Origin of the sequence: Burkholderia sp. BCC1998 (assembly GCF_905339875.1) — a bacterium.
Lineage (GTDB): Bacteria > Pseudomonadota > Gammaproteobacteria > Burkholderiales > Burkholderiaceae > Burkholderia.
In genome coordinates this window covers 56272-112212 of record NZ_CAJPHE010000002.1, presented here as the reverse complement: position 1 = coordinate 112212, position 55941 = coordinate 56272, and the positions used below count along the sequence as shown (strand labels likewise).

At 69.3% G+C, this 55941-nt stretch carries 53 protein-coding genes and 1 pseudogene (2 of these 54 cut by a window edge); 15 read left to right on the top strand and 39 right to left on the bottom strand.

Features of this window, described 5'->3' with window-relative positions; genetic code table 11:
* From U5A56_RS03830 to U5A56_RS03730, 21 genes are all read right to left on the bottom strand, one after another.
* Positions 1-531, bottom strand: the beginning of a protein-coding gene (locus tag U5A56_RS03830; protein WP_044845668.1) for an acetyl-CoA C-acetyltransferase. The gene continues 621 nt to the left of window position 1, outside the view; the window shows 531 of its 1152 coding nt (coding positions 1-531); its start codon is at positions 529-531; its stop codon lies beyond the left edge, outside the window.
* A complete protein-coding gene (locus tag U5A56_RS03825) occupies positions 528-1598 on the bottom strand; it encodes an acyl-CoA dehydrogenase family protein (RefSeq protein WP_044845669.1) in 1071 nt (356 codons plus the stop codon). Before U5A56_RS03825 ends, U5A56_RS03830 begins: the two co-directional genes overlap by 4 nt.
* Positions 1599-1633: 35 nt before the next feature.
* Positions 1634-2803 (bottom strand): acyl-CoA dehydrogenase family protein, encoded by a 1170-nt coding sequence (locus U5A56_RS03820; protein ID WP_044845670.1) that lies wholly within the window; start codon positions 2801-2803, stop codon positions 1634-1636.
* Positions 2800-3609, bottom strand: a complete 810-nt coding sequence (locus U5A56_RS03815) for an enoyl-CoA hydratase family protein (RefSeq protein ID WP_044845671.1) — start codon at positions 3607-3609, stop codon at positions 2800-2802. Before U5A56_RS03815 ends, U5A56_RS03820 begins: the two co-directional genes overlap by 4 nt.
* Positions 3610-3634: 25 nt before the next feature.
* The gene (locus U5A56_RS03810; RefSeq protein ID WP_044845672.1) at positions 3635-4723 is read right to left on the bottom strand and encodes an NAD(P)H-dependent flavin oxidoreductase; all 1089 of its coding nucleotides are present in this window, start codon (positions 4721-4723) and stop codon (positions 3635-3637) included.
* On the bottom strand, positions 4720-5646 hold the full coding sequence (locus U5A56_RS03805) for an enoyl-CoA hydratase (RefSeq protein ID WP_321920964.1): 927 nt from the start codon (positions 5644-5646) through the stop codon (positions 4720-4722). The genes U5A56_RS03810 and U5A56_RS03805 overlap by 4 nt, the downstream gene beginning before the upstream one ends.
* Before the next feature lie 8 nt (positions 5647-5654).
* On the bottom strand, positions 5655-6452 hold the full coding sequence (locus U5A56_RS03800) for a ketoacid CoA transferase (RefSeq protein WP_321920963.1): 798 nt from the start codon (positions 6450-6452) through the stop codon (positions 5655-5657).
* 10 nt (positions 6453-6462) lie between these two features.
* On the bottom strand, positions 6463-7356 hold the full coding sequence (locus U5A56_RS03795) for a CoA transferase subunit A (RefSeq protein ID WP_044845675.1): 894 nt from the start codon (positions 7354-7356) through the stop codon (positions 6463-6465).
* Positions 7357-7365: 9 nt separating this feature from the next.
* A complete protein-coding gene (locus tag U5A56_RS03790) occupies positions 7366-8262 on the bottom strand; it encodes a VOC family protein (protein WP_044845676.1) in 897 nt (298 codons plus the stop codon).
* Between the two features lie 249 nt (positions 8263-8511).
* Positions 8512-8928, bottom strand: a complete 417-nt coding sequence (locus tag U5A56_RS03785; RefSeq protein WP_193759899.1) for a type II toxin-antitoxin system VapC family toxin — start codon at positions 8926-8928, stop codon at positions 8512-8514.
* Positions 8915-9151: a FitA-like ribbon-helix-helix domain-containing protein gene (locus U5A56_RS03780; RefSeq protein ID WP_014899176.1), complete on the bottom strand. Its 237-nt coding sequence runs from the start codon at positions 9149-9151 to the stop codon at positions 8915-8917. Before U5A56_RS03780 ends, U5A56_RS03785 begins: the two co-directional genes overlap by 14 nt.
* A 168-nt stretch (positions 9152-9319) precedes the next feature.
* A complete protein-coding gene (locus U5A56_RS03775; RefSeq protein ID WP_321920962.1) occupies positions 9320-9646 on the bottom strand; it encodes a hypothetical protein in 327 nt (108 codons plus the stop codon).
* A 14-nt stretch (positions 9647-9660) separates the two neighbouring features.
* Positions 9661-10308, bottom strand: a complete 648-nt coding sequence (locus U5A56_RS03770) for a hypothetical protein (protein ID WP_415749082.1) — start codon at positions 10306-10308, stop codon at positions 9661-9663.
* A gap of 815 nt (positions 10309-11123) precedes the next feature.
* Entirely contained in the window at positions 11124-11897 is a 774-nt protein-coding gene (locus U5A56_RS03765; protein ID WP_321920960.1) for an SDR family NAD(P)-dependent oxidoreductase, read from the bottom strand.
* 37 nt (positions 11898-11934) lie between these two features.
* Positions 11935-13521, bottom strand: coding sequence for a FadD3 family acyl-CoA ligase (locus U5A56_RS03760; RefSeq protein WP_321809507.1), 1587 nt, complete (start codon positions 13519-13521; stop codon positions 11935-11937).
* Between the two features lie 46 nt (positions 13522-13567).
* Entirely contained in the window at positions 13568-14629 is a 1062-nt protein-coding gene (locus U5A56_RS03755; protein WP_321920959.1) for a ferredoxin--NADP reductase, read from the bottom strand.
* A gap of 10 nt (positions 14630-14639) precedes the next feature.
* Positions 14640-14861, bottom strand: a complete 222-nt coding sequence (locus U5A56_RS03750; RefSeq protein WP_124570887.1) for a hypothetical protein — start codon at positions 14859-14861, stop codon at positions 14640-14642.
* Positions 14862-14900: 39 nt separating this feature from the next.
* Positions 14901-15419 carry a flavin reductase family protein gene (locus U5A56_RS03745; protein WP_044845681.1) on the bottom strand — a complete coding sequence of 173 codons (519 nt, stop codon included), beginning with the start codon at positions 15417-15419 and terminating at the stop codon, positions 14901-14903.
* A complete protein-coding gene (locus U5A56_RS03740) occupies positions 15416-17176 on the bottom strand; it encodes an FAD-dependent oxidoreductase (protein ID WP_321920958.1) in 1761 nt (586 codons plus the stop codon). Before U5A56_RS03740 ends, U5A56_RS03745 begins: the two co-directional genes overlap by 4 nt.
* Before the next feature lie 10 nt (positions 17177-17186).
* Positions 17187-18380: an acyl-CoA dehydrogenase family protein gene (locus tag U5A56_RS03735; RefSeq protein WP_321920957.1), complete on the bottom strand. Its 1194-nt coding sequence runs from the start codon at positions 18378-18380 to the stop codon at positions 17187-17189.
* Between the two features lie 178 nt (positions 18381-18558).
* A complete protein-coding gene (locus U5A56_RS03730; RefSeq protein ID WP_321809503.1) occupies positions 18559-19698 on the bottom strand; it encodes an LLM class flavin-dependent oxidoreductase in 1140 nt (379 codons plus the stop codon).
* Between the two features lie 260 nt (positions 19699-19958).
* Here U5A56_RS03730 and U5A56_RS03725 point away from each other — a divergent pair, with 260 nt between their 5' ends.
* On the top strand, positions 19959-20309 hold the full coding sequence (locus U5A56_RS03725) for a VOC family protein (protein WP_124484670.1): 351 nt from the start codon (positions 19959-19961) through the stop codon (positions 20307-20309).
* Positions 20310-20398: 89 nt separating this feature from the next.
* On the opposite strand, the pseudogene U5A56_RS03720 reads toward U5A56_RS03725, so the two are convergent.
* Positions 20399-20545 (bottom strand): annotated as a pseudogene (locus U5A56_RS03720) (LysR family transcriptional regulator); the annotation flags it as partial.
* Between the two features lie 146 nt (positions 20546-20691).
* Here U5A56_RS03720 and U5A56_RS03715 point away from each other — a divergent pair.
* A complete protein-coding gene (locus tag U5A56_RS03715; protein WP_321920956.1) occupies positions 20692-22080 on the top strand; it encodes a DHA2 family efflux MFS transporter permease subunit in 1389 nt (462 codons plus the stop codon).
* Positions 22081-22105: 25 nt separating this feature from the next.
* On the opposite strand, the gene U5A56_RS03710 is transcribed toward U5A56_RS03715, so the two are convergent.
* The gene (locus tag U5A56_RS03710; RefSeq protein ID WP_082088563.1) at positions 22106-22486 is read right to left on the bottom strand and encodes a DUF4377 domain-containing protein; all 381 of its coding nucleotides are present in this window, start codon (positions 22484-22486) and stop codon (positions 22106-22108) included.
* Between the two features lie 241 nt (positions 22487-22727).
* Here U5A56_RS03710 and U5A56_RS03705 point away from each other — a divergent pair, with 241 nt between their 5' ends.
* Positions 22728-23903, top strand: coding sequence for a helix-turn-helix transcriptional regulator (locus U5A56_RS03705; RefSeq protein ID WP_044845685.1), 1176 nt, complete (start codon positions 22728-22730; stop codon positions 23901-23903).
* A gap of 227 nt (positions 23904-24130) precedes the next feature.
* On the top strand, positions 24131-25324 hold the full coding sequence (locus tag U5A56_RS03700; RefSeq protein ID WP_044845686.1) for a tyrosine-type recombinase/integrase: 1194 nt from the start codon (positions 24131-24133) through the stop codon (positions 25322-25324).
* A 21-nt stretch (positions 25325-25345) separates the two neighbouring features.
* On the opposite strand, the gene U5A56_RS03695 is transcribed toward U5A56_RS03700, so the two are convergent.
* From U5A56_RS03695 to U5A56_RS03685, 3 genes are all read right to left on the bottom strand, one after another.
* Positions 25346-25564 (bottom strand): YXWGXW repeat-containing protein, encoded by a 219-nt coding sequence (locus U5A56_RS03695; protein ID WP_044845687.1) that lies wholly within the window; start codon positions 25562-25564, stop codon positions 25346-25348.
* Positions 25565-25650: 86 nt separating this feature from the next.
* Entirely contained in the window at positions 25651-26814 is a 1164-nt protein-coding gene (locus U5A56_RS03690) for a DUF1501 domain-containing protein (RefSeq protein ID WP_321920955.1), read from the bottom strand.
* 2 nt (positions 26815-26816) lie between these two features.
* The gene (locus U5A56_RS03685) at positions 26817-28211 is read right to left on the bottom strand and encodes a DUF1800 domain-containing protein (RefSeq protein WP_321920954.1); all 1395 of its coding nucleotides are present in this window, start codon (positions 28209-28211) and stop codon (positions 26817-26819) included.
* Positions 28212-28503: 292 nt separating this feature from the next.
* On the opposite strand from U5A56_RS03685, the gene U5A56_RS03680 reads away from it, so the two are divergent.
* Together U5A56_RS03680 and U5A56_RS03675 are read left to right on the top strand one after the other, a co-directional pair.
* The gene (locus U5A56_RS03680; protein ID WP_321920953.1) at positions 28504-28635 is read left to right on the top strand and encodes a hypothetical protein; all 132 of its coding nucleotides are present in this window, start codon (positions 28504-28506) and stop codon (positions 28633-28635) included.
* Between the two features lie 30 nt (positions 28636-28665).
* The gene (locus U5A56_RS03675) at positions 28666-29400 is read left to right on the top strand and encodes a hypothetical protein (protein ID WP_321920952.1); all 735 of its coding nucleotides are present in this window, start codon (positions 28666-28668) and stop codon (positions 29398-29400) included.
* Positions 29401-29475: 75 nt separating this feature from the next.
* Here the strand turns inward: U5A56_RS03675 and U5A56_RS03670 are convergent, their stop codons facing one another.
* The 5 genes from U5A56_RS03670 to U5A56_RS03650 form a co-directional block, all read right to left on the bottom strand.
* Positions 29476-30321 carry a GNAT family N-acetyltransferase gene (locus U5A56_RS03670; protein WP_321920951.1) on the bottom strand — a complete coding sequence of 282 codons (846 nt, stop codon included), beginning with the start codon at positions 30319-30321 and terminating at the stop codon, positions 29476-29478.
* A 75-nt stretch (positions 30322-30396) separates the two neighbouring features.
* Positions 30397-30900: a periplasmic heavy metal sensor gene (locus U5A56_RS03665; protein WP_321920950.1), complete on the bottom strand. Its 504-nt coding sequence runs from the start codon at positions 30898-30900 to the stop codon at positions 30397-30399.
* Positions 30897-31316, bottom strand: a complete 420-nt coding sequence (locus U5A56_RS03660; protein WP_321920949.1) for a hypothetical protein — start codon at positions 31314-31316, stop codon at positions 30897-30899. Before U5A56_RS03660 ends, U5A56_RS03665 begins: the two co-directional genes overlap by 4 nt.
* Positions 31313-32077: an RNA polymerase sigma factor gene (locus tag U5A56_RS03655; protein ID WP_321920948.1), complete on the bottom strand. Its 765-nt coding sequence runs from the start codon at positions 32075-32077 to the stop codon at positions 31313-31315. Before U5A56_RS03655 ends, U5A56_RS03660 begins: the two co-directional genes overlap by 4 nt.
* Positions 32078-32294: 217 nt before the next feature.
* Positions 32295-32594, bottom strand: a complete 300-nt coding sequence (locus U5A56_RS03650) for a YXWGXW repeat-containing protein (RefSeq protein WP_321795856.1) — start codon at positions 32592-32594, stop codon at positions 32295-32297.
* Positions 32595-32899: 305 nt separating this feature from the next.
* On the opposite strand from U5A56_RS03650, the gene U5A56_RS03645 reads away from it, so the two are divergent.
* A complete protein-coding gene (locus U5A56_RS03645; protein ID WP_044845717.1) occupies positions 32900-34585 on the top strand; it encodes a purple acid phosphatase family protein in 1686 nt (561 codons plus the stop codon).
* Between the two features lie 207 nt (positions 34586-34792).
* Here U5A56_RS03645 and U5A56_RS03640 read toward each other — a convergent pair whose 3' ends face one another.
* Entirely contained in the window at positions 34793-35425 is a 633-nt protein-coding gene (locus tag U5A56_RS03640; protein WP_321920947.1) for a LysE family translocator, read from the bottom strand.
* Between the two features lie 136 nt (positions 35426-35561).
* A complete protein-coding gene (locus U5A56_RS03635; protein WP_321920946.1) occupies positions 35562-36458 on the bottom strand; it encodes a LysR family transcriptional regulator in 897 nt (298 codons plus the stop codon).
* 265 nt (positions 36459-36723) lie between these two features.
* Between U5A56_RS03635 and U5A56_RS03630 the strand changes: the two genes are divergently transcribed.
* Both U5A56_RS03630 and U5A56_RS03625 read left to right on the top strand, forming a co-directional pair.
* Positions 36724-36984 (top strand): hypothetical protein, encoded by a 261-nt coding sequence (locus U5A56_RS03630; protein ID WP_006760082.1) that lies wholly within the window; start codon positions 36724-36726, stop codon positions 36982-36984.
* A gap of 276 nt (positions 36985-37260) precedes the next feature.
* Positions 37261-37560: a DUF4148 domain-containing protein gene (locus tag U5A56_RS03625; RefSeq protein WP_124667968.1), complete on the top strand. Its 300-nt coding sequence runs from the start codon at positions 37261-37263 to the stop codon at positions 37558-37560.
* 100 nt (positions 37561-37660) lie between these two features.
* Here the strand turns inward: U5A56_RS03625 and U5A56_RS03620 are convergent, their stop codons facing one another.
* Together U5A56_RS03620 and U5A56_RS03615 are read right to left on the bottom strand one after the other, a co-directional pair.
* Positions 37661-39436, bottom strand: coding sequence for a sensor domain-containing diguanylate cyclase (locus U5A56_RS03620; RefSeq protein WP_124484653.1), 1776 nt, complete (start codon positions 39434-39436; stop codon positions 37661-37663).
* The gene (locus tag U5A56_RS03615; RefSeq protein ID WP_321920945.1) at positions 39433-40557 is read right to left on the bottom strand and encodes an extracellular solute-binding protein; all 1125 of its coding nucleotides are present in this window, start codon (positions 40555-40557) and stop codon (positions 39433-39435) included. The genes U5A56_RS03620 and U5A56_RS03615 overlap by 4 nt, the downstream gene beginning before the upstream one ends.
* A gap of 553 nt (positions 40558-41110) precedes the next feature.
* Here U5A56_RS03615 and U5A56_RS03610 point away from each other — a divergent pair.
* The 4 genes from U5A56_RS03610 to U5A56_RS03595 all read left to right on the top strand — a co-directional run bounded on the left by U5A56_RS03610 (position 41111) and on the right by U5A56_RS03595 (position 45542).
* A complete protein-coding gene (locus U5A56_RS03610; protein ID WP_044845719.1) occupies positions 41111-42544 on the top strand; it encodes a PLP-dependent aminotransferase family protein in 1434 nt (477 codons plus the stop codon).
* Positions 42545-42645: 101 nt separating this feature from the next.
* Positions 42646-43047, top strand: coding sequence for a hypothetical protein (locus U5A56_RS03605; RefSeq protein WP_321920944.1), 402 nt, complete (start codon positions 42646-42648; stop codon positions 43045-43047).
* A gap of 249 nt (positions 43048-43296) precedes the next feature.
* Positions 43297-45081, top strand: coding sequence for a nitrite/sulfite reductase (locus tag U5A56_RS03600; protein ID WP_044845702.1), 1785 nt, complete (start codon positions 43297-43299; stop codon positions 45079-45081).
* Positions 45078-45542 carry a DUF934 domain-containing protein gene (locus tag U5A56_RS03595; protein WP_044845703.1) on the top strand — a complete coding sequence of 155 codons (465 nt, stop codon included), beginning with the start codon at positions 45078-45080 and terminating at the stop codon, positions 45540-45542. Before U5A56_RS03600 ends, U5A56_RS03595 begins: the two co-directional genes overlap by 4 nt.
* A gap of 73 nt (positions 45543-45615) precedes the next feature.
* On the opposite strand, the gene U5A56_RS03590 is transcribed toward U5A56_RS03595, so the two are convergent.
* The 3 genes from U5A56_RS03590 to U5A56_RS03580 all read right to left on the bottom strand — a co-directional run bounded on the left by U5A56_RS03590 (position 45616) and on the right by U5A56_RS03580 (position 50797).
* The gene (locus U5A56_RS03590) at positions 45616-46893 is read right to left on the bottom strand and encodes a virulence factor family protein (RefSeq protein WP_044845704.1); all 1278 of its coding nucleotides are present in this window, start codon (positions 46891-46893) and stop codon (positions 45616-45618) included.
* Entirely contained in the window at positions 46890-49484 is a 2595-nt protein-coding gene (gene mprF / locus U5A56_RS03585) for a bifunctional lysylphosphatidylglycerol flippase/synthetase MprF (RefSeq protein ID WP_321795876.1), read from the bottom strand. The genes U5A56_RS03590 and mprF overlap by 4 nt, the downstream gene beginning before the upstream one ends.
* 374 nt (positions 49485-49858) lie before the next feature.
* Entirely contained in the window at positions 49859-50797 is a 939-nt protein-coding gene (locus tag U5A56_RS03580) for a LysR family transcriptional regulator (RefSeq protein ID WP_321796011.1), read from the bottom strand.
* 97 nt (positions 50798-50894) lie between these two features.
* Between U5A56_RS03580 and U5A56_RS03575 the strand changes: the two genes are divergently transcribed.
* Both U5A56_RS03575 and U5A56_RS03570 read left to right on the top strand, forming a co-directional pair.
* Positions 50895-51335: a heme-binding protein gene (locus U5A56_RS03575; protein WP_321795878.1), complete on the top strand. Its 441-nt coding sequence runs from the start codon at positions 50895-50897 to the stop codon at positions 51333-51335.
* Positions 51336-51339: 4 nt separating this feature from the next.
* Positions 51340-52116 carry an SDR family oxidoreductase gene (locus U5A56_RS03570; protein WP_321920943.1) on the top strand — a complete coding sequence of 259 codons (777 nt, stop codon included), beginning with the start codon at positions 51340-51342 and terminating at the stop codon, positions 52114-52116.
* Between the two features lie 174 nt (positions 52117-52290).
* Here U5A56_RS03570 and U5A56_RS03565 read toward each other — a convergent pair whose 3' ends face one another.
* Positions 52291-55941: the 3' portion of a bifunctional nitrate reductase/sulfite reductase flavoprotein subunit alpha gene (locus U5A56_RS03565; RefSeq protein WP_321920942.1), read on the bottom strand. Its footprint extends 537 nt past the window's final position; only the last 3651 of its 4188 coding nucleotides appear in the window; the start codon falls outside the window, past its right edge; it ends in the stop codon at positions 52291-52293.

Sequence of the window (55941 nt, the reverse complement as noted above, 5' to 3'; positions counted from 1 at the left end):
GCGTTCCATCGCGTCGCGCGACAGGTTCCAGTGATCGGCGATCCTTTGCGCGGCGACGAACTGCGACACCGGCGCGTCGCCGAAACGCGCGCGCCAGCCGGTGCTGCCCGAGAACGGGTCGTTGAAACCCAGCGACACCGCGCTCGTCATCGCGGACGAGATCGGGATCTGCGTCATCGTCTGCACGCCGCCCGCAACCACCACGTCCTGCACACCGCTCATCACGGCCTGCGCGGCGAAGTGCACGGCCTGCTGCGACGAGCCGCACTGGCGATCGACCGTCACGCCCGGCACCTGCAGCGGCAACCCGGCCGCGAGCCAGCAGGTGCGCGCGATGTTGCCCGCGAGCGGGCCGATCGTGTCGACGCAGCCGAACACCACGTCGTCGTATTCGTCGGCCGGAATCGCGTTGCGTTCGACGAGCGTCTTCAGCACGAAGCCGCCGAGGTCCGCCGCGTGCACGTGTGCGAGCCCGCCCTTGCGGCGGCCGGTCGGCGTGCGCAGCGCGTCGACGATATAGGCTTGTTTCATTGATTGGTCTCCTCGAAGTCGAAGGTCTGCGCGGGGCCGATCGGCAATGCGTCGCCGAGGATCGCGTCGGCTACGCGGGCCTTGTGGAACGCGGTGTCGCCCCAGCTGCCGGAGAGCGCCCAGATCCGCTTCATGAAGATCTGCAGGTCGAGCTCCCACGTGTAGCCGATCGCACCGTGAACCTGCATCGTGTGGCGCGCGGCCAGCTGCGCGGCGGCGCTCGCCGCGAGCTTCGCGTGCGACACCAGCACCGCGCGCTGCGGGTGATCGTCGGCGATCGCTTGAGCCGCGCGCGCGACCACCGGCCGCGCGAACTCGTAGCGGATCGCGACGTCGGCGAGCAGGTGCTTGAGCGCCTGGTACGAACCGATCGCCTTGCCGAACTGCTTGCGCTGCGCGCTGTAGTCGATCGCGACGTCGAGCACGCGTTGCGTGAGGCCGAGCAATTGCGCGGCCACCGCGAACGCGCCGTGGTCGAGCGCGCGATCGAGCAGCGGCGCGGCTTCGTCGGCGCCCGCGATGCGGGTGGCCGCCGACGGTTCCCAGTCGAGCGTGAACAGGCGCCGCGACGGGTCGACGCTGTCGACCGCGCGCCACGCGCACTGCGCGGGATCGACGCGGTGCAGCTCGCCACGGTGCTCGCAGAGCAGCGCCTGCGCGACGTGCACGTCGGCCGCATACGGGTTCACCGGATGCACGAACGCGACACGCGCGCGCCCTTCGGCGATGTCGCGCAGCAGCGCGTCGCGCCAGCCGCTGGCGGGCAGCCGCGCGAGCACGCCGGCCGATACCAGCGCCGTGTCGAGCAGCGGCTCCGGGCTGCCGAAATAGCCGTAGGTCTGCGCGAGCAGCGCCCATTCCGCTTCGGTCAGGCCGAGGCCACCGTGCGCTTCGGGCACCGACACGGCGGTCAGCCCCTGCGACGCGAACAGCGACCACAGCGCGTCGGAGCGGCCGGTCGGCGTGGCCCACAGCTCGCGGATCAGCTCCGGGGTCATCTCGGTCATCAGCAGGCGCTTCACGCTGTCCGCGAGCGCTTCCTGGTCTTCATCGAATACGAAATCCATACGATGTCCGTTCAGTGAGGGAATCGCCGGCGCGCTCACGCGCGCGGCATGCCGAGCATCCGTTCGGCGACGATGTTGCGCTGGATCTCGTTGGTGCCCGCGTAGATCGGGCCGGCCTGCGCGAACAGGAAGCCGTCGAGCCAGTGGCCGAGCGTCGCGTGCTGCGCGGCCGTCTGCGGGACGACCTCGCCGTGCGCGCCGAGAATGTCGAGTGCGGTCTGGTGCATCCTCAGGTCCAGCTCCGACCAGAACACCTTGTTGGTGCTCGACTCCGCGCCGATGTGGCCGCCCTTCAGCAGCCGGCTTGCGGTCGCATAGGTCGACAGCGCGTACGCCTGCGCGTCCATCCACGCGGCGACCACGCGTTCGCGCAGCGTCGGGTCGCGATCCGCGCTGTCGCGGTGCGCGAGATACAGGTCGCGCAACGCCTGCGCGGTGCGCTGGAACCGCGCGGGCGAACGCAGCATCAGCCCGCGCTCGAAGCCGGCCGTCGCCATCGCGACCTGCCAGCCCGCGCCTTCGGCCGCGAGGCGGTTCTCGACCGGCACGCGCACGTCGTCGAAGAAGATTTCCGCGAAGCCCGTCTGCCCGTTGAGCTGGCGGATCGGCCGCACCGTGATGCCCGGCGCGGACAGCGGCACCATCAGGAACGTGAGCCCGTGGTGACGCGACGATTCGGGATCGCTGCGGAACAGCCCGAACAGCCAGTCGGCCCACACCGCGCGGGTCGACCAGATCTTCTGGCCGTTGAGCACGTATTCGTCGCCGATGCGGATCGCCGTCGTGCGGATCGCGGCCATGTCCGAACCCGCGTTCGGCTCCGACCAGCCCTGCGCCCACACGTGCTCGCCGGCCGCCATCGCGGGCAGGAAGCGCGCCTTCTGCGCGTCCGTGCCGAAATCCATCAGCGTCGGGCCGAGCAGGAAGATGCCGTTCTGGTTCACGCGCATCGGTGCGTCGGCGCGCCAGTACTCTTCCTCGAAAATCAGCCACTCGATCAGGTCGCAGCCGCGCCCGCCGAGTTCGCGCGGCCACGTGACCATGCTCCAGCGGCCCGAGTGCAGCGTGCGCTCCCATTCGCGGTGCGCGGCGAAACCTTCCTCGGTATCGAAGCTCGGCAGCCGCTCGCGCGGCACGTGCGCGGCGAGCCATGCGCGGATTTCCGCGCGGAACGCCTGCTGTTGCGGCGTATAGGTCAGGTTCATGCGCGTGCCTCCTCGACGCCTGCCTGCGCGTCGAACCGCGCGTCGCGCTTCTCGACGAATGCGGCACGCGCCTCCGTCGAGTCGTTCGTCATGTAGGCCTGCAGCGTGAAGCCCTGCTCCCAGCGGTATTTGTCCTCGAGATCGCCGTCCTCGACGCCGTTCAGCGCCTCCTTCGCGAGCCGCACCATCGCCGGGCTTTTCTCCGCGATCTTGCGGGCGATCGCAAGCGCCGCGTCGCGCAACGCATCGCGCGTCACCACCTGCTCGACCGCGCCGAGCCGGTACGCCTCGGCTGCGTCGATCATGTCGCCGGTGAAGTACATCGCGCGGACCTTCTGCACGCCGAACAGTCGTTGCAGATGCGCGCCGCCGCCCATCGCGCCACGGTCGATCTCCGGCACGCCGAAGCGCGCGCAGTCGGCCGCGACGACGATGTCCGCCGCGCCGCAGATGCCGATCCCGCCGCCGAGCACGAAACCGTGCACGGCCGCGATCACCGGCTTCGGGTTGCGGTGCACCGCGCGGAACGTCTCGTAGTTGCCGGCGTTGACCGACACGATCCGCTCCGGATGCGCGGCGAGTTCCTTGATGTCGACGCCCGCGCAGAAGCCGCGGCCTTCGCCGCGCACGACGATCACGCGCACGTCGTCGTCCTCGCCGAGCGCGTCGAGCGCGCGCGCGAGTGCATGCCAGCCCTGCGCATCGAGCGCGTTCACGGGCGGATGGGCGATCACCAGTTCGGCGATGCCGTCGGCGCGCTCGATCCGGAACGGCGTCGCGCCGCCCGGTTGATTGGATGCAGTCATCTCCAAAGCCTCCCTGTGATGTTTTTTACGCAGCCTGTGCCGCGGTCGCGCCGCGCAATGCGGCCAGCGCGTCGAGCCGCTCGCCGGCTTCCGCGACGATCCGCGCGATCAGCGCATCGCACGATTCGATCGCGCCGATCATCGCGGCCGCCTGGCCGCTCGGCAGCACGCCTTCGTCCGGCCGCCCCTCGACGATCGCGCGCTGGATCAGGAACGGCGCGTTCGCCGCCATCAGCGTCTGGCTCGCCGTGTAGTCGTGCGAGCGCAGCGCCTTGATCGCGAGGCCGAGCATGTCGCCCGTGCTCAGCCCGTTCTGGCGCCGCCATGCTTCGGCCGTCTTCAGCGCGAACCACGTGCGGCGCAGCGGGCCGAAGCGTTCGAGCTTCAGCAGATACGGGTTGTCGATCATGCGTTGCGGCAGGCCGTCGAGCGCGTCCGACACGCGGATCCGCGCCGGGTCGCCGACCGCGACGTAGCGGTCGAGCGTTTCGCGCGGCACCGGCGATTCGGCGCTCATCAGGAAACGCGTGCCCATCGCGATGCCGGCTGCGCCATACGCGAGCGCGGCCGCCAGCCCGCGGCCGTCGAAGAATCCGCCGGCCGCGACGACCGGCACCCGCACCGCGTCGAGCACCTTCGGCAGCAGCAGCGTGGTCGGCACCGAGCCCGTGTGGCCGCCGCCTTCCGCGCCCTGCACCGTCACGATGTCCGCGCCGAGCTCGACTGCCTTCGACGCGTGCTTCGGCGCGCCGACGGTCGGCATGCAGACGATGCCGGCGTCCTTGAAGCGGCGAATCGTCTTCGCGTCCGGCCCGCGGCCGTAACTGACCGCACGCAGCTGGTGCTTGATCGCGAGATCGACCACCTGTGCGGCGTTCTTCTGGAACATGTGGAAATTGATGCCGAACGGCTTGTCGGTCAGCGACTTCACCTTCAGGATCTCGGCCTCGACCTGCCCGGGTTCGAGCGTCGCGCCGGCGAGGAAGCCGAAGCCGCCCGCGTTGGCGGTCGCCGCAACGAGCCGCGCGTCGGCCACCCAGCCCATCGCGGTCTGCACGATCGGGTAGCGGCAGCCGAGCAGGTCGCACAGCGGCGTATGCAGCGTCGTGCTCATGCGGCGGCTCCGTTGAGGGCGGCCGGTGCCGCATCGGCCTGCGCTTCGCCGTCGGCCGGTTCGGGCTTGCGCTGCGAGCTGGCCATCTTGCGGGCGTCATAACCGCCGAGGCGGTCGCCACTGACGAGCTCGTTGTGCGCATGCGCGAAGTGATGCCATGCGAATGCCGCATCCATCGCCGCGCGCTTGCCCTGCAGTTCCTCGACGTGGTTCAGCGCCTGCTTGGTCAGCGTGAGGCCGAGGCGCGGCATCGTCGCGATCTTCGCGGCGATCGCGTAGGTTGCATCGTGCAGCCGCTCGCGCGGCACCACGCGGTTGACCATGCCCATCTGATACGCGCGCTCGGCCGGCATCCGCTCGCCGAGGAACAGGAACTCCTTCGCGATGCGCGGGTTCAGCTCGTACGCATGCGCGAAATACTCGACGCCGGGAATCCCCATCCGCACGACCGGATCCGCGAAAAACGCATCCTCCGACGCGACGATCAGGTCGCACACCCACGCGAGCATCAGCCCGCCCGCGATGCACGCGCCCTGCACCATCGCGATGGTCGGCTTCGGCAGGTCGCGCCAGCGCCGGCACATCCCGAGGTACACCTCCTGTTCGCGTGCATACAGAAATTCGCCGCCCTCCTTGTCGACGTGGTCGTACCACAGCGACGCGCGGTCGAACGACTCGTGGATGTCGCGGCCCGGCGTGCCGATGTCGTGGCCCGCCGAGAAATGCTTGCCGGCGCCCGCGAGCACGATCGCCTTCACCGCGTCGTCGTGCGCCGCGCGCCGGAACGCCGCGTCGAGCGCATACGTCATCTTCGAGTTCTGCGCGTTGTGATACTCGGGACGGTTCATCGTGATCGTCGCGATGCCGTCCTCGACCGCGTAGTCGACGACACCGTCGCCGAACGTCATCTGGGTCGCTTCCATGTCGGACCTCATCCGCGGCGCGGCGCCGGATTGTTGCGCACGATCGTCGCGCGCAGGTTGTGAGGGTCGAGCGCACGCACGATGCGCAGGTCTTCCGCATTCGGCGCGGCCGTCGTGCCGAGGTCGGGCGCGGCGATCAGCGGGAAGCCGGTCGCGTCCTGCACTTCGTCGAAGCTCACGCCCGGATGCAGCGAACGCACGCGGATCGCGTGGTCGGGCCCGCCGAAATCCATCACGCACAGGTCGGTGACGATGCTGCGCAGGTCGACGAAGGTCTTCATGCCGGGCAGCCGGCGCGCCGGGTTGTAGCCGACCGTGCAGACCATGTCGACTTCGCCATTGACGAACGTGCGCTTGCCGTGGCCGCTCACGAAAAACGAGTTCGCGTGGTTCGTCGAGTTGCCGGGGAAGCCGCGCGCGCCGAGCAGCTGCGTCTTCGGACGCGTGTAGTCGTCGCCGAGCCACGAGATGTTGGCCTGGCCGAAGCGGTCGATCTGCGTCGGCATCACCAGCGCGTGGCGGCGGCCGTGCCACAGGCAGTCGAACACGCGCTCGTAGGTCATCCAGCCGCTCGCCTGCACGCGATAGCCGTCGGGACGCGGCCCGAGCGGGATCGGCGCCTCGACGAGATACGCTTCGCCGTCGGTCAGCATCAGCCCGCTGTTGTACGCGAGCCGCGCGAGGCCGGCCGCGAGCCGCGGGCCCGTGCCGATGCCGGTCGCCAGCACTTCGCCGTCGTCGCGCCAGAGTCGCGCGGACGCGACGATCATCAGTTCCGCGAGGGAATGGTCGAGAGATTCGCTCACAGGCGCTCCTTTACAGAATCGGCAACGGCAGCGTCGTCACGTGCGACAGCCCGCCGACGCCTTCGAGGTACTGGCGCTCGTCCTGGCCGACCACGTCGCGCAGGTACGCCGCCGTCTTCGCATCGTCTTCCGCGCTGGCGCAATACGCGCGCAGGTGCGGCAGGTCCCAGCCGTAGTCCGGCCCGCACGACGTCGGGTGCGCGCCGCCCGGCGCGTGCACGACGCCGGTGACGAGCGAGCGCTCGAACGGATTGCGGCGCGCGGCGTCGAGGTCGTCGCTCGCGAGCGACACGTCGACCGTTTCCGCCGACACGTAGCAGCGCTGCGCGGCGCGCGCCATCCACGCATCGAAGAACGGATCGGGACCGTCGATGCGCGTGTTGCCCATCCGGTCGGCCGCGTTCACGTGCAGCAGCGCGACGTCGAGTTCGATCGCCGGCATCGCGAGCAGCGTTTCGCCGTCGTCGTACGGCGATTGCACCGTGCGCAGCTGCGGCGCGTGATCGAGCAGCGCGGTGCCGAGACCGGCGCGCGTCGGCAGGAACGGCAGGCGCGCGGCGGCCGCGCGCAGGCCGAGCTGCAGCATCCCTTCATCGAGTTCCAGCACGTCGACGCGGCCCTGTTCGCGGGCCCGGCGGAAATGCGGCTCGAGCGGAATCACGTCGAGCGACACGAAGCCGAACACCGCCTTGCGCACCTTGCCGGCCGCGCACAGCAGGCCGATGTCGGCGCCGCCGTACGCGACGATCGTCAGGTCCTTCAGGTTCGAGCGCGCGATCTCGCGCACCAGTGCCATCGGCTTGCGCCGCGGTCCCCATCCGCCGATGCCGATCGTCATGCCGTCGGCGAGTTGCGCGACCACGTCGCGCGCGGACATCGTCTTGTCGAGAGGTTTCATCGTCATCGTGCTGGCTTACCGGTATCCGATGCTGAAATCGTGGCCCCACTGGCTCACCTTGGTGGCCTCGAACACCGCGTGCTTCGACCAGTCGACCGTGAGGCCGCCGAAGCCGTATTCGAGATCGAAGCCGCCGGGGGTCTTCATGTAGAACGAGATCATCTGGTCGTTGCAGTGGCGGCCGAGCGTCGCCGACATCTTCACGTCGTGCGCGGCGACCCGATCGAGCGCGCGGCCGACTTCGTCCATCGAGTCGACTTCGGCCATCACGTGCACGCAGCCCGACGGCACCGCCATCTCGAACAGCGCGAGGCTGTGATGGCGCGCGTTGCGGCAGTGCATGAAGTGAATGCGCTTCTCGGGTTCGGCGGGGTCCGGCGTGAACTTCACGCGGTAGATGTCGGACAGCTCGAAGCCGAGCACGCCGCGCACGAACGCGTCGGTCGCGTCGAACTGCGGCGCGGGCAGCACCGCGTGACCGAGCCCCATGTCGCCGGTGACGAAGCGCGCGACGCCCAGCGGCGACACAAAGCGGCGGAAGTCGCAGCGCGCGCCCCAGTACAACTCGTGGCGGTTGCCGGACGGGTCGGTGCACCACGCCATCGCCTGCACGCGGCGCAGCGCGGCTTCGTCGCGCGTGGCGCGCACGGCCTCGACACCCGCCTGCCGCAGTGCCGTCAGCGCGGCGTCGAACGCGGCGCCGTCGGGCAGTTCCCAGCCCGACGCGAAATAGCGATCGGTCGCACCGGGGACGATCACGTAGCGGAAATCGCGCTCGTCCATCTTCAGGTACAGCGCGCCGTCGGGCGCGTCGAGCACCTGCATGCCCAGCACGTCTTCCGCGTAGCGGCGCCACGCATCGACGCGGGTCGCCTCGACGACGACGTAGCCGAGCGCACGGACATCGATCATGTCGGCCTCCTCCAGGTTCAGAATCCATTGTTCGTGAAAGGATTCTGGCCGGTCGGGGATGGCGTCACATCGTCTGTTGGGACGAGAGCGGACGGGTCTTTTAGGACGACGCCGGCCGGGAGAGGACCGGGAATCGGACGCGCGCTAAAGCCCGGCGATACGGGTTGCAAGCGGGCGATGCGCGACGGACAACGCGCGAGGGAAGAAGGCGGGAAGCGATGGCGGATTGCCGCGACGCGGCAACCCGGCTCACTCGAACGGGTTCAGCAGCCGGACGCCGGTGCGGGCGAAATCGTCGACATTGCGCGTGACGACCGTGAGATCGTTGATCAGCGCGGTGGCCGCGATCAGCTTGTCGAGTGCGTGGGCCGGGTCGGGTACGCGCAAATGGCCCCACATCTGGCTGGTTTCGAGATCGACCGGCAGGATGTTCGACGCATAGCCGGACAGAATCGTCGCCATCCATGCCTCGAGCGCCGACGCCTGCGGATGATCGCCGCGATGGCGGATCAGATCGACGCCGCGCCGAAGTTCGGCCACCGTCACGATCGACAGGTAAAGCGGGCTCGCGTCGGCCTCGGCCTGCCTGAAGAACGCGCGCACGCCGCGGTTGGTTCGCTTGCCCTTCCTGATCTCGCTGATGACGTTCGTATCAATCAAAAACACGCCTGACCTCGCCGGAATCCTGAACACGTTGGAAATCCGCGTCTTCGCCGACGTCCGGCATGCTCATCAGCACTTGCGCGAATGTCCTTCGCTTCGGCCGGCCGAGCGCATCGGCCAGAATGGCCCGATGTTCGGCCTCGGCACTCCTGCCGTTCGCCGCAGCCTGCTCTCGAAGGCTCTGAACGATACTGTCATCCACGTTACGCACCAGAAGATTTGCCATGAGTCCCTCCATCCAGATTGCTATCAATGATAGCGCCAACGCGGTGAATTGCAAGCATTGCTATCATCGTCGTGATCGGACGGAAGCCGGTGGTCGGCGTTGGCCGGCGGCAGCAGACGGCATGAAGCCACCCACGTTCCGCCGTCGGCCCGACGCGTCGAACTGCTGTCATCCAAGGTAATCCAGCCGCGGCGACGAAAAAAGACGGCCGAATGGCCATTCACCGACGGATAGTCCGCGCCGGTGGGGGATGTCCGACGCGCGCCGCACGACCATCACCAGCACCGCGACCAGAATCACGGACGCGATCGGCGACATCGTGCCGGTAACGACTGCGACGAATGCCTGGGCCGGCACGGTCCAGGTGAGTGCCAGGACGATAGATTCGAGCCGGTTCGGCCGGACGTTCCGGCAGTCCAGCAACAGGCAACGGGAAGGTCTGCGGATACGGCCACGGCACGAAAGCGTCGAACGGCCGGAGCGCGGCCGTGCCATAACGCGCGTCCCGCTCAAAACCGATACGAGATCCCGATCTGCAGCACCGGATACCACCGATACCGCGACATCACCCGGTTCAGTTCGTCGAGGCCGCTGGCGGTCAGAATCTGGCTCTTCTGCGGTCCGGCCGCGGCGGCGAGTTGCGGCGACAGCGTGTACGAGCAGCGCGGGATGCCGTACGCGACGCCCAGGTCGGCGACGAAACCGAGCCCCTTCGACGCCGGGCGGTGTCCGTAGCCGATCCCGACATACGGCATCACGGTCGGATAGCGTGCCTCCGCGACCGCGTACATCCCGGGGAGCGCCGGAAAACGCTTGCCGGCGAACACGTAGGTCCCGTCGGTGGGCACCGACACGCCGCGGATATCGTCGTCGTTGAAGCGCAATCCGATCGTCGCGCGAAAGCCGCTGCCGCGCCACGGAAAGATGTCCGCATACAGGCCGCCCTGCCGCAACTTGATGTCGTCCTGGTAGCGGTTGCCGGCCACCGTGAAGTCATGCGTCAGATTGATCGCGTTGAAATCCGCGTGCGCGCCCAGCACCGAATTGAAGCTCACTGCCGCGCCGATGCCGACGCCCTGCGTGCCGCCCTGCAGGTAGATTTCCTGTGCGTGCGCGCCGGCCGTGACTACCAGCGCCAGCGCTGCCCATTGGTTCATTGTCATTTTCACGGGCGTCCCCCCGACATGTGCCGGGCGCGCCGACCCGCCACGTGCAGCGCATGTCGCCACGCGCGGCGGGTCCCCCGGCACGACATCTTGCAAGCAAGCTTGCTGTTTGACGGATCGAGCGTACGATGCCCGTGCGTGTCGCCGATACGACGCAGCGTGTCCGGCACGACGGGCCGCTATCCCGCGGCTCGATCCGATCCCCGATATTTCGATGTCGTTACGTGCCGCTCCCGCGATTTGTCGTTGCCATCGGTCGCGATTGTGTCGAGCGGCCCCGACCTAACCGCAAGGCATGTGCCATGCGGCGCGAACCGGCACGGGACAAGCGTCGCGGCCAAACGTCCGCGGCGATGCGGGGGAGAATCGACGGAAATGTTTCAGGAACGCATCTGTTTTCGGCACGTCAGCACCGTGCCCGATGCAGCGGAGCGATGCATCGGGTGCCGCGACGCGCGACGGGCAAGCACGCGCGGCTGTCGGCACGCGCGACATCGCAACGGCGTGCAAGCACGTGTGACGTCACGCATGGCAGGAAATGTTTCATCGACGTGACCTCGCGCGAGTCGCGCGTGGTCAGGATGCGAGAAGCGCGCAGCGCGGATCAGGGTGAATACCGAGGACGGTGCGCGCGCAACCAGTTGCCGCCGAGACGGCCGTTCATGCGCTTCGACGCATGCATGCGGGCAGTCGCTCCCGGGCGCCTGCGGCGCGAAGATCCGGGATCGATACGGCGGATTCGGCGCCGAAAGCAACCGAACGTTCGTCTGCCGGGCCCGCTCTCCCGAGCGGGCTCCGCGCATCCGCTACAACCCGTACCCGCCCGAGACGTTCAACTGCTGCCCCGTGATGTAGTTCGCGCGATCCGACGCGAGGAACACCGCCGCACGCCCGATATCGTGCGCCTTCCCCCAGCGCTTGAGCGCGAGCATCTTCTGCGTGTCGTCGATCCACGCCTGGTCGAACTGCCCCTGTTCGAGCAGCACCGGAAACATCCCGGCCTCGATCACGCCGACCAGGATCGAGTTGGCGCGAATCTCGTGACGGCCTTCCTCGCGCGCGAGCCCCTTCACCAGCGCCTCGTTCGCCGCCTTCGGCGCGACCGACAATCCGTCGCGATCCGGCCAGCGCAGATGGCCGGCCGAGCCGAGCGTGACGAACGACCCGCCGCCCGACGCACGGAAATGCGGCAATGCAGCCTTCGCCGCATTGAAGAAGCCGACCGTCTCGACCTCGATCGCACGGCGCCAGTCGTCGTGCGTCATGTCGCCGATGCGACGCTGGTTCACGAACGGGCCGGCCGCCCACACGATCGTGTGCACGCGGCCGTGCGCGCCGATCGCGGCCGCGAGCGCGGCATCGATCTGCGCGGGAGCGGTCACGTCCGCGCAATGCGTGGTGGCCGCGACGCCTGCGGCGCGCACCTCGCGCGCGACGCGCTCGGCCACGTCGGCCTTGCTGCGGTAACCGAGCGCGACCGGCACGCCGGCGCGCGCGAATTCGAGCGCGACACCCTGCCCGATTCCGCCGCTGCCGCCGAACACGAGTACCGCGCCCTGCGGAAATCCGTTGTCGTTCATGCGTTCGTCCCGTTGATTTCGTGGCGTGCGCCGGCGTTCAGGCCGCCGCTTCGGTGCCCGCGCGCAGCCGGTACTTCAGCACCTTGCCGGCCGCGCTCGTCGGCAGTTGTTCGACGAACGTGAAATGCCGCGGCACCTTGTAGTTCGCCATGTTGCTGCGCGCCCAGTCGTTCAGTGCGTCGGCGTCCGTGTGCGCGCCGGGACGCAACACGACATACGCATGCCCGACCTCGCCGAGCCGCGTATCCGGCACGCCGACCAGCGCGACCTGCGCGATCGCCGGATGCGCGGCCAGCAGCCGCTCGATCTCGGCCGGATAGCAGTTGAAGCCGCCGACGATGAACATGTCCTTGATCCGGTCGGTGATCTTCAGGTTGCCGTTCGCGTCGACACAGCCGAGGTCGCCGGTATGCAGCCAGCCGTCGGCGTCGACGGCTTCGCGCGTCGCATCCGGCTGGTTGAAGTAGCCGCGCATCACGTTGTAGCCGCGCACCCAGATCTCGCCGGTCTCGTCCGGCCCGAGCGCCGCGCCGTCCGGCCCCGCGATGCGCAACTCGACACCCGGCATCGGGCGGCCCGACGTACAGGCGACCGTCTCCGCGTCGTCGCCGTGGCGGCACAGCGTCGCGAACCCGCACGATTCGGTCAGTCCGTAGCCGGTCAGCACGGTCTCGAAGCCGAGCTCGGCGCGCATCCGCTCGATCAGGCTCGGCGCGATCGCGGCCGCGCCCGTCACCGCGATCCGCAGCGACGACAGGTCGCGCGTCGCGCGATCGGGCGCATCGAGCAGCGCGTAGTACAGCGTCGGCGGGCCGGGCAGCACCGACACGCGTTCGTCGGCGATGCGGCGCAAGACGTCGGCCGGCTGGAACACGAGATGCGGCAGCACGGTCGCGCCGCTCGACAGCGCGGCGAGCCAGCCGGCCTTGTAGCCGAACGTATGGAAGAACGGATTGACGATCAGGTAGCGGTCGTCCCGGCGCACGCCGGCGATCGTCGCCCACGCCTGCGCGGCGCGCAGGTTCTGTCCGTGCGCGGTCATCACGCCCTTCGGGCGGCCCGTCGTGCCGGACGTGAACATCAGGTCCATCACGGTATCCGGCGTCACCTGCGCCTCCCGCTCGCGCACGGCGGCGAGCGGCACCGCCGCGCCGCGCGCGAGAAATGCGTTCCACGTTTCATCGTGCGCGCCGGACGGCGGCTCGCCGTCGAACACGACGACGCGTTCGAGCGTCGCGGGCCGGTGCGGCGCGAGCAGCGCCGGATAGGATTCGCCGAGGAAGGTGCCGCAGCAGAACAGCAGCCGCGCGCCGCCGTCGTGCAGGATGCCGCCCACTTCCATCCCCTTCATCCGCGTATTGACCGGCACGAGGATCGCGCCGACGGTGTGGATCGCCAGCGCCGCGACGATCCATTGCGGCAGGTTCGGCGCCCATACGGCGATCCGGTCGCCGGCGTCGATGCCGCTCGCGAGCAGCGCGCGCGCCGCCTCGAGACGCGCCGCATCGAGTTCCGCGTAGGTCAGCCGGCCGTGCTCCGACTCGATCGCCGGATGCGCGCCGTGGCGCGCGGCAGCCCGCGCGATCAGCGCGGGCGTGGTGAGGATTTCGTTGTCCATCGTCATATGCGTCGAAACAGGGTTGCCGTCGGTGCCATCGACACGTCGCGGCTCAATCGGGGAACACCACGCGCAGCGCGTCGCTCGCGGGCCGCGCGCAGCAGGCGAGCGTCCAGCCCGCCGCGATCTCGTCGTCGTCGAGCACGTGGTTGCTGTCGAGCGTCACTTCGCCGCGTTCGACGCGGCACATGCACGCGCCGCACTGCCCCATCCGGCAGGAATTCGGCGCAGGCAGGCCGGCGCGCAGCATCGCGTCGAGCAGCGTTTCGCCGGGCGCGCTGTCGAACGCGAACGCCTCGCCGTCGAGCACCGTCTCGATCGCCGCGCCATCGCCGTCGCGATCGTCATCGCCGGACGCCGCCGCCGTTGCGGCCGCTGCCGCCGGATCGGCCTGCGCCGGCGCATCGGGCAGCGACGCGAAACGCTCGACATGCACGCGCGCACGCGGCAGCCCGAGGCCGAGCATCGCGGCGAGCGCGTTCTCCATGAACAGCGCCGGCCCGCAGATGAACGTCTCCTGCTGGCTGAACGGCCGCGCGAGTTCCTCGAGATGCCGCTGCAGCGGCACGCCCTGCACGCTGTCGAGCCAGTGGATCACGCGCAGGCGGCCCGGGTGGCGGTGCGCGAGCTGCCGCAGTTCGTCGCGGAAAATCACCGCGCGCTCGTCGCGGTTCGCATAGATCAGCGTCAGCATCCCGCGGCCGTGCACGAGCGCCGATTTCAGGATCGACAGCACCGGCGTGATGCCGCTGCCGCCCGCGAACAGCAGCAGGTCGCCGTCGAGCGTGCGCGGCGTGAAGACGCCGGCCGGCGGCAGCACGTCGAGCGCATCGCCCGCGCGAATGCGGTCGCACAGCCAGTTCGACGCACGGCCGTCGCGCACGCGCTTGACGGTGATCTTCGGCGCCGCGTCGATGCCCGGCGCGCTCGACAGCGAGTAGCAGCGCGCGACGGTCGCGTCCGTGCATGGCACGTTCAGCGTCAGGAACTGGCCGGGCCGATACGCGAACGCATCGCGCAGCGCGGCGGGCACGTCGAACACGAACGAGCACGCGTCGTCGCTTTCGGCGATGACGTCGGCCACGGTCAGCCGGTGAAAACGGGGATCGCTCATCGCCGGCTCCTCATGCAGTGCGAGCCGCGCCGGCCGCACCCGCCGAAGCCGTATGCCAGCCGGCTTCTCCCGCGCGGCACCGCGCGTCGTTCGACGCCAGCGCCAGCGCTGGCGCAACACCGGCGAACGCGTTCAGCACCTGCGTTGCCGCCGCGCCGATCAGCTGCACGAACTCGTGCACGATCGTTGTGTCCGCACCATTCTCGATATTGCGGTTCAATCTGCGTGTCATGGATCGTCTCGTTCCGATGCGGAAAAACGCGCACCGCCGTCACGCGGCCGCGCGGGCCGCGGGCGCGCCGGGCGTCGTGTACGCACCGTCGAGATAGACGAGCGGATCGACGTCACCGCTCATCAGCACCTCGCGAATGCGCCCGATGAACACCGTATGCGTGCCGTATTCGAAGCGGCCGTCCTGCTCGCACACGAGGCTCGCCTGCGAATCGTGCAGATACGGCACACCCAGCGGCGACGTGTGCCACTCGCCGGTCGTGAAGCGCGCCTCGCCCTTCAGGCGGCCGCTGCAATCGATCGCGATGCCTTCATGCCGTGCCGACAGCACGTTCACGCAGAACGGTGCCCCCGCATCGAGCGGCGGATACAGCGACGCATTGCGGTTGATGCAGATCAGCAGCGACGGCGGATCGGTCGACAGCGAATCGACCGCCGTCGCGGACATCGAGTAGCGCCGGCCGTCGTGCGCGCTGCTGATGACCGTGACGGAGCGCGCGAGGCGGCGCATCGCGAGCAGCATGTCGGTGCGCAGCGGATGGGTGGTGAGATCGCTCATGATTGGACTCCGTCAAGTTCTGTCGTGGACGGCCGGGCTGACCGGCCGCCGGCGTCGGCCGCTTGCGCGGCCAGGTGGTCGGCGGCGATGAACCCGAAGGTCAGCGCCGGACCGAGCGTCGAGCCCGCGCCGGGGTAGCTCGCGCCCATCACCGATGCACTGGTGTTGCCGATTGCATAGAGGCCGTCGATCGGCGCGCCGTCGGCGCGCAGCACGCGCGCCTGCGCGTCGGTGACGAGCCCGCCCTTCGTGCCGATGTCGCCTGCGTCGATCCGCACCGCGTAGAACGGCGCCTCGTCGACCGGCCCGAGGCACGGATTCGGCCGGTTCTTCGGATCGCCGTAGTACGTGTCGAACAGGTTGTCGCCCTTGCCGAACGCTTCGTCGATACCGGTTGCCGCGTAACGCGCCATGTCGCGCAGCGTGTCGTGCAGCCCGGCCGCATCGACGCCGATCCGCACGGCGAGCGCATCGATCGTGTCGGCTTTCACGAGCACGCCGCGAAATGCGTCCGGAATGCGGGAATCGGGCATCATCGACGCCGGCATGATCGGCCCGCACGGATACTTGCGGCGAAAGCGCGCGTCGAACACCATCCACGCCGGCACGCACGCGCCGGTGCGCGCATGGTCGCGATACATCGCCGGCACGAATTCCGAATACGGCGCGGCTTCGTTGACGAAGCGCTTGCCGAGACCGTTGACGATCACGCAGCCGGGCAGGTTGCGCTCGACGAACAGCGCGCGTTGCTTCTCCTCGCCCGCGACGCCGACCGTAGGCGCGCCCCATACGTGTTCCATCAGCGCGAGCGCGCCGCCGAGCCGGTGGCCTTCGGCGATCGCGTCGCCCGTGTTGGCCGGCGGCGTCGCGCTCCATTGCATCTGCGTCGGTTGCGGCAGGTAGCGTTCGCGCATCGGCTGGTTGCGCTCGAAGCCGCCCGCGCCGAGGATCACGCCGCGCCGCGCGGCGATCGTCACCGGCTGCCCGAAGCGCTGCGCGCGCACGCCCGTCACGCGGCCGTCGACGTCGAGCAGGTCGCGCATCGGCGTGTCGAGCCACACGGGCACGTTGCGCTCGAGCAGCGCGCGGCGCAGCCCGCCGATCAACGCGTTGCCGAGCGTCAGGCGCCGGTCGCGCCGCGTGCGGCGGCGCACGCCGAAATCGAGCCAGTAGCGGCCGAACTGCGCGATCGCGAGCCTCATGTAGCCCGGCCCGCGCGAGAACAGCGTGTGCGCCTCCTTCGACGTCACGGCCACGCGGCCGCCGATCAGCGTGCCGGGCGACGGCGGACGCAGCCGGTCGAGTTCGTCGCCGAGCAGCCCGCCGTCGAACGGCAGCGGATCGAGCGCGCGATAGCCCGGCATCGCGCCCGGCAGCTTCTGGAAATAGTCCGCGTACTTCGGCAGCGCCTGGTAGCGCACCGGCGTCTTCGTTTCGAGGTAGCGCAGCATCTCGGGCGCCTGGTCGAGATACGCGTCGAGCCGCTCGCGCGACGATGCGCCGGCCGTGCACGCGTCGAGATAGCGGCTCGCAGCCTCGCGCGTGTCGGTCGCGCCGAGTTCCGCGATATGGTGGTTGCACGGCACCCAGATGCCGCCGCCCGAGATCGCCGACGTGCCGCCGTACAGCGCCGTCTTCTCGATCACGACGACGGACAGCCCGCGGTCGGCCGCGCGGCACGCCGCGAGCAGCGCGCCCGCGCCCGAGCCGACGACCACGACGTCGAACACGTATTGCTGCGCTTGCGTGTCGTTCATCGCCGCCTCGTCAGATGAAATAGTCCGTGTTCTCGCGGCCGAGCATCACGGCGCCGAGGTTCTGGCCGAAGCGGTCCACGTTGTTCGCGTAGTGCGCGCGGGCCGCGTGCAGGTCGAGGAAGCGGCGCACCAGCGGATTGCGGTGGTATATGCCGTTGCCGCCCGCATAGCGCAGCAGCGCGTTCGCGGCCTGCGCGCAACGCTCGGCGACCTGCGCGGACTGGTAGCGAAAATGCACGCGGCGCTCGATCGACACGGCCGGGCCGCCCGTCACCGACGCCATCAGTTCCGCGAAATTGCGCTTGAGCAGCACCTTCATCTCGTCGATCGCGACGGCCGCGTTCGCGCACGCGTTCTGCGCGCCCGGATCGTCGGTCGTCTTCGTGCCGCTGTTGGCCGACACGCGCGTGGCCGCATAGCCGGTGAAATCGTCGAGCGCGCCCTGCAGCGCGCCGATGCACGACGTGCACACCGCACGCACGAAGATCTGCGCGAACGGCAGCCTGAACAGCGGCGCGTCGTTGACGGCCAGGCCCGGGCTCGTGCCCATCATTCCGTCGATCGCCTTGTGCGTGCGGTACGCAGGCACGAACACGTCGTCGACGACGATGTCGTGGCTGCCGGTCGCGCGCAGGCCGAGCACGTCCCAGTCCTGCTGGATCCGGTAGTCGGATTTCGGCAGCAGGAAGGTGCGGTATTCCGGCGGCTGGCCGGCCTCGGCCGGCGGCACCAGCGCGCCGAGGAACACCCATTCGCACAGCTCGCTGCCGCTCGAGAACTTCCAGTGGCCGGACAGCCGGAAGCCGCCTTCGACCGGCGTCACGCGGCCGACCGGCATGTAGGTCGACGCGATCAGCGTCGCGGAATCCTTGCCCCACACGTCCTGCTGCGCGCGCTCGTCGAACAGCGCGAGCTGCCAGTTGTGCACGCCGACGACGCCGTACACCCATGCCGTCGACATGCAGCCGCGCGCGAGCGCCATCTGGATGTCGAAGAAGGTTTGCGGATCGAGCTCGTAGCCGCCGTAGCGTTTCGGTTGCAGCACCTTGAAGAAGCCGGCGGCCTGCATGTCGGCGATCGTCTCGGCGGGGATGCGGCCCTGCGCGTCCGCCTGCGCGGCGCGGCCGGCCAGCGTCGGCGCGAGCGCCTCGGCCCGGGCGATCAGCGTGGCGGCCAATGCGTTCGAATCGTTGTCGCGATGCACGAATGTCTCCTGTGATACGGAGCGCGCGCGCGGCGGCGCCCACCCCGGTCTCTCTTTAAGTGATTCGTCGCGGGCGGCGCCGCGAGCGAGGGTTCCTGCCGACGATGGTCGGCTTCGCGCGGCCGCGCCGCATCGTCCGAAGGGACGACGGGCGCGGCGTGGCGCGACACGCCTCGCCTTATGCGCAGGCGCGCTCCTGTTCCTTGTTGAAGAACGGGATCACGTGCTCGCCGATGTTGCGGATCGTCTCCATCTGCGCTTCGTGCGGCACCGTGCCCATCTGGCACAGGAACAGCACTTCGTCGACGCCCGCTTCCTGCAGGCGGCCCACGTAGCCGATGCAGTCGTCCACCGTGCCGTACGCGTGGTTCGGGTTCATCATCGCGAGCGCCGGATCGGCGAAGTTCACGACGACTTCCTCCGACGCGAAGCGCGAGCGGATCACCATCTCGCCGGTATCGGCCTGCACGAGGTCGTCGCCCCACTTCGCCGGGTCCGGACGCTCGCCGCCCGTGTACCAGTACGCGAGCGATTCCATGAAGTAGCGCTGGCCACGGATGCCGATCTTGCGGGCCTTCTGGCCGTCGGCCATCACGACCGTCGGGCACAGCGCCGCGAGGTGCTGGGTCGGGCGGAAGCCGACCTGGTCTTCCGGCTTGCGGTTCGCCCACGCTTCGCGATAGATCGCGTTCTTCTTCGCGACCTCATCGGGCCCGCCGAAGCCGAGCACCAGCGCGCCCATCCCGCGCTGGCCGGCGCGCAGCAGCGCGTCGGTGTTCGTGCAGGCGAGGTACATCGGCGGATGCGGATCCTGGAACGGCTTCGGGTGGATCGGACGCTTCGGAATCTTGATGTACTTGCCGTCGTGCTCGATCTCGTCCTGCACGAACATCTTCGGCACGAGATACATCGACTCGTCGATCATCGGCTGCAGTTCGTTGAGGTCGTAGCCGAACGCGCCCGCTTCCTGCTGGCTGCCGCCCTTGCCGACGCCGAAGTGCACGCGGCCGCCCGACAGGATGTCGAGCAGCGCGACGCGCTCGGCGACCTTGATCGGATGGTTCATCGCCGGCGGCAGGCACACGACGCCGTGACCGAGGCCGATGCGCGTCGTGCGGCCGGCCAGGTACGCAAGGAAGGTTTCCGGCGCGCTCATGTGCGCATAGTTGGTCAGCGACGTGTGCTCCACGCACCAGATCGTGTCGAAACCGACCTGTTCGGCCAGCAGCGCCTGTTCGACCGTCTCCTTGAACACCCGGTGGTCGCCCTCGCGCGATGCGTCGGTGGTCTGGGCTTCGTAGATGAGGGAAAACTTCATTGCGTGCGTCTCCATGTATGTTGGACGAGTCGGGGTCGCGCAGGCCGCCCGCACGATACGGACGAATAGCGACGGTCCACGGATGGGAGTGTCGGCGCGCGGGCCCGCCCGGGCATCGTCTGTTTGGAGTAACGGCACGCACGCGGGGACAGAGGGGTTTCACCGTCGTCCGATCGGACTGCGTCGCGGCCGGCACCGCGCGCTAGCATCGAACGACGGTGCGGTGCGCGCCGGTCACATCACGACAAGGGAGAGAGGGAATGAAGGTATCGATGCTGCTATACCCGGTCGACGACATCGACACGGCGCTGCCGCTGTTCGTCGACGGACTGGGCCTGAACGTGAAGTTCCGCGACGGCGACCGCTATTGCGCGCTCGACGGCGGCCCGCTGACGATCGCGCTGGTCGCCGGCGACGAGCAGATCGTCGAGCGCGCGGCGCTCACGCTGCGGGTCGATGAGGATGACGACCTTTACGCGGCGATGGCGCGGGTCGTGAAAGCCGGCGCGTCGGTGCGCGTGCCGGTGCAGGCCGGGCCGCACGAATACCGCGCGGTGCTGGAGGACAGGAACGGCGCGCTGCTGGTGCTTTCGCAGAAACGCGCGGCATGACACGGCGACGCGGTGCGTGGCGCGCGGACCGGCCGGCGGGGACCCGGCCGGATGCCGCGCGAAGCGTCGCCGTCCGGTAACAACGTGCGCTACCCGCTTTGATCGACCGCGCCGGACGCGCGCAGGTCGCTGGTCTCCGGTAGCTCGAGCAGCGTGCCGGCCGGCTGGCTGAGCCGCTTCGCGGCGCGCGCGATGTATTCGACGTCGGGCAGCGCGGGCGGCCGGTCGCCGTTCAGCGCATCGAGGCATCTTCCCGACGACCGCCGGAATCGGTACCATCGAGTGCTCGTAGACCGGCCGTGCGCCGGCGCGCGCCTGCTGCTGCCGGGCCGCGCCCCCGTCGCGTCGCCGCCGCGCCGGTCGCCGCACTTCCCGTTTCGTCATGTCCCGCGAACCCTCACACTCCGCGCTGCTGTGGATCGTCGCCGCCGCGTTCTTCATGCAGTCGCTCGACACCACGATCGTCAACACCGCGCTGCCGTCGATCGCACAAAGCCTGCATGCGTCGCCGCTCGCGATGCAGCCGGTCGTGGTCGTCTATACGCTGACGATGGCGATGCTCACGCCGGCGTCCGGCTGGCTCGCCGACCGCTTCGGCACGCGCCGCGTGTTCTCGCTCGCCATCCTGGTGTTCTCGCTCGCATCGATCGGCTGCGCGGCGTCGCACACGCTCGGCCAGCTCGTCGTCGCGCGCGCCGTGCAAGGCGTCGGCGGCTCGATGCTGCTGCCGATCGGGCGGCTCGCCGTGCTGCGCCGCGTGCCCGGCGAACGGTACGTCGCGGCGATCGCGTTCGTGTCGATCGCCGCGCAGCTCGGCCCGATCGTCGGCCCGACGCTCGGCGGCTGGCTCACGCAGGCGATTTCCTGGCACTGGGTGTTCATCGTCAACGTGCCGGTCGGCGTGGTCGGCTTCATCGCGGTGCAGCGCTTCCTGCCGCACGACCAGGCGATGCAGCCGCCGCCGTTCGACTTTATCGGCTGCGCGATGCTGTCGGTCGCGATGATCGCGCTGTCGCTCGCGATCGATCCGCCGATGCGCGCGCACCGCACCGGCTGGGCGATCGGGCTGGCCGCGCTCGGCGTGGCGAGCGCGCTCGCGTACCTGCCCCATGCGCGGCGCCGCCCGCAACCGCTGTTCCGGCTCGGGCTGTTCCGCGAGCCGAACTTCGGCGCGGGGCTGCTCGGCAACCTGCTGTGCCGGATCGGCACGAGCGCGGTGCCGTTCATGCTGCCGCTGCTGATGCAGGTGCAGCTCGGCTATACGCCGCTGCAGTCGGGGATGATGCTGCTGCCGGCCGCGATCGCCGGCGTGATCGCGAAACGCTGGATCGCGCCCCTCGCGAAACGCTTCGGTTATGCAACGTTCCTGGTCGTGAACACGGGGATCGTCGGTGGCGCGATCGCCGGGTTCGCGCTGGTATCGGCCCGGCCCGCGCCGGTGCTGGAGATGGCGTTGCTGGTCGTGTTCGGCGCCGCGAACTCGATGCAGTTCGCCGCGATGAACGCCGTGACGCTCAAGGGCCTGTCGCACGCCGACGCCGGCAGCGGCAACAGCCTGTTCACGATGATGCAGATGCTGGCGATGGGGCTCGGCGTATCGATCGGCGGCGGGCTCGTGAACCTGTTCGCCGCGCATTGGGGCTCGATGGCGAACGGCTTCATGCTGTCGTTCGTCTGCATGGGCGCGGTCACGCTGCTGTCGTCCGTCGTGTTCCGGCGGATCGATACCGCCGCGCCGCCGCGGCCGGTCGCGCCGCGGCCGTCCGCGTAAGCGCCGCCGCGGGCAGGCGCGGCCGTCAGTTCACCGGGCGGCGCTCGACGACCCGCTTGAGCACCCAGCGGATCGACGAACCGTCGGCCGGCGGCTGCGCGACGCGATATTCGTCGACTTCCAGCACATATTGATAGCCGGGCTGGTACGCAAAGCCCTCGATGCCCGCGTACCACAGGCTCCAAGGCTCGGCCGGGCCGCTGCGCACCTGCAGGCAGTCCATCGGCGCGACGCCCGTGCAGCGCGCCGCCTGCGGCGCGACATAAACGGTCCGGGTCACGGGCCGGCCGTCGGCCGGGCGGTCCGCGCGTGCATCCGGCGCGGCCGCGCCGGTCTGGCATCCGGCGAGCAGCGTGCTGCCGGCAATCAAGGCCGCGCCGAGCAGCGTTCTGGTGTTGCGATTCATCTGATGGTCCTCGGGAAGCGTTGGCGGGCCGTTTAGACGAATGCTGCGCCGGCAAAGTTCACAAATAACTTACAGCGTGCGCGCCGCCACCCTCATTCGTGGGATGTCACGTCTGCACGGGCACGTTACCGTATTCCGGTGCAGGCAACCGCGCGCCGCCGCCGGCGGTCCGCATTCGCGCATGCACGCACCCGCACGCCCGGCGCACCGCGACCCGGCGGCGGCAACAGGAGACAACCCGATGACCACGGCGCCCCCGGCCCTTCCCCCGTGCCTTGCCCAATCGAAACTGACGCTCGAGCAGTACGACGCGCTGCTCGCGACAATCTACGAAGGCCCGCTGGAAGACGTGCCGTGGGGCGGCGCGCTCGAACAGATCCGCGTGCACCTCGACGCGAACTACGTGACGATGATCCTGCGCTGGCCCGCCAGCGGCCACGCGGGGCTGATGATCAATGCGTCCGCGGCGAGCGCGCCGCTGACCGGCGTCGCATCGTACAACAACTACTATTACGCGCTCGATCCGTTCGTGAACCTGCCGAGCGATCGCGTCGTCACCGTCGACGAGCTGCTCGGCGTCGGCGTGTGGCGCAGCAGCGCGATGTATCGCGAGTTCCTCGAGCCGTTCGACGTCGGCTACCTGATGGGCGCCGACCTGCGCACGCCCGACGGGATCGAATGCCGCTTCCGCGTGTGCCGCTCGCATCACGGCCGCGCGTTCTCGGCGACCGACAAGGCCGTCTGCAATGCGCTGCTGCCGCACCTGAAGCGCGCGGTGCGGCTGCATGCGAAGTTCGGGATGGTCGAATCGGAGCGCACGCTGTATGCGAGCGCGATCGACCGCATGCTCGTCGCGACCGCGATCCTCGACGAGCGCGGCACGATCATGAAGACCAATTCCGTCGCGGACGAGATCTTCGCCGAATGCGACGGGCTGCGCGTGCGCGCCGGTGCGCTCGAGGCATCGTATCCGCTGGAGGACCGCAAGCTGCAAAAGCTCATTCGCCAGGTGCTCGCGGAGCGCGCGGGCGGCGCGCCGTCGGTCGCGCAGGCGATTGCCGTGCCGCGCCCGTCCGGCAAGCCGCCGCTCGGCGTGCTGATCCGTACGGTCCCGCTCAGCGAATGGTCGGAGGACAATCCGCGCCGGCCCGCGTGCGCGATCTTCATCCGCGATGCGGAGCGCAAGTCGCAGGCGTCTCACGACATCGTGCGCAAGCTGTTCGATCTCACGCCGGCCGAGACCGCGCTGGCGCTCGCGCTCGTCAACGGATCGACGCTCGAGGAAGCGGCCGACGAACTCGACATCAGCAAGAACACCGCGCGCTCGCACCTGCGGGCGATCTTTTCCAAGACGGGTGTCACGCGACAGGCGACGCTCGTGCGGACGTTGCTGAACAGCGTGTTGTCGCTAGGGTGAGGTGTTCGACAGGCCGGGAAGCCGGATTCGTGGACGGGTTGCTCCCGACGCCGGAAAGCAGGAAGCGGTCTGCACCGAAACGGCCGATGCAGACGGTATGAGCGCCAGCCGTAAACCCGTTGCGCTTCGCCAAGTCGTGATCGTGTATTACCATCGGCGTTTCCTCGTACGCTTCGTCGCGGCGCGTGCGCCCGCCCGGCCACGGGCGAGCCGCGCCCCCTGTTCGCATGACCTCACCCGTTCCGTCCGACACCGCGCTGCGGCCGCAGCCGATCGACGCGCTGACCGTGCCGGCCGCGCTCGACGGACGCGCGGGCACCAATCGCTCGACGAGCGCGCATCCGCAGATCGCCGCGAACCATGATCTCGACGCCGTGCGCGCATGGCTCGCACGCTTCGTCGATACGCCCACTACGTTCCAGAACTACCGCAAGGAGGCCGAGCGCCTGCTGCTGTGGGCCGTGATCGCGTGCGGCAAGCCGCTGTCGTCGCTCACGCACGAGGATCTGGTCGTGTACCGGCAGTTCCTGCTCGCGCCCGCGCCCGCCGACGTGTGGTGCGCGAACGGCGGCCGCAAGCATCCGCGCGGCGACCCGCGTTGGCGGCCGTTCTACGGGCCGCTGTCGGCGGCCAGCCAGCGGCAGGCGATGGTGATCCTGAACGTGATGTTCTCGTGGCTCGTGCAGGCCGGCTATCTGGCAGGCAATCCGCTCGCGCTGTCGCGGCAGCGGCAACGGCGGCCCGCGCCGCGCGTCACGCGCCATCTCGGGCCGCCGCTGTGGCAGGCGGTCAAGGATGCGATCGCCGCGATGCCGCGCGACGATGCGCGTGCCGCCTTCCATGCGGATCGCGCGCGCTGGGTGTTCACGCTGCTGTATCTCGGCGGACTGCGCATCACCGAGGCGGCCGACACGACGATGGGGCAATTCTTTGCACGGCGCGATTCGAACGGGCGCGATCGCTGGTGGCTCGACGTGACCGGCAAAGGCGGCCGCCAGCGCCTCGTGCCGGCCACCGCCGAGATGATGGCCGAGCTCGCGCGCTACCGGCGCGCGCATGGCCTGCCCGCGCTGCCGGCCGACGGCGAAGCCACGCCGCTCGTGCTGCCCGCCGGTCGCACGCGCAAGCCGCTCACGCGCGCGGCGCTGCACCGGATCGTGAAGCAGGTGTTCCGGTTCTCGGCCGACCGGTTGCGTGCGCAAGGGGATGCAGGCGAACAACAGGCGCGCGTGCTCGAACAGGCATCGGCCCACTGGCTGCGCCACAGCGCGGGTTCGCACATGGCGGACGGCCGCGTCGACCTGCGGCTCGTGCGCGACAACCTCGGTCACGTATCGCTGACGACGACGAGCCAGTATCTGCACGCAGACGACGACTGGCGACACAGCGAAACCGAGGAGAAGCACCGGATCGGCTGGTGAACGGCGCGCCGGCCCCCTGCTTCAATACACGGCGGCCCAGTGCCCGGGCACCCACGCCCAGTGGTTGCCGGCCCAGCGGTAATGACCTTTCGCCCAGCGATAACCGGGCGCGGGCGGCGGCGGCATCACTTCGGCGACCGGCGCAGGCTGCGGCGGCCGCGCGGGTTCGACCACGCACGCGGACAGCAGCGCCGCGCTCGTCGTCACCCATACGGCAAGCGATACGGATCGGATCTTCATCGTCGATTCTCCCTGTTGTGTAATCGATCGGTCGGCGGAGGCGAACCCGCGTACGCCGTGCATCGAGCTGCGCATCACTCCGCGCGTCACGCGGCTCCGCGAACGAGGCCCGTCATCGGCCGCGTCGCGCCGCTTTCCGCGAACAGCATCGACGCGGTATGAGCGGGATCGAGCCGCAGGCTTTCGGCGGCCGCGCCCGCGATCAGCGCGTCGAGCGACGCGGTCGGCTTCAGGTCGCGCCCTTCGTACAGGTCGCCCGGCCGCAGGCCCGGCCAGTCCGCGATCACGCGTCCGCCCGCGACCGCCCCGCCCGCCAGCATCGCGACCGACGCCTGCCCGTGATCGGTGCCGCCCGTGCCGTTCGCGGCGGCCGTGCGGCCGAACTCGGTCGCGACGAGCACCGTGGTCCGCTGCCACACGGGCCCGAGACCGTCGCGCAACGCGGCGAGCATCGTGTCGAGCGCCTTCAACTGATTCGCGAGCCGCGCGTTCTGCGCGCTGTGCGTGTCCCAGCCGGCCGTCTCGATCATCGCGATCCGCGGGCCGTCGTCGCGCGCGAGAAACGTCGCCGCGAGCTTGCCGACGCCCGCCGGATCCTGGCGCGCATGCGCGTCGCCGGCGAGACCGCGCGCGGCCATCGCCGATTGCCACAGCGGCCCGAGCTGTGCGTCGGCCTCGTACAGCGCCGACACGCGCGCGAGCAGGTCGTCCGGTGCGGCCGGCAACCCGGACGCCGCATACGACGCGGCCTGCACGCTGCCGCGCAACGCGAGCGGCACCGTCGGCGCGAACGCGATCGCGTTGCCCCGCGTCGCCGGCAACATCGCGGCGAGCCGGTTCAGCCAGCCGTCCTTCACCTGGTACGGCGCGCGCCCGCCCGTCTCGAGCACGTTCTGGCCGTCGAAATGCGAGCGGTCGCGATACGGCGACGCGATCGCGTGGACGAACAGCGCCTCCTTGTCGCGAACCATCTGCGCGGTCCGCACGAGCGACGGATGCAGCGCGAACGTGCCGTCGATGCGGGTCGCCGTCGACGCATCGATCGCCAGCGGGCCGCGCAACGACGCATACGCGGGTTCCGCATACGGGACGACGATGTTCAGCCCGTCGGCCGCGCCGCGCTGGATCACGAACACGAAGCGCCGGTCGGTTTCGACGTTCGCGAACACGATGCGCGGCGCGACGAGGATCGCGCCCGCACCGGCGGCGGCGATGCTCAGGAAATGTCGACGGGTAAGGGATCGGGCCATGTTCATCTCCGTTGAAAATCGGGCGACACGAGCAGCAGTGCAAGCGACGTGGTCGCGCTCTCGGCACGCGACAGTGCCGTCGCCGTCGGTGCGCTCAGCGAGCCGGCCAGCAGCGTCTTGCCGAGCGTGCGCGGGTCGAGCCGGTCGCCCGTGCGTGCGGCAAACCGCTGCGCGATCTCGACGCGGCGCACCAGCGCGTCGGGCGCGGCCCAGCTCGCGGCGACGTCGTCGTAGCCGGCCGGCGACCCGGGCCGCCATACCGGCTGGCCGAGCTGCGCGAGCAGCGGCGCGGCCTTCAGGTCGCCGGTATCGCGCCAGCCGAGCCCGCGCAGCGACGACACGGCCCACTCCCACGGCGTCTTGAACTTGCGATTGACCGGCGACCATGCGTCTGGCGCATCGACCAGCGCGCGATAGACGGTCGGCAAATCGCCGCCGCTCGTATCGAATGCACGGGCGAGCCGGTCGGTGAGCGCGGGCGGCGGATCGTCGGCGACGAAATGACGGGCGAGCTGGAACGCGACATGCCGGCCCGTCGCCGGCGAACGCGCCAGATCGCCCAGGATCGCGCGCGCTTGCGCGTCGCCCGGCTGATCGTAGGTGCGGCCCATCACCGTGCGCGCGCCCGGTTCGTGCAGCTTCGGGCGGAACACGAACGCGCCGGGCGCCACATCGCCGGGCTGCGGCCCGCGTCCGCCGGCGATGCTCCAGCCGGTCAGCGCGCGCGCGAATTCCGTCACGTCCGTTTGCGTGTAACCGGTGCGTACCCCGAGCGTGTGCAGTTCCATGATTTCGCGCGCGAGGTTCTCGTTGAGGCCGCGCCGTGCCGCCGGCTGGCGGGCTTCGGCGCGCAGCGCGGCCGGGCTGTCGGGGCCGACCGAGCGCGCCTGGTCGAGGAACAGCTGCATCGCGGGATGCTGCTCGACGGCGACGAGCATGTCCTCGAAGCGGCCGAGCACGTGCGGGCGGATCGCATCGCGCTCGAATGCGCCCGCATACGCGGCGACCGGCCCCTTGTCGACCGACACCGCGAAATGGTTCGACCAGAAATGCACGAGCCGCTCGACGAACGGCGTGGACGTGGCGAGCGCGCTGTTCAACCGCGCAGTGACGGCGCTGCGATAGACGTCATGGCCGTCGCGACGGATCGACTGCGCACTCGCGCGCCTGGCCGCCGCGTCGTCGCTCGTCATCGTGTTGCGGGTCGTCGCGAAGCGCGTGGCGAGCGTGACCGCGTCCGGTTCGCCGGCCCATGCGGCCGGCCTCGGGTCGTAGCGGTCGAGCTGGGCGACCAGCGCGCCCTTCGGATCGGCAGGCGGCGCGTCGTCGGCCCGCGCGCCGAGACCGAAGCGGTTCAGCGCGATGGCGGCCGGTGAGATGTCGTTCGGGTGGTCCATGACGGGGGCTCTCGCGATGCGTACCCGTGTTTAACGGAGGGTGGCGGGAAATCCGTCGCGGAATCGGCGAAGTATTTTCGGTTCGGCTCGCGGATGCCGAAGCGTGCCGCGTCTTGCACGAAGCTTTCAGCTGGCGGAGAGCATTCGCTTGCGCTTCCTAATCGTCAGATCGTTCGAGCCGCCGGCCGGTAGGCAAAAGGAGCATTGAACGCCGGTCGCACCGTTGCCACAATTCCAAAGGCGCGCGGGGTCCGTTGCGCGCGCAATGCAATGACGCGTGAGCGCTCTTTCGATGACCCGCGACAGCGTTCGTCTTGCCGCGCTGATCCCGATGCCGCACAGCCACTACAGCGAAAAGGCGCGGTGGGTGGACCGGCTTGCGCTGCCGTACCGGGAAACGCTGCATGTCCCGCTGCTGCATTGACTGGCGACGAAACGCAACGGCGGCAGCAGCGTGCCGTTGCTGGTTCATGACGGCCTGCGCTTCACGGCGGCGGATCTGGCTTTTGCGGCGCTTGCCGCGCCGGTGCTTTTTCCCGCGGAGTATCGTGCGGCTTACCCTTCGCTCGATGACGCGCCCGCCGCGATGCGCGATGAGGCGTGGCCGGATCCCGTTGCGCTGCATTTCGCTGCGCGGTCTCGCCAGAGTGCAACGATTTCCCGCTGGGAGAAGACCATGCAACCCGGAATGTCTGCAGTGCTGTGCTGCGTGCTGTCCGCTTCGACGATCGCTGTTGCTCAAGAGAAGCATGTCGCCGCGTTCGACGCACCGGCGGGCGGAAACAAGTACACGCAGCAACACGTCCTCGAGGTTGGCGATGTCCCCGGGCACCAGTTGCGGCTATATGAACTGGTGCGCAGCTACGGTGGCAAGGACCAGACCATCGAAGGCGTCGTTCTGAAGGAAGCCGTCATCCGCGCCACAAGCGATCTGACCGACCTGAACGGGCTCGGTCGCAGCTATGTGGAATACAGAATGGAGAACGGCGACAGGATTTTCGCGCGCGGCTATTTCCTCAACCACAAGCTGCCCGACAGCAACCGGCTGAAGAACCTCACGGAACTGGACATCACCGGCGGTACAGGCAGATTCCGTGGCATCCACGGCATCGTGCGCGCGGAAACTGTCTCCGATGCCAAGGCTTTCAACCAGAACCATACCGAGCTCGAATACTGGTTCGAGAAGTAGCCGGGAGATGGATTCACATCGGCGAACGCATGGGCAAATCCGGCGTCCTTTCCGGGCCCGCCATGCGCGCGGCGATCACCCCAGCTCGAACGACGTCACGCCGAACACGCGGTCGATCGCGATCGCGGGCGCTTCCTTCGTATACATCCGCGCGGTTTCGAAGACGCTCGACATGCCGTGCCGTTCCGCCAGCGCGACGGCCGCGGGATTCGTTTCCGGCACGTCGAGCACGATAACCTCGCCGGGCATGCGCGCAGCCAGCGCGCGAAACAGCCCCGTGGCGACGCCGGCGTCATCGGCGAACAGCGGGCCGATCTTGCAGCCGGCGTTGCAGCGGCGCACCACGCCGTATCCGGTGATGCGACCCGCGTCGACCGTTGCGAGCGCAACGGCATCCGGCTGCGCGAGCCACGCGGAGACGAAACGCGCGCGCGGCGCAGGAAAACACCGGCGATCGTACGCCAGTAACTGCTCGAACGGGACCTCGGCCGCCGCGGCCGCGTGCGCGCATCCGATGCCGTCCACACGCCCCTGATAACGGATGTTGCGATACGCGAGCCGGAACCCCGACTTCCGGTAGTTCGCCTGTTGAGCCACGACACCGTCGAGACCGACATTGCGGTCTCCCAGGTAACGCATGCCGTGCTGCCAGATTCGCATGCCGAAGCCTTTGCCGCGAAACCCGGGTTTCACGATGTACAGACCGATGAAGCCGAAGCGTTCGTCATACGCGACGGCAGCAAGGCACGCGACCGGCTCGCCACGCCACACGCCGACGAAAAAACCGGCCGGGTCCGCTTCCCTGAAACACGGCGGATCATGCAGGCCGGGGTTCCACCCTTCGGCTGCCGCCCATTCGACCGACATGGCCACCTCGTCGGCCGAAATGGTGCGCACGATCAAGTCTTCGCTTCGATCCATGATTCACCTCCGTCGCGGCACTCGAGATCGCCGCCAACCGATTCGCGAGCGTGACGCGTCGTCACGCCACGCCAGTTACTGGCTCCCCGCCGCGTCGTGCTTCCTCTGAAACCTCGCCGGCAGCCGCCAGTTCCCGCTGCGTCGCAACCCGTCGACGAATTTCACGCGCTCGTCGGGCGTCAGCGTCGCCGCGAAATCGACGATGCTGCGCTCGACCTGCCCCCGCAACGCACTATCGGCCGCCCGCGTCCGATCGAGCGCCGCGTCGATCGCCGCGCGATCGAGCTGCGGCGCCGCCAGCAGATCCAGCACCGTGATCCGCCCGTCACGCCCTTCCCGCGCGAAATCCCGACCTTCGTTGCGCGCCGCCTTCAGCGCCGCCGCAAACGCTTGCTGACGCGCGTCGGACAATTCGTCCGCGGCGAACCGCAATGCCGTGCGCTGTCCGGGCATCCCGCCCCCATCCAGGCCACGATGCGTCGAAAACCATTGATACGCGCCGCCGCCGATCGCACCGAGCATGAACACGTTCAACACGACCGACCCGACGAGCACGAATTTCCAGCCGCGTTCGCTCATTCGTCGCCTCCGTCGATGCCCGGGCCGCCGAACGTCGTCGTCAGGTAGCCCGGTTCGTGTTGCGCGATCGGCGCGCTGCCGAGCATCAGCATCGACACGGCCACCGCGCCCGCCAGCGCGCCGGCGAGCCCGACACCCGCGAACGCCGCGCCCGACCACCACACCGTGCCCCGGCGCCGCGCACGTTGCGGCGCGGGCGCCGACGCAACGATGCGTTCGACGAGCGCCGGCGCGGGCGGCGCGACCGTGTCCTGCATGAGCCAGGCATCGAGCGCGGCGGCAGCGTCGAGCGCCTCGAGCGCGTCGCGCGGATGCGCTTGCGCCCACGCTTCGGCCGCCGCGCGTTCGTCGCGCGGCCAGCGCCGCGCATCCGAGCCGTACGCGGCGACGATGGTACGGAATCGTTCGGGTGTCATCGCTTGTCCTCGCTAGGTGGGTCGCCGGCCAGTTGCGCGCGCAGGTTGCGCCTCGCGCGCGCGAGCAGGCTTTCCAGCGCATCGACGGTGATGCCCATCAGGTTGGCCGCTTCAACGTTCGACATGTCCTGATAGTACTGGAGCACGAGCGCTTCCCGCTGCCGGGGCGGCAATGCGGCGAGCGCCTCGCGCACGCGCGCATCGCGCGCGCGCAATTCCGCGTGCGCGGCCGGCTCGGGTTGCGGGTCGGGCACGTCGGGCAGCGTGTCGACCGGCTCCTCGCGCCGCCCGCGCAACCGGTCGTAGCACAGGTTCAGCACCACGCGATGCAGCCACGTGTCGAAGCGCGCTTCGCCGTCCCGCCAGCGCGGCGCGTGATGCCAGATCCGCAGGAAGGTTTCCTGCGCAACGTCTTCGGCTTCGGTCCGGTCGCCGAGCATGCGCGTCGCGAGCGCAAGCAGGCGCGGCAGCTTGCGTGCGACGAGCACGCGCACGGCCGACGTGTCGCGCGCGCCGACCCGCGCGACGAGTTCCGCGTCCGGATCGGCGTCGCTCAACGCGGGCTGCTCCGCCATGCGCGGCGCGCCCGCCGCATGCTGCCGGCGAGCGTGCCCGCCGTCCGGCTGAAGCTCATCGTCGTTCTCTCCTTGCATGCGTCGGGCCGGCGCCGCACGGCGCCATGCCGGCGCGTCCACGGCGCGTCGCGCGCCGTGTCCGGCATCCGCCCGGCCGGTTTCGTCGACATCCGGTTCGAACGGCATATCGATCCTGTCGATCGCGAGCCGGCCGGCGCGATCAATATACGACGACCGGCGCCGGCCGGTAATACACCGGACGCGCCGGCACCACGACGCAGCCGGCCAGCACGACGGCCGCGGCTGTCAGGATCACGATGGTTCGAAAAGGCATGGCTCGACGGATGAGGTTGTGTGGAAGTCCCGCCGCACCGGCGCTGCGCGCCGCGCGGCACCCTGCGCGTCACGCCCAGTGACCCGGCACCCAGCGCCAGTTCGGGCCGCGCGCGGCCCAGTGTCCGGGCAACCAGCGATAGCCGACGCGCACCGCTTGCCAATGCCCGGGGATCCACACGTAGCGGCCCTGCCGCCAGTGCCAGTGGCCCTGATCCCACACGTAGCCCGCGCGTGGCGCCGGCATCACTTCGACGCGCGGCGGCGGCGGCGCGACCGGCGCGACGATGACGGCCTGCGCGAATGTGGCGGAGGTCGCCAGCGCGGCCACGCATCCCGCGGCAACCCGTAATGAAATGGAAAGTTTCATGCAAGACTCCGATGCGTCGTGTAGCGAACGTGATGGCCGGAAGTGGCCGTTCGTTCGTTAAACGACGCATGCGGAAAAATCCGTCGCGACGCGCGCAAATAAATTTCCGCCGCGCCGGCGACGCCGCGCTCACCCGGCGACGCATCGGGCCCGGGCGTGGACGACCGTCTGTCACAACCCGGCAAAACTGCGCTTCGACAATGCATGTCACCGGGATCCCGCTCGTTTCCGGCCCACGCCCCGGACGCGCTCGCGCACGGCCGGGCGGTTCCGCATTTCGCGTGTCACTCAACGAAAATACGATCATGTCGAACCAGGACAACTTCCCCGCCGAGTCGAACGAGCCGGCCGCTTCCGTATCGCGTCGCGGCTTCCTGAAACTGGCCGGCGTCTCCGGCCTCGCCACCGCCGCAGGCGGGCTCGCGGCCGCCCGTGCCGCCGGGTCGAACCCGGACGGCACCCCCGAACAGGTGCACCTGACATGGGGCAGCGACCCGGCGTCGGAAGTCGCGATCTCGTGGGCATCGCTCGCGCCGGCCGTCAATCCGCGGGCGCGGATCGTCGCCGACGGCGAACCCGCACGCACCGTGCACGGCGTGCAGCGCCTTTACACCGACGGCCTGAACGGTGAAACGGTGTTCACGTACCACGCACGCGTGCACGGCCTGAAGCCGAACACGCGCTACCGCTACGAACTGACGGCCGACAACGACAGCAACGCCGCGCAGCCGTTTGCCGCGACCTTCACGACCGCGCCGCGCGGGCGCGCACCGTTCCGCTTCACGAGCTACGGCGACCTCGCGACGCCGAACGGCGCATGGGTGCTGTCGTCGCCGCAAAGCCGCTTCGCGGTGCAGGCCGTCGAGCAGTTCCAGCCGCTGTTCCACCTGCTGAACGGCGACCTCTGCTACGCGAACCTGAACCCCGCGCATCAGCCGGAGGTGTGGCGCGACTTCGGCAACAACAACCAGACGTCGGCCGCGAACCGCCCGTGGATGCCGTGCCCGGGCAATCACGAGATCGAATTCAACAACGGCCCGCAGGGGCTCGACTCGTACCTCGCGCGCTACACGCTGCCGGAGAACGGCACGCGCTTTCCGGGCCGCTGGTACAGCTTCCGCGTGAGTTCGGTGCTGTTCATCTCGCTCGACGCCGACGACGTCGTGTACCAGGACGCTGCCGCGTTCGTCGGCGGCCCGGCTCCGCTGGTGCCGGCCGCGAGCACCGGCCGCGCGCCGATCGAGCCGGGCACGTCGTTCTACGTGCGCGGCTACAGCGACGGCGTGCAGACGCGCTGGCTCGAGCACACGCTACGTCAAGCGTCGCACGATGACGACATCGACTGGATCGTCGTGCAGATGCATCAGGACGCGCTGAGCTCGTCGAAGACGGGCAACGGCTCGGACAAGGGCATTCGCGAGGCATGGCTGCCGCTGTTCGACCGTTACGGCGTCGACCTCGTGCTGTGCGGTCACGATCACGATTACGAGCGCAGCTACCCGGTGCGCGGCTGCAATCACCGCGCGGGCGTCGATGCATCGACCGGCGAAGTCGTCGAGACGCTGCAGCCGCGTCCGGTCGGGTCGACCGATCCCGAGCGCACGACCTTCGACACGAGCCACGGCACGATCCACCTGATCCTCGGCGGCGGCGGCACCAGTGCGCCGCTCGACGTGTACGGCGAGAACCCGGCGACCGGCTTCGCGCAGGCCAAGGTCTTCACGAAGCCGAACCGGCCGGTGCCGGGCGCCGCGCCGAACACGTTCGTGCGCAAGCCGGCTGATGCGCTGGAGGATGCGATCTGGTCCGCGCGCCGCGATACGGGCACGGGCTACGGGATCGCCGTGTTCGACCACGATCCGGGCAAGCCGGGCGGCCACACGACGATCACGATGCGCTACTACCATGCGCCGGGCGCGGATCAGCACCCGAGCGCACAGTACGAGCTGTTCGAGACGATCGAGCTGAGCAAGAAGCGCCGCGAGCGCTGATGCGACGGCCGCCCGCAACGCATGATCGCGCGGCGGGCGGCCGGGGCTGGCGCGTGCGGGACGGCGCGCGCGACGCGCTGATGGATACGGCGAATACGTGACGGCTGCGCCATGCGGAGCGGCTGCGTCTATTCGACCGCCGCACCTTGCATGCTGCGCATCGGCACGCCGGTTTCCACAGCAAGCCGCGTTGCCGCCACCGTGCCCCTAGCTTCGCGATTCCAGCGCGATACGCACGGCCAGTCCGGCCAGCACGATCCCCATCAACCCGCGCTGCACCCGCGCCCAGACGGGCCGACCGGCAAGAAACCCCGCGATCGAGCCGGCCATGCTCGCGATCAGCGCATTCACGCAGACACTGACCGCGATCTGCACGCAGCCCAGTGCCAGCGATTGCGCGAGCACGCTGCCGTGCCCGGGCGCAATGAACTGCGGCAGCAGCGACAGGTACATCACCGCGATTTTCGGGTTCGCGAGGTTGGTGACGAAGCCCATCGTGAAGAGCCGCACGCCGCTGTCGTGCGGCAGTTGCCGCACCTGGAACGCGGAGCGGCCGCCCGGCTTGAGCGCCTGCCACGCGAGATACGCCAGGTACAGCGCGCCGGACAAACGCAGCGCGTCATACGCGTACGGCACGGTCATCACCAGCGCGGTAATGCCGAACGCCGCGCAGAACATGTAGAACACGAACCCCAGCGCGACGCCGCCGAGCGACACCAGCCCCGCACGGCGGCCCTGGCAGATCGAGCGGGAGATCAGGTAAAGCATGTTCGGGCCGGGCGTCAGGGCCATGCCGAGCGATACGAGTCCGAAAGCAATCAGGGTGGGCAAGGCCGGCACGGCAGTCTCCTTGGGGGCGATGAAGTCGGGGCGAGTGTCCAGCAATGTATTGCATGTCGGTGTCTGTCGGCATGAATAAACTGCAAGTCATGCATGAGCGCGCTTCACCCCGTCATCGCGTCGTTCCGCCGGCCCGCTACTTGCCCTTTTTCGCGCGTGCCTGCATCGCCTTTCCCGCCTTCGCGCGTTGCGCGTCGACCAGTTTCACGAATGCGTCGGCGACCGCGTTGCCGCTCGCGTTCCACGCCAGTCGCACGGAACGATGCAGCCTGGGCGACAACGCCAGCACCCGGCCGCCGAACCGTGTATAGGTGAGCGTGATGCGCGGGACGATCGACACGCCCATTCCCGCCTCCGCCATCGACAGAATGGTCCGCATCTCGACCACGTTGAACGCGGCGCGAAGCGATGCACCGTTGCGCGCGAAGTAATCCGCGATGACCGGCCCGCACCCCGCCTTCGAAAAAATGAACGGCATCGTCGCCAACCGTTTCGCCGACACGCTCTCGCGGCCGTCGAACATGCCGTCCGCCGCCACCGCGACGAAATCCTCGTCGAGCAACGGCAGGTTGTTCGCGAAAGTCTTCGTGCCGGCGACCACGCCGATGTCGGCGGTGCCGTCGTCGAGCCACCCTTCGACTTCCGCGTCCGTGCCTTCCAGCAGCACGGCCGTCACACCCTCATGCGCCGCCTTCAACGCTTCGAGCGCGGGTACGACGAACGCGAGCGAGACGCTCGGCAGCGACGCCACCACCAGCCGCCCCTCGAGCTTGCCGCGCGCCAGGCCGAACTGCTGGCGCAGCGTCTGCGCTTCCCGGACGACGTTCTGCACGTATGGCCACAGGCGTTCGCCGGCAGCGGTCAGGACGACCGGCTGGCGGTCGCGCAACAGCAGCTTGACCTCGGTGATGTCCTCCAGTTCGGTCAACGCGTGGCTGATCGCGGATTGACTGCGGCTGAGCCGGTCGGCCGCGGCCGTCAGCGAGCCGAGTTCGACCACGGCAGCCAGGGCCTGCAACTGCGCAAGCGTCATCTCGCCTCCTTGTTGCGATGCATGTATTTTTCACATGATAGAGCGACGCATCATGAATTGGATTGAACCGGTGTCATGCGCTTCGATGGCGCGCCATCGCGTGACCTCGCCCGATGCCCCGCGCCGCGCTCGGGCAAGATTCAGCCTCGAATCATGTCGAACGCCGTCGCCGGACACGCGCAGGATTGCACCGGCGCCCGCGCCCGTCCAAGCCCCGTCCGTTGCGCCTTCAGCTCCGATCGCCAAGACGCGTTAGACTGTCCCGATGGAACAATGCCGTTATTGCCAGAGAATCCGCGATGAATGGGATTGCCACGGGGACGAATGCCGCCGGGCAATCGCGAAGGCACTGCGCCGGCAGCGCGCGGGCCTGCCGATGGTGCCCGATCGCATCCGCAACGAGCTGCCGTCCGGCGCGCCCACCCAGCAGGTGATCGCGGTCCTGTCGCGCCAGCGCCTGCGGGCGCGCCGCGGCAACGAGGAACGCCGCGAGCGCAAGGAAATCGACGACGCCGACGGCGTCTGATCCGCCAACGCCCCCCCCCGCCAGCCGCCCCACCTGCCGATGCCCCGCCACCGGGCGTTCGCCCGTGCGCGATGTCTCGCCGCCCGTCCGCCGTCAGTTTGCAATTCCCGCAACGCGGAACGGGGACGGATCGAACTTATGTTGGAATTGTTGCCTCACCGACAATGATCTTTCGCTGGAATCCACGTTTACCCTGAATCCAGCGACGCCTACGATGTAATCAATCGCTTACGACATGGTGTCGCCGGCGAACCCAATAGAACATCGGAGGTCATCATGAAATCGCTCGTTTCCGCAGTCGTCGCCGCTGTCGCCCTGTCCGCTTCGTTCGGCGCCTTCGCCCAAAGCACCGTGACCCGCGCCCAGGTGCGCAACGAACTCGTCCAGCTCGAGAACGCCGGCTACAAGCCGAGCCAGTCGAGCCCGTACTACCCGGCCGACATCCAGGCCGCGCAAGCGCGCACACACGCTGCCGACAACAGCGGCTACGGCGCGCAGCCGGCCCCGGTCGTCCAGGGCGGCGCACCGGCGGTCAAGGTGCGCAACGCGCGCGACTCGGTGTACTTCGGCCACTAAGTCGGCCGCCGCGCGCATCGCGCGCGGTCCGCCCGGATCCAGCGAGCCCGTCCCGTGACGGGCTCGCCGCGTTTTTGCCGCGCGCCGGGCCGGCCCGCCGTCAGCGGCTGCCCTCCGCCGCCACGCGGCCGCCGTCGTCGGTGGCGATACCGCCGCCGAGCAGTTCCTGGTAACGCACGCACGCGCACTGCGCGGACGCCTTCGCCGCGTACATCGCCGCGTCGGCCTTGACCAGCAGTTCCTCGGCCGACGCGCCATCCGCCGGATATTCGCTCACGCCGATGCTCGCGCCCACGGCCAGATGCCGGTCGCCGAATTCCAGTTCCTCGGCCATCACGATCTGGATACGCGACGCGATATCGCCGATCACCGCGGGCGATCGCACGTCCGAAATCAGCACGATGAATTCATCGCCGCCGAGCCGCGCGGCCATGTCGCCGCTGCGCAGCGCGAGGCTCAGCCGTTTCGCGACCGCGACGAGCGTGCGATCGCCGGCCGCGTGCCCGTGCTGGTCGTTGATCTGCTTGAAGCGATCGAGATCGACGAACATCACCGCCAGCCCCTCGCGCACCGCGGCCGCATGCCGGATCGCGGCATCGAGATGCTCCATGAACAACAGGCGGTTCGGCAAGCCGGTCAGCGGGTCGTGACCGGCGAGATGCGCGAGCTCCAGCTGCTTCGCGCGCAGCATCGCGACCTGCGTGCGGATCTCGACGCGCATGCTGTCGAAACAGCGCGCCAGCACGCCGATCTCGTCGGCCCGCGCGACCGGCAACCGTTCGGCGGCCGGATCGTCGAACACGTGGGTCGCCGCGCGCGCGAGCATCTGCAACGGCCGCGTGATCGCGCTCGCAAACAGGATCGCGAGTATCACCGCCGCCACGCTCATCAAGAGCACCATCCGGATGATCCGCTCGCCGAGCATCCCGGCCGGCGCCAGCACGTCCGTGAGCGGACGCGCCATGCCGAGCACCACGAAGCGGTTGCCCTCGTTGTTGCCGAACGGCGTGCGCACGAACGCGAACATCTGGCCCGGTGCGGCGTCGGGCTGCGTGAGACCGTTGAGCGCCACGTTCGTGCGCGCCCCGACGAACAGCAGCCGCGTGTCGGGGAAGCTGTCCTGCATCAGCACGCGGTGCCCGCGATCGAAGCCGAAGATCTGCGACGGATCGGGGTGCACGAGGAAATCGCCCCATTTGTTCGCGAGATACACCACGTAGTCTGGCGGCAGATCGCGTTCGAGCCGGTCGAACATGCGCGTCAGCTCGACGTCGACGACCAGCGCGCCGACGACCCGGCCGCCTTCGTCGACCACCGGCGTGCCCACGCGCAGGATCGGCAGCCCTTCGGCCGCATGCGAGCCGGTCTCGTGATTGATCGCGATCGGCGACAGGTAGATATGACCGGGCGCCGTCGCAAGCGTATCGAATACGTAAGGAAACTGCCCTTTTTCCTGGAATGCACTCTCCGGCAACACGACGATGCCATGCGCGTCGCGATCGACGCGGATCCGCTCGAGCCCGAAATCCCCGCGCGCGATCAGCCGGATCTGCAGGTACTCGGGGTGGTTCTTCATGAAGCTGTAATACACCTGTTCGAGCCGCGTGCGCGGCGCGCGATCGGCGCCTTCCCCGCTCGCGACGGACGCGGACGCCGGCAATTGCGCGAGCACGAGCACATCGTCGGCCACGTCGGACAGCGCGGTCGTGAAGCGCTGTCCGAGCAAGTGCGTCGACATCAGCAGGCTGTGCTGCGCTTCCTGCACGAGCATCGTCCGGTTCGCGCGGTAGGTGTAGTAGCCGGTCGTGCCGGACGCGATCACGCCGATGCACGCGAACAGCATCGACAGCTTCCACGTGAGCCCGAGCCTGATCATTTTTCGAACCGCTCCGGCCGGTCGCCCGACACGATGCGGCTCCATAGCGACTCACGCCGCGCGATGTCCTCGACCGGCTGGATCCAGACGAGGTGCTGGTGGCCGGCCTCGAGACCGGGTGGCGGTTGGAGCGTATTCGCGAGCCCCTGGCGTTCGGTCAGCAGCACGCCGATCGCCGGTTCGAGCATATAGTTGATCCACGCGAACGCCAGTTCGCGATGCTCCGCGCCGCGCGTGACGCCCCAGCAGTCGAGCCACGCGAGCGCGCCTTCGTCCGGAATCACGTAGCCGACATCCGCACCGGCGCGACGCAGCTGTTCGACCTGCTGCGTGCCATAGTTGCCGAACATCAGCGCCGCGCGATGCTGGACGAACAGCGTGGTCGCCTCGTCCGGAAGCGTGTAATACGTGAGCAGGTTGCGCCGCAGTTCGACCAGCTTGTGCGCGACGGCAAGCGTTTGCGCGGGCGACAGGCGAAACGGGTCGGGATAGCCGAGCGCGAGCGCGGTGAACGAAAAATTATGCGGCGCGCTGTTGAAGTCGAGCACCTTGCCGCGGTAACGCGGATTCCAGAGTTCCAGCATCGAGCGCGGCGCGACCGGCACCTGCTTGCGATCGTAGATCAGTCCCATCGACGAATACGTGAACGGAATCGCATAGGTCGAGCCGTTGCGCACGAGTCCGCCGATCGTCGCGAGCTGCTGGAAATTCGGCAGTTGCCGCCGGCGGTTGGGGATCTGCGACAGGTCGATCGGCGTGAGCAGGCCGTCGCTCGCATAGCGCTGGATCTCGGCCGTATTGGCCGCAAGCACGTCGTACGGCGGCGGCGACGCGCTGTGCATCCGTGTCCACAACGCTTCGTCGGAATCGACGAAGGTTACTTCGACGTGCACATGAAAGTGCGTCTCAAATGCATTGACGACATCGTTGTCCGCGTAGCCGGGCCACGCAAGGACACGCAGTACGTTGTCGCCGACGGTCTCGGGGGAAGCGGCGCAGGCAGGCAGGCCCTGCCAGCCCAGCGTCAGGACGACAAGCCACCGGCACGCGGCGCGGCGCGCACGCCGGCGCGCGCCGATTCCCCTGATCAATCGGTCCTCGTCCGAATTCCCCGTATGCATTCGACTGTCCTTTTTTCGAGTCGATGCTTGATCGTGCAACAAGACCACAAAAAATATCGCCGCGCAATTGGAACAAGCCGCACGCGCACTGCGCCCGCTCATGCGGAAGCGCATCATGCGTGGACGCGTTCGATCGCACGTCGCCGCACGCGCGCGAACCCGGCCACGCGAACGGAGAATCATCAGGTGAAAGGCAAGACGCGACGTGTGCCAACTCCGCTTGCAGCCACGGCGCCACGCGGCATGTACTGCGTATGCGTTCGGAGCGTTCGGTGCATTCGATGCATTCGGCGACGCGCGTCATCCGTCGCGCGTGTCGCCACCTCAGCCTGCATGCGCGTCGCGCCGTCGCATGCGCATCCACGCCACGCAGGCGTGAACGCCGCGATCACGCGCGACGGATGCGCACGCATCGGCATCGCCACGACAGCGCGACCGGCCGCGGCCGTCGCGCTTTCCTTTTCGGGCCGCTCGTCGGACAATGACGCGCGCCCGCCGGCGCGGCGCCGCATCGGCCCCGCGCGAGGGCGCCAAGCATGCCCCGCCCGCGCCGATGAAACGCTACGAAACCCTCGCCCAGACGATCGCCGACGAAATCCGCAACGGCAACCTCGCGGTCGGCACGCGCCTGCCGTCGCTGCGGCAGATCATCGCGCAGCATGGCGTGAGCCAGTCGACGGTGTTTCGCGCGTACTACCTGCTCGAACAGTGGGGGCTGATCCGCGCACGCGAGCGTTCCGGCTATTACGTCGCGCCGGGCGCAGGCCCGGCGGCGAACCCGCCCGCGAAACGCCGCGCGAGCCGTGCCGGCGCCACGCGCAAGGTCGACATCAGCGACCTCGTGTTCTCGGTGCTCGACGCCGCGACGCAGCCCGGCATCGTGCCGCTCGGCTCCGCATTTCCCGCGCCGCAGCTGTTTCCGCTGCCGCGCCTCGCGAAATCGCTCGCGCAGGCGACGCGGCTCGTCAGCCCGTGGAGCACGGTCGTCGACCTGCCGCCCGGCAGCGAGGCGCTGCGCCAGCAGATCGCGCGGCGCTATCTGGCAACCGGTGTCGCGCAGCCCGTCGACGAGATCGTCGTCACCAACGGCGCGCTCGAAGCGCTGAACCTGTGCCTGATGGCCGTCACGCGGCCCGGCGACGTCGTCGCGGTCGAGTCTCCCGGCTTCTATGCGGCGCTGCAGGCGATCGAGCGGCTCGACCTGCGCGCGGTCGAGATTCCCGTCGATCCACGCACGGGCCTCGATCTCGATGCGCTCGCGAACGCGCTCGACCGGCACGACATCCGCGCGTGCTGGTTCATGACCAATTTCCAGAATCCGACCGGCGTCACGCTGTCGCTCGACAAGAAGCGCGCGCTCGTCGAGCTGCTGGCCGCACGCGAGGTGCCGCTGATCGAGGACGACGTATACGGCGAGCTGCATTTCGGCCCCGACTACCCGCTGCCCGCGCGCGCATTCGACCGGCACGGCCTCGTGATGCATTGCAGTTCGTTCTCGAAGACGCTCGCGCCCGGCTACCGGATCGGCTGGGCCGCCGCAGGCCGGTTCGCGGAGAAGGTGCAGCGGCTCAAGCTGATGACCACGCTGTCGGCGAGCATTCCCGCGCAGGCCGGCATCGCGAACTATCTGGAGCACGGCGGCTACGATCGTCACCTGCGCAAGCTGCGCGGCACCCTGCAGGCGCAGCTCGCGCGCATGGACGACGCGCTGCGGCGCTGGCTGCCGCCCGGCGTCGAGTGGGTGCGGCCGGACGGCGGGTACTTCCTGTGGCTGTCGTTTCCCGACGCGATCGACGCGATGGAACTGCACCGCCAGGCGATCGCGCGCGGCATCAGCTTCGCACCGGGGCCGCTGTTCTCGGCCGCGCACGGCTTCGAGCGCTGCGTGCGCGTGAACTTCGGCCATCCGTGGAGCCGCGACATCGAGCGCGCGATCCGCGTGCTCGGCGAACTGGTCGCCGGGCCGGCGGTACGCAAGTCGGGCTGATCGCGCCTCGTGCGCACGCTGCGCGCGGCCCGCATCACGTCCATGCAGCGAAGCCGCGCGCGGGTTACATTGCTGGTCCCGCCGCTCCTTCACGATTGCCCATGAGCCAACTGCCCTACCTCGATCACGACGCGTTGCTGAAACTGGCGGCCGAAGCGGCACACGTCGCGCAGCCGTGCACGTGCACGAGAACCTCGCTCGCCAGCTGGACGACCCTGCCGCTGTCGCTGCAGGACACGCAACTGACCGAAGTGGCCACGCTTGCGCCGCCCGGGGAGGCCGAGCCGAGCTTCGACGAATATCATCCGGCCGGCACGCGCTATGCGTCGGACGACGCGCCGATCGCACCGCGCCACTTTCCGTACAACCGCTGCAACGTCAGCCGCTGCGTATCGTGCGGCCGGCTTTATCTGCGCTATCAGGAAGGCGGCGGCTACTTCATCGACCAGCGCATCCGCGCGCTCGATCCGGCGTTGATCGTCGACGCACCGGCGCAAGCCTGAACCCGACGCGGGGCATGCGCAACGCATGCCCCGGCACACACCGGCGCGCCCGCCGATCTGCTGCGCCGTTTCCGTTCCGATCTGTTAAGCCGTTTCCTCTCCGATCTGCTGCGCCGATTCCGTTCCGATCTGCTGCTTGTCCCGCCGCCCCGCGTTCCCTACGCTGTCCCTGTTGCCCGACACCCGTGGCAACATCCCCTCCCGAGCGGCGCGCGCCCTAGCGCCGCCGCTCATCTCGCGTATCACGTCATGTACCGATATACCGATTTCGACCGGGCGCTCGTGCACAGCCGCGCCGCCCAGTTCCGCGACCAGCTCGAACGCTGGCAGCACGGCACGCTGAGCGAGGATGCGTTCCGGCCGTTGCGCCTGCAGAACGGCTGGTACGTGCAGCGCCATGCGCCGATGCTGCGCGTGGCCGTGCCGTACGGCGAACTGTCGAGCACGCAGCTGCGCGTGCTCGCCCGCATCGCACGCGACTACGACGTGCCCGACGACGCCACCTACCGCGCCGCCTGCGACGCGCAGGCGCAGCTCGGCACGCTGCGCCTGCCGACCCGCAACGCGCACTTCACGACCCGCACCAACGTGCAGTTCAACTGGATTCCGCTCGCGCAGGCGGCCGACGTGATGGACCTGCTCGCGACCGTCGACTTGCACGGGATCCAGACGAGCGGCAATTGCATCCGCAACATTTCGTGCGACGAGCGTGCGGGTGTCGCGCCGGACGAGATCGCCGATCCGCGCCCGTTCGCCGAGGTGATGCGCCAGTGGACGACGCTGCATCCGGAATTCGCGTTCCTGCCGCGCAAGTTCAAGATCGCGATCACCGGCGCGGCCGAGGATCGTGCGGCGACCGACTGGCACGACGTCGGGCTGAAGCTCGTGCGCAACGACGCGGGCGAACTCGGCTTTCGCGTGAGCGCCGGCGGCGGCATGGGCCGCACGCCGCTGATCGCGACGCTGCTGCGCGCGTTCCTGCCGTGGCAGCAGGTGATGAACTACATCGAGGCGATCGTCCGCGTGTACAACCGCTACGGGCGGCGCGACAACAAGTACAAGGCGCGCATCAAGATCCTCGTGAAGAGCGAGGGACAGCGCTATATCGACGACGTCGAGGAAGAATTCCGCCAGATCGTCGAGCATGACGGCGGCCCGCACACGATCCCGCAGGCCGAGTTCGACCGCATCGCGGCATCGTTCGTGCCGCCGCGCCTCGCGCCCCGCACGCTCGACCTGCAGGACGTCGAAGCGCGCATGGCCGCGCACGCCAGCCGCCATCCGGCCTTCGCGCGCTGGCTCGCGCGCAATGTCGCAGCGCATCGCGACCCGGCGCTGCGCATCGTCACGCTGTCGTTCAAGCGCCGCCTGCAGGCGCCCGGCGACGCGTCGCCCGAACAGCTCGACGCACTCGCCGAACTCGCCGAGCGCTTCTCGGCCGGCGAGGCACGCGTCACGCATACGCAGAACGTGGTGCTGCCGTGGGTGCACGTCGACGACCTGTTCCTGCTGTGGGAGCATGCGCGCGCGATCGGTCTTGCCAGCGCAAACGTCGGACTCCTGACCGACATGATCGCGTGCCCGGGCGGCGATTTCTGCGCGCTCGCGAACGCGCGCTCGATCCCGATCGCCGATGCGATCGCCGAGCGGTTCCAGGATCTCGACATGCTGCACGACGTCGGCGACATCGACCTGCACATCAGCGGCTGCATCAACTCCTGCGGCCATCATCACAGCGGGCACATCGGCATCCTCGGCGTCGACAAGGACGGCGCCGAGTGGTACCAGGTGACGCTCGGCGGGTCGGACGGCTCGAGCGCGAGCGGCCCCGCGCGGCCGGGCAAGGTGATCGGCCCGTCGTTCTCGGCGGACGAGATCGTCGATGTCGTCGACGCGCTCGTCAATGTCTATCTCGACGCGCGGCTCGACGCCGACGGCCGCAGCGAACGATTCATCGACACGGTGCGCCGCATCGGCGCCGAGCCCTTCAAGGCCGCGGCCAACGACGCCCGTCACCAGGCGGAGCACGCATGACACCGACCGACGCACACGCCAGCACGAACGTACGCATCCGCCTGCTGACGCCGGCCGAACACGCCGACGATACGAACGCGCCGGACACCGCGACCCGCACGATCCTGACGATCGGCAACGACGAGGAGCTGCGGCCGCTCGCCGCACGCATCGCGCAGGCCGAGCGCATCGACCTGCACTTCCCGTCCTTCACCGACGGGCGCGCATACAGCCAGGCGTATCTGCTGCGCAAGCGCTTCGGCTTCGCCGGCGACCTGCGGGCGACCGGCGACGTGCTGGTCGATCAGTTGCTGTTGATGGAGCGCACCGGGTTTTCGAGCGCGGTGCTCGGCGCCGATGCCGATCTGGCCGCCGCGCGCCGGCAGCTCGACCGGTTTCCCGGCTTCTATCAGCGCGATGCGAGAACGGCGGCGCAGCGGCAGGACGCGGCGCCGCAAGTCGAGACGCAAGCCGGGAAATGAAAACGGGCGGCCCGCAGGCCGCCCGTCCGATGAACCGCAAGCGCCGCGCCCGCCGCGCAGCGGGCGCCGGCGTTCAGCGCGCCGCCACCGGCTTGCCGAACGCGCCGAGGATCTTCTTCTCGAGCGCGATGTAGTCGTGGCCGAAGTGGTGGTCGCCGCCCGTCTTGATCACGTCGGCACCGCTATTCGCGAGCGCCGGACACATCGTGTCCTTCTCTTCCGCGCCGTAGAAGCATTGCACGAGCTGCGGCGGCACCTTCGCGATTTCCGGCGCGACCTTCATCGCCTTGTCGCTCGCCGGCATCCCGAGCCAGCCCGTCACGCGGATCTGGAAATCCGCCGCCGGCGCGAAGCCGAGCAGCGACATCACCGCCACCTTGTCACGCAGGTCGGCCGGCAGCCGGTTGTACGCGAACGGCATCACGTCCGCGCCGAATGAGTAGCCGACCAGCGCCACGCGGTTCGCATGCCAGCGCGCCATGTAGGTGCGCATCACGCGCGCCAGGTCGCGGCTCACCTGTGCAGGCGGCTTCTCGCTCCAGAAGTAGCGCAGGCTGTCGATGCCGACCACCGCCACGCCGTCGCGCTGCAGCGCCTCGGCGATCGTCTTGTCGAGATCGCGCCAGCCGCCGTCGCCCGAGATCACGATCGCGAGGCGGTCGCTGCCGCCCTTGGCCGGCAGCTCGACGAGCGGCAGGTCCGACACGTCGAGCTCGTCGGTGCTGCTGGTGTCGTGCAGGTGCGACGTGACGAGCGACACGAGCGTCGCGGTGTCGCCGGCCGCGGCCGTTTCGACGAAACCCGGCATCGCGCGGCGCACGATCGTCGGATCGGGCGGGCACGGCTTGAAGCGCGCATCGAGCTTCGCCGCCGGCGCGACCGACGCGACACCGGCGATCGTGTTTTCCGGCGCCATCGACAGGATCTGCTTCGCGATCGCGCCGCCCTGGCCCACGCCCGCGACGATCGGCGTGTAGTAACGCGCCGATTGCGCGAGGCGTTCGAGCTGGTGGCTGACCGCTTCGGCGTCGCCGTCGAGGTGGTGACAGGTTTCCTGCTTCGCGGCGAGGTTCGCCGCATAGCGCTCCGAATCCACCCCGACCGTCATCGCGCCCGCTTTCGCGAGGGCGTCGGCCGCCTGCTGGTCGGCGGCGCCCCAACCCCGCCCGCGCGAGAACAGCACGACGAAGCCACGCAGCGGGCCGCCCGGCTTCGTCACGGTCACGGGGCCGTAGCGGCCGCCCGACACGGTTTCCGGTTGCGCCGCGGCCTGCGCCGCGAACGCCGCGCCGGCCAGCATCATTCCCGCGCAGGCGGCTGCCGCCCGCGCGATACCCTTCTTCAACATCATGAACGCCGACCTCCAGCCAGCAGGGACAGATCCGCGAGCGTGACGAACACGCCGACCGAGCCCGAGGCCGCGAGATAGCGCGGCTCCCAGTGCGGCTCGAACTTGCTCTTGAATGCACGCAAGCCGCGGAAGTTGTAGAAGCGGCCGCCGAAGCGCCAGACCATCAGCCCGAACCGGTGCCACGGCGACGGCATCTTCGCCGCCCCCATCCCCGAGAACGGCGCGATGCCCAGGCTCAGCTTGCGGAAGCCCGCTTCCTTCAGATGCAGCGCGAGCTGCGTAAACAGATACTCCATCGCATACGGCGACGCGTCCGGCAGATGACGCATCACGCCAACCGTCGCCTCGGTGTTGAGGTCGGTCGTCATGAACGTGACGAACGCGATCGGCTTGTCGGCCTGGCGCACCAGCATCACCGACTGCGTCGCGAGATAGCCGTCGTGGAACGCGGCCACCGAGAAGCTCTTCTCGCGCGCGTCGCGGCTGTCGAGCCAGCCGTCGGAGATGTCGCGCAGCGACGGCAGCGCGGCCGGCACGTCGCGCGGCGCGATCACCTCGACCGTCAGCGCGTCCTTGTCGCCGCGGCGCAGCGCATAGCGCAGGTGCGACCGGTTCGAACCCTTCAGGTCGAAGCGGTCGAGCGCGATGTGCGCTTCCTCGCCGAGCTTCATCAGCGTGAGCCCTGCGTCGAGATACAGCGGCAGCGCGTTCGCGCGCACCTGGTAGAACGCCGCGCGGCCGCTGTGCGCATGCGCCAGCGCGATGAACTTGCCGATCAGCGCCGGCCATTCCTCGCGCGGGCCGACCGGATCGTGCAGCGCGGCCCACGTGCGGCCGTTCTTCGCATACATCAGGAACGCGCGGCGCGATTCGGAGAACAGGAACGACTTGTCGCCCATCAGCGCGAGGCCCGCATCGCTGCACTCCTGCGCGCGGATGATCTGCTCCGCGTCGATCAGGTCCTGCTCGGCGGGCTTCACGAAACGCCCGGGCGCCGGCCGCAGCAGTTGCCACAGCGCGAACATCGCGACAAACACGCCGGCCGCCAGCGTCGCGCGCAGCGCCCGCGGCGCGCGCTCGTCGAACGCGAAATGCGACCACAGATCGCGCGTGTAAGGCACGTCGCGGAACGCGAAGCACAGCACCCACACGGCGAGCACGAGCACCATCGTCACCGACACGAACCAGCTCACCGTGAAGCGCTCGGCGAGCAGCGACGAATGCCGGTTGAAGCGGCGGCGGCTGACGAGCAGCAGCACCAGCAGCGTGCCGAGCACGCCGGCCTCGACGAACGCGAGGCCCTTGGCCAGCGACAGCGCGAGGCTCGCGAGCGTCAGCGCGAAAGTCATCCACCATGCGCCGTCGAGCCGGCGCAGCAGCCCGCGCGCGACGAACAGCAACGCGACGCCCAGCACGCTGCAGATCACCTGCGAGCCTTCGAGCACCCACAGCGGCACGATGTTGCGCAGGATCGCGATCCGGTGCCAGAACGCGGGCGTCGCGCTCGAGATCACCAGCATCCCGCCGACCGCGAAGGTCACGAGGCTCAGGAACAGCGGCGCCAGCTGCGACACGCGCGCGGCCTGCCGCGTCACGAGCCGGCGGCGCAGCGCGCGGCCCTCGAACCCGGCCAGCAGGCCGGCCGACAGCACGAGCGGCACGCCGAAGTAGATCGCGCGATAGGCGATCAGCGCGGCGACCATCGCGTGCGCCGGCACTTCGCGGCCCAGCGTGAAGACCATCGCGGCCTCGAACACGCCGATCCCGCCCGGCGTATGGCCGATCATCCCCAGCAGCAGCGCGGCCGCGTACACGGTGATGAAGGTCGGCAAGCCGACTGGAGCGGACGGCAACAGCACCCACAGCGTCAGGCCCGCGGCCACGACGTCGAGCACCGCATAGACGACCTGGGCGACGAGGTCGCGCCGCGCCGGCACGTCGAACGCGAGCCATTTGAAGCGCGTGACGACCGGGCGCGCGGCGTTGCCGCACAGCATCGTCATGACGCCCAGCACCACGAGCAGCGCGGCGCCGCTCCACGTCAGCACGCCGGGTGCGACATGCAGCATCGCGGCGAGCGTCTGCGGCACGCAGACCATGCCGACCGCCGTCATCAGCACCAGTGCGAGCGCGAGCGTGCCGCTGGTGAAGACGGTCATCCGGCCGATCTGCGCGGGGGTGACGCCCGACACGCCGTACACGCGCGCGCGCACGGCGCCGCCCGTCAGCGCGCCGAAGCCGGTCGCATTGCCGAGCGCGGAGCCGGCGATCGCGCCGATCCACAGCGCGGCGCGCGGCACTTTCGCGGCGACGTAGCGCAGGCCGACCGCATCGCGGGCGACGAGCGCGAGATAGCTGAGGGCCGTCGCGGCCAGCGACGCGCCCCACTCGCCCGCGGACAGGTGGCGCAGTTGGCGGATCACCGACCGGTAGTCGACGGATTCGGACAGGTGCTGGAACACCACGATCAGCAGCAGGCCGATGCCGAGCGCGAGCAGCGGCGACAGCACGCGCTCATTGCGGATCAGCGTCGCGACACGGGCGATCGCTGCCGCGGCACGGCCGGGCTGGCCAGGGTGGCGGGAAGACATAGAGTGTTCAGTGGTGGTGCGTAGCTTGTCGCGGCGCAGGGTGGCCTCGCGGCGACGAATCTGGTTGTTCTGCGTGGGCGGTCGGCCTGGGACGAAGCCAGGCGGCGCCTGAATCAGAAATTACGAGTATACGGATTTTATATTACAGAATCTTTCGATCCCGTACTGAGCGGTTCGGGCGCGGCGGTCGCATCAACGACGCGTCAAATTCATGCGCAAGGTGCGCATCATACCGGGAACCGCAGGGAATTTTTCATCGAATGAATGACTTGCAACGCTTTTGGGAGAAATTCTCCCGGCCCGGCCGAGCCCGCGAGAGCAAACCCGCGACCGGCGCGGGATTCGGGGAATGGGGACGGATTGCCGTGCCCGTCTTACGGTCCCTTTGTCGCGCCGTCATCGTGCCAGTCGGCGCCGGCCCGCTCCCGCAATATGTCGATGAACGCGCGCAGCTTCGCCGGCACGTGCTTGCGATTCACGTAATAGAGCCACATCGGCGGCAGCGTCCGGCACGCGCCCGGCAGCACCTCGACGAGCGTGCCGTCGCGCAGGTCCGCGTCGATGCGCTCGCGCATGAACGCGAACGCGATGCCGACACCCTCGCGCGCGGCATCGATCACCGCATCCGCGTCGTTCGTCACGAGCACGCCTTCCGGATCGAGATCGACGTCGTGACGCCCGTCGTGCAGCAGCCACTTGTGCAGGCGCCCGCTCTCGGAGAACCGGAACCGGATGCACGCATGGCGCGCCAGCTCGGCGATCGACGCGGGCGTGCCGTGCCGCGCCAGATAGCCGGGCGATGCGACCAGCGCGCAGGTCAGCGCGGGCGCGATCCGCACGCCGATCATGCCGGGCTGCAGCCGGTCGGCAAGACGAATCCCCGCGTCGAAGCCCTCCTTCGCGATATCGACCAGCTCGTTCTCGTAGCGGATTTCGAGCCGGACCTTCGGATAGCGCGCACGGAACGCGGCCAGTATCGGCGCGATCACGAGCGAGCGGGCCAGCGGCAGCGCCGTGACGCGCAGCAGCCCGCCCGGTTCGCTGCGCACCTCCTTCAGCGCGTCGCGCGCCTGCATGACCTGCCGGTACGCGGGCTCTGTCTGCTGCCGGTAATGCTGGCCGGCTTCGGTCAGGCTCACGCCGCGCGTGCTGCGGTTGAACAGCTTCACGTTCAGCTCGCCCTCGAGCTGGCCGATCGCAAGACTGACGGCGGCGGGCGTCAGTCCCAGCGCGGCGGCCGCGCGCGTGAAGTTGCCGGCCGTCGCGACCGTCATGAACACGTGCAGCCCGGCCATCGGATCGCGTCTGCTCATCATTAAAAAAACTTGAAACTCCTTCGAGTGGAATGCGGATTCTCCCATATACCGGAACTGCCTACACTGGCCCTGTCGTCTTCCACCGGAGCATCGAATGGATTCGCACAACAACCCCGCCCTGCCGCTCGCAGCCGTCCGGCAGACGATCGAAGCCGCGCTCGCGCAGGCCGCGTCGCTGCAGGTCGCCGGTGTGTCGATCGCGATCGTCGACGCCGGCGCGAACCTGCTCGCATTCATCCGCACCGACGATTGCTTTCTCGGCGCGATCGACCTCGCGCAACGCAAGGCACTGACGGCGATCCGCTTCCGCGCATCGACCGCCGCGCTCGGCGCGATGTCCGGCGACGGCCCGCTGCGCGGGATCGAGCACAGCCACGGCGGGCTCGTCACGTTCGGCGGCGGCGAGCCGCTCGTCGACGGCGACGGGCGCTGCGTCGGCGCGATCGGCATATCGGGCGGCAGCGTCGAGCAGGACGACGCGATCGCGCGACATTGTCGCGATCGCTTTCACGCAACCTTTCCCACCTCGAGGTAAGCACATGGCTCAGAAACGCATCCTCATCACCGGCGCGGGCAGCGGCTTCGGCCGCGAAGTCGCGCTGCAGCTCGCACAACACGGTCACGCGGTCACGGCCGGCGTCCGCACGACCGCCGAAATCGACGCGCTGACGGACGCCGCCGCGCAGCGCGGCACCGCACTGCGCGCGGTGAAACTCGACGTGACGTCGGCCTACGACCGCGCCCGCGCGGCCGAATTCGAAGTCGACGTGCTCGTGAACAACGCGGGCGTCGGCGAAGCCGGCGCTCTGGTCGACCTGCCGGTCGAGATCGTGCGCGAGCTGTTCGACGTCAACCTGTTCGGGCCGCTCGAACTCACGCAGCAGATCGCCCGCGGCATGCTCGCGCGCGGGCACGGCAAGATCGTGTTCGTGTCGTCGATCGCGGGGTTGATCACGGGGCCGTTCACGGGCGCCTATTGCGCGTCGAAGCACGCGGTCGAATCGGTCGCCGAGGCGATGCACGCGGAACTGGCGCCGCACGGCATCCGTGTCGCGGTCGTGAACCCGGGCCCGTACAGCACCGGCTTCAACGATCGCATGATGGAAACGCCACGGCGCTGGCGCGATCCGGCCGTCCACACGGTGACGCCCGAGCGGCTGACCTTCCCGCTCGAGCAGCACGATCCGGAGGAAATGATCGCGAAGATGGTCGACGTGATCGAAAACGACGGCGGCGCATTCCGCAACCTGCTGCCGCAGTCGTCGGAAGCGTTCGTGCGCGCCGAGCAGGCGCGCGCGTGGGACCGGCAGCAGTGACGCAGGCCGGCGGCGGCAGGCGGGTCACGCAGGAAGCCCTGCCCACCGCCCGGCCTGTCGCGTACGACGTTCGTCGTCGATGACCTTCCCGACGGCACGAACCGTCGCGGGTCAACGCGTCGCCGAAGCCGGGCCCGCAACCGGGCGGGCCGCGTCGCGCCGCGCCGCCTGCGCTCAGTACACGTCCCGCATGTAGCGCCGCGCCTTCGAGAGCTTCGCGACGTAGTCGTTCGCGGCTTCGTCCGACATCCCGCCGTGCTCGGCGACGACCGCCTTCAGCGCGGTATCGACGTCCTTGGCCATCCGCGCGGCGTCGCCGCACACGTAGAAGTGCGCGCCCTCCTCCAGCCACTTGTACAGCTCGGCGCCCTGCTCGCGCATCCGGTCCTGCACGTAGATCTTGTCTGCCTGGTCGCGCGAGAACGCGAGATCGAGCCGCGTCAGGAAGCCGTTGTCGCGCATCGCGCTCAGTTCGTCGCCGTAATAGAAGTCGGTCTGCGCATGCTGCTCGCCGAAGAACAGCCAGTTGCGGCCGCGCGCGCCGCGCGCCTGCCGCTCGTGCAGGAAGCCGCGGAACGGCGCGACGCCGGTGCCGGGCCCGACCATCACGACCGGCACGTCGCCGTTCACCGGCGGCCGGAAATGCGCGGACTTCTGCACGAACACCGGCACGCGGCCGTCGTCCGCGCGATCGGCGAGGAACGTCGACGCGACGCCTTTGCGCGCGCGGCGGCCATTGTGATAACGCACGGCCGACACCGTCAGGTGAATCTCGCCCGGGTGCGCGCTCGGGCTCGACGCGATCGAATACAGGCGCGGCTGCAGCCGCTTCAGCATCCCGACCAGCTCCGTGCCCGACAGCTCGACCGGGAACTCGTGCAGCACGTCCGCGAGCTGTTGCCCCCACAACCATTGCTTCAGGTCGGCCTTGCGATCGTCGCCGAGTAGCGCCTTCAGCGCACCGTTCGCGCTGCGCGATGCGATGAACGCGAGCGTGTCGGGGTGCGGGCGCGTGATGTCGAAGTGGCGCGCCAGCGCATCGCCGAGCCGCACGTCGCCGACGCCCGCGACCGACACGGGCGCATCGGCCTTCAGCGCGGTGACCGACAACAGCTCGTCGACCAGTTCCGGGCAGTTGGTCGGCCACACGCCGAGCGCGTCGCCGGTTTCGTATTCGAGGTTCGCGCCTTCGGTCGACAGCGACACGTAGCGCGTGTCCTTCGCGGCGCCCGGCCGGTTGAGCCGCAGGTTCGCGACGAGCTTCGACGGCGCCGGATGCGCCTTGGTCGGCAGCAGCCCCGACGCGCTCATCCCGGCGGTCGGCACCGCATGCAGCGCCGCATCCGCTTCCTTGATCCGGGCGACCACGCGTTCGAGCCACTGGTCGGCATCGCGCTGGAACTCGACGTCGCAATCGACGCGCGCGCACAGGCGCGCCGCGCCGAGTTCCGCGAGCCTCGCATCGAGCCGGCGGCCGTGCCCGCAGAACTGGTCGTAGTTGCGATCGCCGAACGCTAGCACCGCGAAGTGCACGCCGTCGAGGCGCGCGGCGCTGCCGGCCTGCAGCGCGTCCCAGAACTCGCTGCCGTTGTCGGGCGCGTCGCCGTCGCCGAACGTGCTCGTCATCAGCAGCACGTATTGCGCGCCGGCCAGCGACGCGACCGGATAGTCGGACATGCACGCGGTGCGGATCTCGAAGCCGGCGTTCATCAGCTGCGTCGCGTAGTCCTCGGTCAGCGATTCGATGTTGCCGGTCTGCGACGCCCACAGCAGCACGACCTTCGGGCGCGTGCGCACGATCCGCACGCCGCCGGGCGCGGCGGCCTCGGCCGGCAGTGCGGGCACAGCGCCTTCCGCGGTGTGGGCCGGCACCGCTCGGCTGAACAACCCCGCCAGCATCCCGTCGAGCCAGAGCCGCACCGGCGGCGTGAGCGGCGCACCGGCCGGCAGCACCGGCACGCCGCCGTCGCGCCGGCTGCCGCTCGCCTTCAGCCCGCTGACGAGGCCGGCCACGTACAGGCGCTCCGCGTCGGTGAGCGGCGGCGGCGCGAGATCGGCCACGCCGAGCGCGGCCGCGAAAGTGTCGAGGTCTGCCATGTCGGATTCCTGTGAAGCCGTGATCTGCACCGCCGCCGGCACGGGCCGCGCGTCGCCGGCGGCGGCATCGGGTCGCGCCGTGTCGTCGGCGGCGGACGCGAACGCGTCCGTGTCGACGCGCGCGAGCGCGACCGCGCAATACTTCAGTTCGGGTTGCTGCGATTCCGGATCGATCGCGTCGTTCGTCACCGCGTTGATGCACAGGTCGTCGCCGTACACGTCGTTCCAGTGCATCGGCGCGAAGCAGTTGCCGCGCTGCACGCGCTCGGTCACGACGGCCGGCAGCACGGCGCGGCCGCGCGCCGAGCGAATCTCGACGCTGTCCTGCGTGGCGATGCCGAGCGCGCTCGCGTCGTCCGGATGCAGTTCGACGAACGGGCGCGGATTGAGCTTGTTCAGCATCGCGACCTTGCCCGTCTTCGTCATCGTGTGCCATTGATGCTGCAGCCGGCCGGTGTTCAGCACGATCGGGAACGTGTCGTCCGGCAGCTCGGCCGGATCGACGTGCGGCCGCGCGAAAAAGCGCGCCTTGCCCGACGGCGTCGGGAACGCGAGGCGCGGCGCAGCGCCGCCGTCGGCTGCCGCGCGCGGCGGCTGGCTCACGCCGTCGTTCAGGTAGCGGATCGGGTGCCGCTCGCGCGCGGCGCCCGGCGCGACCGGCCATTGCACCGGGCCCTCGCGCAGCGCCGCATGGCTCGCGCCGCGCAGGTCGTAGCCGGTCGCCGGATTCGAAAACCGCACGATCTCGTCGAACACGTCGGCCGCCGACGCATAGTCGAACGCATCGCCGAAACCCATCTCGCGCGCGACTTCCGCGACGATGCGCCAGTCCGGCAGCGCGTCGCCGGGCGGTGCAACCGCGGCGCGCATCAGCGTCATGTTGCGTTCGGAGTTGATCATCACGCCGTCGCCCTCGGCCCACAGCGCGCCGGGCAGCAGGATGTCCGCGTAGCGGTTGGTCTCGGTGTCGAGGAATGCGTCCTGCGCGATCACGAGCTCCGCGGCCTGCAGCCCCGCGATCACGTTCTGCCGGTTCGGCACGGTCGCGACCGGATTCGTGCAGACGATCCAGCACGCCTTGATGTCGCCGGCCGCCATCCGTTCGAACAGGTCGACGGTGCCGCGGCCGGCGTCCTGGCGCAGCGTGCCGGCCGGCACGCGCCACAGGTGTTCGACGAAGCGCCGGTCGTCGTCGGACAGCACCGAGCGCTGGCCCGGCAGCCCGGGGCCCATGTAGCCCATCTCGCGCCCGCCCATCGCGTTCGGCTGGCCGGTCAGCGAGAACGGCCCGCTGCCCGGGCGGCAGATCGTGCCCGTCGCGAGATGCAGGTTGCAGATCGCGTTGGTGTTCCACACACCGTGCGTGCTCTGGTTGAGTCCCATCGTCCAGCAGCTCATCCATTCCTGCGCGTCGCCGATCCATTGCGCGGCCGTGCGGATGTCGGCTTCGGCGAGGCCAGTGATCTCGGCGACGCGTTCGGGCGTGTAGTCGGCCAGGAACGCGGGCATCGCGTCCCAGCCTTCGGTGTACGCATCGATGAACGCGGCATCGGTGCGGCCGTTCGCGTGCAGCAGGTGCAGCAATCCGTTGGTCAGCGCGAGATCGGTGCCCGGCCGGATCTGCAGGAACAGGCCGGCCTTGTCGGCGGTGCCGGTGCGGCGCGGATCGACGACGATCAGCTTCGCGCCGGCCTTCACGCGATCCATCATCCGCAGGAACAGGATCGG

Excerpts from the sequence above, each read along its gene's own strand:
- U5A56_RS03825 (WP_044845669.1), bottom strand. The coding sequence starts at position 1,598 with ATGGATTTCGTATTCGATGAAGACCAGGAAGCGCTCGCGGACAGCGTG.
- U5A56_RS03820 (WP_044845670.1), bottom strand. The coding sequence starts at position 2,803 with ATGAACCTGACCTATACGCCGCAACAGCAGGCGTTCCGCGCGGAAATC.
- U5A56_RS03815 (WP_044845671.1), bottom strand. The coding sequence starts at position 3,609 with ATGACTGCATCCAATCAACCGGGCGGCGCGACGCCGTTCCGGATCGAG.
- U5A56_RS03810 (WP_044845672.1), bottom strand. The coding sequence starts at position 4,723 with ATGAGCACGACGCTGCATACGCCGCTGTGCGACCTGCTCGGCTGCCGC.
- U5A56_RS03805 (WP_321920964.1), bottom strand. The coding sequence starts at position 5,646 with ATGGAAGCGACCCAGATGACGTTCGGCGACGGTGTCGTCGACTACGCG.
- U5A56_RS03795 (WP_044845675.1), bottom strand. The coding sequence starts at position 7,356 with ATGACGATGAAACCTCTCGACAAGACGATGTCCGCGCGCGACGTGGTC.
- U5A56_RS03790 (WP_044845676.1), bottom strand. The coding sequence starts at position 8,262 with ATGATCGATGTCCGTGCGCTCGGCTACGTCGTCGTCGAGGCGACCCGC.
- U5A56_RS03780 (WP_014899176.1), bottom strand. The coding sequence starts at position 9,151 with ATGGCAAATCTTCTGGTGCGTAACGTGGATGACAGTATCGTTCAGAGC.
- U5A56_RS03775 (WP_321920962.1), bottom strand. The coding sequence starts at position 9,646 with ATGGCACGGCCGCGCTCCGGCCGTTCGACGCTTTCGTGCCGTGGCCGT.
- U5A56_RS03770 (WP_415749082.1), bottom strand. The coding sequence starts at position 10,308 with ATGAACCAATGGGCAGCGCTGGCGCTGGTAGTCACGGCCGGCGCGCAC.
- U5A56_RS03765 (WP_321920960.1), bottom strand. The coding sequence starts at position 11,897 with ATGAACGACAACGGATTTCCGCAGGGCGCGGTACTCGTGTTCGGCGGC.
- U5A56_RS03760 (WP_321809507.1), bottom strand. The coding sequence starts at position 13,521 with ATGACGATGGACAACGAAATCCTCACCACGCCCGCGCTGATCGCGCGG.
- U5A56_RS03755 (WP_321920959.1), bottom strand. The coding sequence starts at position 14,629 with ATGAGCGATCCCCGTTTTCACCGGCTGACCGTGGCCGACGTCATCGCC.
- U5A56_RS03750 (WP_124570887.1), bottom strand. The coding sequence starts at position 14,861 with ATGACACGCAGATTGAACCGCAATATCGAGAATGGTGCGGACACAACG.
- U5A56_RS03745 (WP_044845681.1), bottom strand. The coding sequence starts at position 15,419 with ATGAGCGATCTCACCACCCATCCGCTGCGCACCGACATGCTGCTCGCG.
- U5A56_RS03740 (WP_321920958.1), bottom strand. The coding sequence starts at position 17,176 with ATGAACGACACGCAAGCGCAGCAATACGTGTTCGACGTCGTGGTCGTC.
- U5A56_RS03730 (WP_321809503.1), bottom strand. The coding sequence starts at position 19,698 with ATGAAGTTTTCCCTCATCTACGAAGCCCAGACCACCGACGCATCGCGC.
- U5A56_RS03725 (WP_124484670.1), top strand. The coding sequence starts at position 19,959 with ATGAAGGTATCGATGCTGCTATACCCGGTCGACGACATCGACACGGCG.
- U5A56_RS03715 (WP_321920956.1), top strand. The coding sequence starts at position 20,692 with ATGTCCCGCGAACCCTCACACTCCGCGCTGCTGTGGATCGTCGCCGCC.
- U5A56_RS03710 (WP_082088563.1), bottom strand. The coding sequence starts at position 22,486 with ATGAATCGCAACACCAGAACGCTGCTCGGCGCGGCCTTGATTGCCGGC.
- U5A56_RS03705 (WP_044845685.1), top strand. The coding sequence starts at position 22,728 with ATGACCACGGCGCCCCCGGCCCTTCCCCCGTGCCTTGCCCAATCGAAA.
- U5A56_RS03700 (WP_044845686.1), top strand. The coding sequence starts at position 24,131 with ATGACCTCACCCGTTCCGTCCGACACCGCGCTGCGGCCGCAGCCGATC.
- U5A56_RS03695 (WP_044845687.1), bottom strand. The coding sequence starts at position 25,564 with ATGAAGATCCGATCCGTATCGCTTGCCGTATGGGTGACGACGAGCGCG.
- U5A56_RS03690 (WP_321920955.1), bottom strand. The coding sequence starts at position 26,814 with ATGGCCCGATCCCTTACCCGTCGACATTTCCTGAGCATCGCCGCCGCC.
- U5A56_RS03685 (WP_321920954.1), bottom strand. The coding sequence starts at position 28,211 with ATGGACCACCCGAACGACATCTCACCGGCCGCCATCGCGCTGAACCGC.
- U5A56_RS03680 (WP_321920953.1), top strand. The coding sequence starts at position 28,504 with ATGACCCGCGACAGCGTTCGTCTTGCCGCGCTGATCCCGATGCCGCAC.
- U5A56_RS03670 (WP_321920951.1), bottom strand. The coding sequence starts at position 30,321 with ATGGATCGAAGCGAAGACTTGATCGTGCGCACCATTTCGGCCGACGAG.
- U5A56_RS03665 (WP_321920950.1), bottom strand. The coding sequence starts at position 30,900 with ATGAGCGAACGCGGCTGGAAATTCGTGCTCGTCGGGTCGGTCGTGTTG.
- U5A56_RS03660 (WP_321920949.1), bottom strand. The coding sequence starts at position 31,316 with ATGACACCCGAACGATTCCGTACCATCGTCGCCGCGTACGGCTCGGAT.
- U5A56_RS03655 (WP_321920948.1), bottom strand. The coding sequence starts at position 32,077 with ATGCCGTTCGAACCGGATGTCGACGAAACCGGCCGGGCGGATGCCGGA.
- U5A56_RS03650 (WP_321795856.1), bottom strand. The coding sequence starts at position 32,594 with ATGAAACTTTCCATTTCATTACGGGTTGCCGCGGGATGCGTGGCCGCG.
- U5A56_RS03645 (WP_044845717.1), top strand. The coding sequence starts at position 32,900 with ATGTCGAACCAGGACAACTTCCCCGCCGAGTCGAACGAGCCGGCCGCT.
- U5A56_RS03635 (WP_321920946.1), bottom strand. The coding sequence starts at position 36,458 with ATGACGCTTGCGCAGTTGCAGGCCCTGGCTGCCGTGGTCGAACTCGGC.
- U5A56_RS03630 (WP_006760082.1), top strand. The coding sequence starts at position 36,724 with ATGGAACAATGCCGTTATTGCCAGAGAATCCGCGATGAATGGGATTGC.
- U5A56_RS03625 (WP_124667968.1), top strand. The coding sequence starts at position 37,261 with ATGAAATCGCTCGTTTCCGCAGTCGTCGCCGCTGTCGCCCTGTCCGCT.
- U5A56_RS03620 (WP_124484653.1), bottom strand. The coding sequence starts at position 39,436 with ATGATCAGGCTCGGGCTCACGTGGAAGCTGTCGATGCTGTTCGCGTGC.
- U5A56_RS03615 (WP_321920945.1), bottom strand. The coding sequence starts at position 40,557 with ATGCATACGGGGAATTCGGACGAGGACCGATTGATCAGGGGAATCGGC.
- U5A56_RS03610 (WP_044845719.1), top strand. The coding sequence starts at position 41,111 with ATGAAACGCTACGAAACCCTCGCCCAGACGATCGCCGACGAAATCCGC.
- U5A56_RS03605 (WP_321920944.1), top strand. The coding sequence starts at position 42,646 with ATGAGCCAACTGCCCTACCTCGATCACGACGCGTTGCTGAAACTGGCG.
- U5A56_RS03600 (WP_044845702.1), top strand. The coding sequence starts at position 43,297 with ATGTACCGATATACCGATTTCGACCGGGCGCTCGTGCACAGCCGCGCC.
- U5A56_RS03595 (WP_044845703.1), top strand. The coding sequence starts at position 45,078 with ATGACACCGACCGACGCACACGCCAGCACGAACGTACGCATCCGCCTG.
- U5A56_RS03590 (WP_044845704.1), bottom strand. The coding sequence starts at position 46,893 with ATGATGTTGAAGAAGGGTATCGCGCGGGCGGCAGCCGCCTGCGCGGGA.
- mprF (WP_321795876.1), bottom strand. The coding sequence starts at position 49,484 with ATGTCTTCCCGCCACCCTGGCCAGCCCGGCCGTGCCGCGGCAGCGATC.
- U5A56_RS03580 (WP_321796011.1), bottom strand. The coding sequence starts at position 50,797 with ATGAGCAGACGCGATCCGATGGCCGGGCTGCACGTGTTCATGACGGTC.
- U5A56_RS03575 (WP_321795878.1), top strand. The coding sequence starts at position 50,895 with ATGGATTCGCACAACAACCCCGCCCTGCCGCTCGCAGCCGTCCGGCAG.
- U5A56_RS03570 (WP_321920943.1), top strand. The coding sequence starts at position 51,340 with ATGGCTCAGAAACGCATCCTCATCACCGGCGCGGGCAGCGGCTTCGGC.